Origin of the sequence: Nocardia ninae NBRC 108245 (assembly GCF_007990755.1) — a bacterium.
Classification (GTDB): Bacteria; Actinomycetota; Actinomycetes; order Mycobacteriales; family Mycobacteriaceae; genus Nocardia; species Nocardia ninae.
The window spans coordinates 1-56,826 of sequence record NZ_BJXA01000025.1 but is presented as its reverse complement, the minus strand read 5'-3'; the positions used below and the strand labels follow the sequence as shown (position 1 = coordinate 56,826).

The following is a 56,826-nucleotide window of genomic DNA, read 5'->3' as shown; positions in this document are numbered from 1 at the left end:
AGCCGGACCCGACCGGGACGGGCTCGAGCAAGGCCATCGCCGATATCGTCAAGGCGCTGTCCAGCGGCTCGGGCAACAAGCCCGCCCCGTAATTCACCGACGAGGTACCGCCCCGCGATGCTGGGCGGGGACGGCGGGGCGTCCTGAATGTCACGAAGCGGCCCGGAGCGATCCGGGCCGCTTTGTCGTGTCCGCAGCCAGGGATCCAACAAGATAGCTGTGTGGTCACTGTGTCGAGGTAATAGTCCGGCAGCGCCGCACTCGAATCAGAATCTCCGCAGCTCAAAACGCTGTGCGCACCAACACAACCACCCCAACGGCACGCCGGCAATACACTTGATCAGTTAGCTGGTGAGATTCAACGGGGAGTCTCGCGCTCGGCGTATATGCGATGGAACCGATCCTTCTGCGCTTGGTGGTAGCTGTGGCCAATGGTCGCGTGATGCTCGAGGCTTGGTGGCACGATCCGGCCGATTACAACTGGCTGGCGCGCGCCCTGGACTCCCACGCGGCGGTGCGCTGGACGAAGGTGGTCGTCGGCATGGGTGGCGCGGTGCTGGCCGGCATCGCCATCCTGGTGCTGTCGTCCGAGACGGGTCCGCCCAGCAGGTTCGGCCAGGCGCTCGACTGGGTTGTTGTCGCGTTCGCGCTGTTCTGGGCCTTGCGCTGGTGGCTGCGGCCGTGGCCGAGCCGCACCGAATCCCTGGCCCTGTTCGCCGCCGCGGATGTCGCGATCACGCTGGCCTGCCTGCAGGAATCGAACCGGGTGTATGGCGCGCTCGGCCTGGTCCTGCTCGTGGTCACCGGTGGCTATCTGGCGGTGATGCACAACGCGAAAGTGCTGGCGGTACATGCGGCCTGGACGATGGTGTCGGTGGTGGCGCTGACCAGCCGGATGGTCGCGGTGGGTGGCGATCCGATGGTCGGCTTGGCGATCGCGCTGATCTCGGGGGTGGTGGGCGTCCTGCTGCTGCCCTCGATGCAGTTCTGCTACTGGGTGCTGCGCCAGGACGCGGTAACCGATCCGTTGACCGCGCTGTTGAACCGTCGCGGGCTCGAATTGCATCTGTCCACGTTGCCGGGTCGGCCGGCTCCGGCCTGCGCGATCGCTATCGACCTCGACCGGTTCAAGGACATCAACGACCGCTTCGGGCACGCCATGGGTGACGTGGTGCTGAGCCGGACGGCCAAACGATTGCGCCGCGCGGTGGGCTCCCGACTGCTGTTGGCGCGCACGGGTGGTGAGGAGTTCGTGATGTTCGGGCTCCTCGACACGCTGTCGGCGCGCTCGGTCGCGGAACTGGTTCGGCGGGCAGTCGCCGAACCGGAGGATGTGGCCGCAGCGGAGGGGCAGGACCCGGAATCGGTGGTCGTGACGGCGAGTGTCGGAGTGGCGGTTTTCGACGGCGTCGGTGCCGCGCCGACGCCCGCCTACCTACTCACGCGCGCCGACACCGCGATGTATCAAGCCAAACAGCTGGGCGGCGACATGGTCGTCGTCGATGATCTGGTCGGTTCCAGCGCAGCCTGACCACGAAAAACGGCCCGGAGCGATCCGGGCCGTTTTCGTCGTTATCGGGATCAGAACGCTGCTTCGTCCAGCTCCATGATGTCGTTGTCCAGGTTCGACAGGATGGTGCGGACCGCGGTCAGCTCCGGCAGCATGTTGCGCGCGAAGAACTGCGCGACCGCGACCTTGCCCTGGTAGAACGACTCGTCGGCACCGGTGGCGCCGTTGTCGAGCGCCTTGATGGCGATCTCGGCCTGACGCAGCAGCTGCCAGCCGATGAGCAGGTCGCCGACGGCGAGCAGGAAGCGCACCGAACCGAGGCCGACCTTGTACAGCTCGGACGGGTTCTCCTGGGCGCCCATCAGGTGCCCGGTGAGGGTGGCGGCCATGGCCTGCACGTCCTCGAGCGCGGTGGCGAGCAACTTGCGCTCACCCTTCAGGCGGCCGTTGCCCGCCTCCGAGTCGATGAACTTCTGCACCTGGCCGGCCACGTGCGCCAGCGCGACGCCGCGGTCCCGCGCGATCTTGCGGAAGAAGAAGTCCTGCGCCTGGATCGCGGTGGTGCCCTCGTAGAGCGAGTCGATCTTCGCGTCGCGGATGTACTGCTCGATCGGGTAGTCCTGCAGGAAGCCGGAGCCACCCAAGGTCTGCAGCGATTCGGTCAGGTACTGATAGGCCCGCTCGGAACCGACACCCTTGACGATCGGCAGCAGCAGGTCGTTGACGCGGTCCGCGAGATCGGCGTCGGCACCGGAAACCTGCTGGGCGACATCGGGATCCTGGTGCGCGGCGGTGTAGAGGTAGATGGCGCGCAGGCCCTCGGCGTAGGCCTTCTGGCTGGCCAGCGAGCGCCGGACGTCGGGGTGATGGGTGATGGTCACGCGGGGCGCGGCCTTGTCGGTCATCTTGGTCAGGTCGGCACCCTGGACGCGCTCCTTGGCGTAGTCGAGAGCGTTGAGGTAACCGGTCGACAGGGTGGCGATGGCCTTGGTGCCCACCATCATCCGGGCGTTCTCGATGACGTCGAACATCTGCGCGATGCCGTTGTGCACCTCGCCGACGAGCCAGCCCTTGGCCGGAATGCCGTTGCCGCCGAAGGTGACCTCACAGGTGGCCGAGACCTTCAGGCCCATCTTGTGCTCGACGCCGGTGACGAAGACGCCGTTGCGGTCACCGAGTTCGCCGGTCTCGTGGTCGAAGTGGAACTTCGGCACGAAGAACAGCGACAGACCCTTGGTGCCGGGGCCTGCGCCCTCAGGGCGGGCCAGCACCAGGTGGACGGTGTTCTCGAACATGTCGTCGGCGTCGGCGGAGGTGATGAAGCGCTTCACGCCTTCGATGTGCCAGGTGCCGTCTTCCTGCTTGATCGCCTTGGTGCGACCCGCGCCGACATCGGAGCCCGCGTCGGGCTCGGTGAGCACCATGGTGGCGCCCCAGTCGCGGTCGATCGCGATCTTGGCCCACTTCTTCTGCTCGTCGGTGCCGTTGTTGTGGAAGATGGTGTTGAAGCCGGGGCCTGCGGCGTACATGTACGCGGCGGGCTGTGCGCCGAGGATCAGCTCGCTGATGGCCCAGTGCACGGTGCGCGGGACGCCGAGTCCGCCGAGCTCCTCGGGGATGCCGAGCTTCTCCCAGCCGCCTTCCTGCAGCGCGCGGAAGGACTTCTTGAACGATTCGGGGATCGCGACGGTGTGCGTCTGCGGGTCGAAGACCGGCGGGTTGCGGTCGGCGTCGGCGAACGACTCCGCGAGCGGGCCCTCGGCCAGGCGACGCACCTCGTTGAGCATCTCCTTGACGGTGTCCGTGTCGAGGTCGCCGTAGGCGCCGCTGTCGAGGATCGAACCCAGCCCGAGGACCTCGAAGAGGTTGAACTCCAGGTCGCGGACGTTGCTCTTGTAGTGACCCATGTCAGTACTCACTCTCCGTTGAGTTGGTGCGGTCGGTTGGTTGACCGTTCCCGCCCGTGTTTCGCTCTACCGGTAGCCGGTGTTCCGCATGCTACTCGCGGGTAACTTACGCTCCATATTACCGACCGGTAATGGGCTGGCAAAGGCTCGAGCGGGAATGTGACGCGAAAAACAGCGCCGCGCGGGGCGTCGCGAGTTGACGCGCCGACGCGGTTACCGTGAGGTGTGCGCATCGAGACGAGTGCCGGACCGGCCGAAATCGAGCTCGACCAGCCACGCAAGCCCGCGTTTCTCCTGGTGCTCACGCACGGTTCGGGCGGCGGGGTCGACGCGAAGGACATCCTGACCGTGCGCGACGCGGCGGTGGCGCTGGGTGGCGCGGTAGCCAGGGTTGTGCAGCCTTATCGGCTCGCGGGCCGGCGGGCGCCCGGGTCGGCGGTGCAGCAGGACGAGGCCTGGCTGGAGATCGTGGCGGCGCTGCGGGCCCGGGTGAAGAAGGTTCCGCTGATCCAAGGTGGGCGAAGCAACGGGGCACGGGTCGCCTGTCGCACGGCGATCGCCGTCGAGGCGCGCGGTGTGATCGCGCTGTCGTTTCCGCTGCATCCGCCGGGGAAGCCGGAGAAGTCGCGGCGCGCGGAGCTGCTCGAAGCGGGTGATATCGAGGTGGTCGTCATCAACGGGGGGAGCGATCCGTTCGGCATTCCGGATGCTGCCGATGCGGCGGAGGTGCGGGTGATACCTGGTCAGCCGCACTCGTTCCGCACGGGGTTCGACGTCATCGCCGACACGGTCACGCCCTGGTTGCAGCGCTGGAGTACCTAGTCGGCCGGGATGGTCTACAGGCAGTACCTGGCCCCATAGGAGATCGACTGCACGAGGCAGGCCAGGGACGCGGCGTCGCTCGACCCGGGCGAGACGCCGATCGGAGTCGCTTCCGTGCCAACGGGATCCGCTTGGCTGTTCGTCGCGGGCTCCAGCGGAATTCCGCCCGGGCTCCCGGCCGCGTTCGCCACCCCCGCACCGGCGGTCAGGGTGATCGCCATGGCGGCAACGATTTTCAGCACAGCACGGTTCATCAGGCAACTCCTCGGTGGTGGGTGAATCACCGAGCACGGTAGCCAAGACCGATGCCGCGGGCACGCCCCTAATGTCGTTGACCGCAGCTTCGGTGGCGTTGCGGGTCGACACCGCAGCGCTACACCGATTGGATCTCGTCCGATCCCGCCGCCGGCCGGGTGGCGATGACCAGCGCATCGATGGCATCGCGCCCCTCGGTGGGGCGGTAGACGCGTTCGGCCAGCCGGACCTTGATTCGGTCGTCCGCGATAGCCTCGCCCAGGTCGGCGACGATGTCGTCCGGGGTGAAGAGGACGGACGGGTCCTGCGGGCCGCCGTAACCCTCGGTGATGTTGGTGGAGTCATGGCCGAGGACGAGCAGAGTGCCCTCGGGAACCAGCAGGTCAGCAGCCTGACGGACCACCTTGCGCCGCTGGTCGGCGGGTAGGTGCAGGAAGACCATCAGGACCAGTTCGAACGGACCGGTGAGTTCGGCGGTGGCGAAATCGGTGACGTCGGCGCACTGCCAGGTGATCCGGCTGCGCACCGAGCGAGACAGCCGGGTGGCGATGGTCCGGCCCTTGTCCACGCCGACCTGTGAATAGTCGACGGCGTGCACCTGCCAGCCGTGCGTGGCCAGCCAGAGTGCGTTGCGACCTTCGCCGCAGGCCAGGTCGAGGGCGCGGGGGAGTTCGGGCGGGTCGCCGTCGGGATGGTCGGGCTGCAGCGGTGTCCGCCGCTCGAGCCCGAAGACGTGCTCCACCACGGTGTTGTTCGGCGGTGCACCCCAGACCAATTCAGTGTGCGCGTAGCGCTCGTCCCAATCGGTCGCATCCATGCCCGCGAGTCTATTGACCCTCGATCGGCAGCCAGTGCACCGGCGAGGTTTCCCGGATGTGCACCAGCACGTCGAAGGCGTCGGACAGCGAGTCGAGGCGGAGGTTGGCGGTGGCGTCCTCGGCCGGGTCGTAGATGCCGCTGATGACGCGGACCTTCGCCGGGCCGCGGAACCAGTCACGCACCGCGTCCGGTGTGTCGTCGCGAAGGTCGACGTAGTAGGCAGGCAGATCGACCGAGCCGAGCGTCGCGTCCAGCAACTCGGGGCGGGGGTCGGGCGCTATAGCCACACCGAGGTCGCCGTGGTGGAAGCCGAGGGCCACCGACACGTAATCGGGACCGAACTCGTTGTGCAGATAAGTGCCGACACCCTGGAATTCCGCTGTCCCCATTCGTATCCCGAGATTCGTGGTGTGCGCGATGCCGTCCCAGTAGACGATCTTCGCTCCGCTGCGGCGTTGCCAATCGATGACCCGCTCGCCCGCGAGCCGCTCATCGCCGGCGAATCCACCCTGCCCGGCGACGCTGTTCTCATGGAAGTCGAGTACCAACCGGGCATGCGCACGAACGGACTCCGTTGTAGTCGGCAAGTTTTCGAGCAACGCGACCGCCTCTCGCGCGTGCTCCGCGAACGGGCGACCCGGGTGAATGCCCTGATGGCGCTGGACGTGTTCGTCCACCTGATGCGCGGTACGAATCGGCGTGAGGTGTACCTCGATGTCGGCCAGTCGATCCGGCGCGACGCGGCGCACGTGATCGAGCACGACGTCGTAGTCCGCAGGCTCCGCACTCGGCGGCTGGACGCCGAATATCCGCACCGGATCGTCGGGGTGATCCTGGTTGAACGCGCGGACCCACTCCAGTGCCGCAATGGTTTCCGTCGTCCGCCACGGCCGCCACGAGCCGGCCAGCACCGATTCGGGATCGCCTGCACCGGTGCGCACATACTGATCCCACCGCTCGCCGGACCGCGCGCTGTCCTGAATGGCCAAGCCGCGGAAGCCGTATCGCTCGACCAGTGCACGGAACACGCGCTCCTGCACCCCGTAGATCTGCCGGGAGAAACGCGTCGACTCACCCAAGCCGACCACAGTCGCCGAACCGAGCCGATCGATCAGCGGATCGAGGTCCGGACCGGTATAGGCAGGATCGGTATCGATGACCGGATGTGCGTTGGCGCTGAGCCATTCACGCACGGGTGCGACGGTTCCCATGGTTCCTCCTGAAGACGACGATCCGACACCACCGAGCCTCATACGTGAAGTCGTGTTGAGGTCAAGGTGGTGCCGGATCGCCTGGAACCAGGTGCGGGAAACCCGCTACAGCGTGGTGCGCATGAGCAGCACGTTGTACTGACTGTGCACGGTGGTGAGGTAGTACAGATCACGTCCGGTCTGGTACGGGAAGATCGACGGCGCGTACGCGCTCGGCAGCTCCCTGGTGTCGATCAACACCTCGGGCTCACTCCACGGACCGGCCGGCGCGGGCGCGCGCCGCATCACCACCGAGTTGAACGGGTCGGTGGTGAGCGAGATGTACTGGCCCAGATACGCGTTGTACATCACCGACAGTTCGCCGACGCCCCACATGATCGGCGCCGCGGCGTTGACGTCGCCGCGTCGCCATCCTTCGCCGTCCCAGTATTCGTACGCACCGAGGTCGGTGATCTCGGCTTCCGGCACCCGGGCCACGAACGCGGCCTGGTTGCGACCGGAAGGGGTGCCGTACTGGTAGACGAAGCCGCCGTCCTTGAGGAAGGCGCTCATCTGGAAGTTGCTGTTGCCGCCCTCGTCCGGGCGCCGGGTGGCGGGCAACTCACCCCAGGTTTCGCCGTTGTCGCCGGACGCGGCGAGCCCGGAGAAATTGGTGCTCCATTGCCCGACATCGTCCCAGCTCCGCACGGACATGAGGCTCATGAATTGCACCCCGCCGACCGAGATACCCGCGGTGGGGATGCGGCTGATCTCCAGGAACGGGATTTTCGGGCTGGGGATCAGATCGCGCGCCTGCCCGAAGACATCCCGGACGACACTGTCGAAATAGATCCCGCCCGCCGGGTTCTGGGTGTGGCTGCGCATCAGAATATTGGACCGCCACGACCACATACTGCCCGCCAGCAGATTCGGAAATCCGAGGCCGGCGGTGTCGCCGAACGCCGTCAGCAACTCGCCGTTGCCGTTGTCCCACATGATGCCGAGGTCGGTGCCGAGCACGTTGTAGGCCTGGGTGTTGTTCGGGCTGGCCATGCCGGTCATCTGGAACACGGCTTTGGTTCGGCCATGCAGGTGGGGCAGGCCGGTGCTGCCATTGAGTACCGGAATGGGATTGATGGTGTTCGGGTTGGCGGTGGCCGGGGTGGCAGCACTGATAAGCAAGGCTGAAGCACCCGCCAGCGCCGATAGCAAGATGGATGCCGTTCTGGTCAAGGTCTGTGAGCCCTCCGTATCACGCCGAGCGCGATGCGACACACAGACTTCCCGCGATACACAGACCCCTCGCGGTGTGTAACGCACCACAATTCGACTGGCTGGCAAATCCTTGGGAAATGCTAGCAGCGCGCTCGTCGAAATTGTGGCGCGTAGCTCAAAAATGAGCTCTGAGCACTACTTTTTCTTGGATTTGCTCCCCGCCGTGGCCAGCCGAATGATCAATGGCAGCTGCGTCGCGCGTTCCAGCGCGAACGTGCGGCGTGTCGAAGCCTCCCAAGCCTTGTCGAACAGCCGCTTGGCGCCGGCGACGGCGTGCGGCGAGCGGGTCGCGATGCGCTCGGCGAGTTTCTCCGCGGCGGCGACCGGGTCCGCGGTGACCCCGGTGACCAGACCGATGCGCTCGGCGTAGGCGGCGTCGACCGTGTCCGCGGTCATGGCGAGCAGCAGCGCCTTGTCGACGCCGATCAGCCGGGACAGGGTGGCCGCGCCGGTCATGTCGGGCACCAGACCGTGCTTGACCTCCATCACGGAGAACTCCGAGTCGGGGGTGGCGAAGCGGAAGTCGGCGGCCAGCGCGAGTTGCAGTCCACCGCCGTAGCAGCGGCCGTGCACCGCGGCGATCACCGGCACCCGCAACCGCCGCCAAGCCCAGCAGGCCTCTTGGAAGGTGTTGGTGCCGCGCCATGGCAGTGGGACGAAGCTGCGCACGATCGACAGTGGGTCACCGGTGGCTTTGGCGATGTCCAGGCCGCTGCTGAAGCTCGGGCCGTTGCCGGACAGGATGACCGCGCGCACGTCGGCACGCCCCGCGATGGTGTGCGCGGTGTCGATCAGGTCCCGGAGCATCTCGATGGTGAGGCCGTTGTGCTTGTCCGGCCGGTCGAGGGTGACGTAGGCGCGGTCGCCGTCGAAGCGCAGCGCGATGTTGGTGCCCATTCCCGGATCTTACCCGCGAGTCAGTTCAGCGGCAGGGGGCCATTGCCCGGCCGTGCGGACTCTGCTCTAATCGAACGCAAGTTACCGTCAATGCTGACGGTATCCGCGCCGACCGGGCCCTGCCGTGGCACGCTCGACGCCCCGCAAGATCATCGGAGGAACAATGCTGCCAGCGGGAATGGATCCCCGGACGCCGGTGCTGGTCGGTGCCGGACAGGTCGTGCACCGGAGCGGCGAGCCGGGACTGCCGGGTCCGGTCGAGCTCGCCGCCGAGTCGCTGCGCCGCGCGGGCGCCGACAGCGGCACCGGCGACCGGCTACTCCGATCCGCCGATCTGATCGCGGCGGCGGCCCCGGTCAGCAGGCCGTACGCGGATCTGGGCGCACTGGTCGCCACGGAACTCGGGGCATCGCCGAAGCGGACGGTGCAGTCGGTGCGTTTCGGCGGCGACGCACCGCAGCGACTGCTCAACACGGTCGCCCAAGCGATCGCCGACGGGCAGTCCGACATCGCGCTGATCACCGGAGCCGAGGCGGTGGCCGCCTGGAATACCGCCACCCGAACGGGTGCCACGCTGGATTGGCCGGAGCAGTCCGACGACGTGCAGCCGACCGAACTCATCGGCTCGGACCGCGCGCCCAACTCCGATATGGAGACCGCGGCCGGGCTGTGGGGACCGGTGTACTTCTACGCCCTGATGGAAACCGCGCTGCGCGGTCGGCTCGGCCTGAGCGAGGACGAGCATCGCGCGCGGATCGGCGGTCTGTGGTCGCGCCTGTCCGAGGTCGCGGCGGGCAATCCCTATGCCTGGCAGCCCACGCCGCAGGCGGCCGCCGATCTGGTGACGCCGACGCCCGCGAATCGCATGGTGTCTACGCCGTATCCGAAGCTGCTCATCGCGAACCTTTCCGTGAATCAAGGTGCGGGGCTGATCGTGTGCAGCGCGGCCGCCGCGACCGCGGCCGGAGTGCCGCGAGACCGGTGGGTGTTCCCGCACGGCGGCGCCACCGCCACCGACGAATGGTTCGTCTCCGAACGCGCGGACCTGGCCGCCTCACCCGCCATCGCGGCCGCCGGACAGGCCGCCCTGGGTGCCGCGGGCATCGGCATCGATGACGTCGCGCATATCGACCTGTACTCGTGCTTCCCGGTCGCAGTCCAGGTCGCGGCCGAGGCACTCGGCCTGCCGATCGACGATCCGGCGCGGCCGCTCTCGGTGACCGGCGGGCTCACCTTCGGGGGCGGGCCCGGCAACAATTACGCCACCCATTCGATCGCGACTCTGGTCGGCCTGTTGCGCGAGGACCCGAGTGCGTACGGTCTGGCGACCGCCCTCGGCTGGTACATCACCAAGCACGGTGTCGGCGTGTACTCGGCCCAACCGCCTGCGCGGCTGTTCCGTTCGATCGAGGCGCAGGTTCCTGCCGCCCGGCGGGAGGCCGCGCCCGGCTATGCCGGACCTGCCACGGTCGAGTCGTACACCGTCGCCTACCGCAAAGGCCCCGCGCCGGACCACGCCGACGAGCCCGAGGCGGTCGTGGTCAGCGCTGTGACACCGACCGGCGCCCGCATACTGATCCGGGCATCCGACGCCGAGACCGTCGCCGCGTTCGACGAAGGCGACCCGCTCGGCGTTGCCGCCGACATCACCGCAGCAGACAAGCTGACGCTCATCGAGAGGACCGTCAAATGACCGCAGCATCGCAGGGCGACTCGACACGGGACGCGGGCGGATCCGACCTGATCCTGGTCGAACGGCGCGACGCCATCACCGTGCTGACCGTCAACCGCCCCGCGGCCCGCAACGCGATCAACCTGGCGACCGCGCAGGCCATCGAGAACGCCGTCGACGAGTTCGAGGCCGACGACGCGGCCCGGGTGCTCGTGCTCACCGGCGCGGGTGGCACCTTCAGCGCGGGAATGGATCTCGTCGCCGCGTCGAAGGGTGAGATGCCGATGACGCAGCGGCGTGGCCCGCTGGGCATCGCCGCGAAACCTCCGATCAAGCCGATGATCTCGGCCGTCGAGGGCTTCGCGCTGGCAGGCGGTTTCGAGTTGGCGCTCTCCGGCGACCTCATCGTCGCCGCCAGTAACGCACAGTTCGGCATCCCGGAAGTCAAGCGCGGCTTGGTCGCCGCGGGTGGTGGCGTGCTGCGCCTGACCCAGCGACTGCCGCGCAGCATGGCCGCCGAGCTGGCGCTCACCGGCGGGCGGATCGGCGCCGAGCGGCTCTATCAGCTGGGTCTGGTCAATCGGATCGCCGAGCCCGGCGCCGCACTGGCCGTCGCACTGGAGCTGGCCGCCGAAATCGCCACCGCCGCACCGCTCGCCGTCGCCGCGAGCAAGCGGATCATCGACGAGTCGCCGGACTGGCCGGTGGCCGAGGCGTTCGCCAAGCAGGGCGAGATCGCCTTGCCCGCACTGTTTTCCAAGGACGCCGCCGAGGGCGCGCTCGCCTTCGCGCAGAAGCGCGAACCGCAATGGCAGGGCCGCTGACCACCTCGGGAGAACGCGTCCGGGAGACGCAGGCGCAGCGCCGCGCGCGCATGCGCACGCGGCTCCTGGACGCGGCGGTGGAGAGCCTGATCGAGGTCGGTTACGCGGGTACCACCACGCTGGAGGTGCAGAAGCGGGCCGGCGTGCCGCGCGGCACACTGCAGCATCATTTTCCGACCAAGGCCGATCTGCTCGCCGGTGCCGTCGAGCATCTCGCCGCCCGTCGATTCGACCAGCTGACAAAGGAATTCGAGGATATTCCGGCGACGGCCGATCGGTTGGAGACGGCCGTCGAGCTGACCATGCGGATGCTCAGCGGGCCATCGTTCTGGGCCGCGCTGGAAATGTGGGTGGGTGCGCGCACCGACCCCGAACTGCTCGCCGCTTTTCTGCCCCTGGAACATCGGCTGTTCGAGTTGATGCACACCAGCATTCGCGATGTCTTCCGCGCGGAGTTCCCGGACGACCCTCGGGTGCCGACGATCACCGAGTTCACCATCGAGATCATGACCGGCCTCGCACTACGTGTGCTGCTGACCGGCGAGGTAGATCGGAACCGAATCATCCAGCAGCGCTGGCGGAATGCGGTACGCATCCTGCTCGGCAAGGCGCATCCGGACACGCTGACCGAACCGCGCCGGGAGCGATGAGTGGCGGTTACTTCCTGGCGATGGTGTCGAGCACCGCTCGCGCGCACGCGGTGGGATCGTCATAGAACGGCGTGTGCCCACTGCCGTGCAACGTGACGTGCTCGGCCTCCGGCAGCAGCGCGCGGGCGCGGCGGCTCTGGGTACGGTAGGTCAGCAGAATATCGCGATTGCCCCAGGCGACGGTAACGGGAATCTCTGCGAGACAGCCGGTTTCGAGCAGCTTCGCGTCGGTGAACGAAGCGAGCGCTGGTTCGAAACCAGATGCGTCGGCTGCCCCGTTCGCGGTATCAACGGCCACTTGCGCGTCGACGGCCCATGGCTTGCCGAAGACCAAACTGAGGAATGCGGTGCGCCCTGCGGCGGTGCCGAGGATCGTGGGCAGGGCGGGCTTCAGCCGGCCCGCGAGCATGCGCGACTTGCCCAGCGACTGCTGGCACCAGACGCGACCGGCCTTGTCCCAGAACGCAATCGGTGAAAACGCGGTGACGGAGCTGGCGAGCCCGCGAGCGCCGAGGTTCAGCGTGATCAACCCGCCCATCGAATTGCCTGCCAGGTGTGGCCGCTCGATGCCCTGTGCGGCAAGGAATTCGGCGAGTGCGTCGGTGAGAGTGTCCACGGTGGTGGTGGCGAGCGGCGCCGACCCGGCGAACCCGGGCAGATCGACGGCGATCACGTCGAACGACTCGGCGAGCGTGCCGATGATCGGCTCCCACACCTGCCACCGGCTGCCGATGCCGTGCACCAGAACCAGTGGCTCACCCGAGCCGGTCCGATGATGATTCAACATCGTCATGCTGTTCCGCCTCTCCGCGTATTCAGGCGCCCACAGTAACAGCAGTCACCAGCCATCAGTTGTCGGTCCACTGCCTGGAACCGGACAATTTCCGCTGGCAGCGGCGCGAAAAGTCGGTACGATAATTGGTATGGCAACGCGTAAGGTCACCCTTTCGCTGGACGAGGCCGCCTGGTCCTTCGCCGAGCAGGCCGCGGCCCGCGCGGGCATGTCGCCCTCGGCGTGGATTTCCAAGGCCGCGCGGCGTGAGGCCGTGCGCACCGGGTGCGGTCCGGCACCGGATGTGACGGCTCAGGCCGCCGCGGACGCGGCCGAAATGGCCGCCGCCGAGGAGGCGATGCGTGCGGCGGGGTGAACTGTGGATCTACAACCCGCATGGTTCGCCGCGTCGTCGCACTGTCGTGCTCATCAGCAGTGACGGCATCAACGAGTCGCCGAGGCCGTGGCTGATCGCCGCCGAGGTGGTCCAGGACGATCCCCGGGACATCCTCGCGGTGCCGGTGCAGCAGTATGGCTGGGTGCACGCCGGGAACATCGGCCGCATCTTCCGCGGCTGGCTCGCCGAGCGCGTCGACGAGATGGAGTCGGAGACGCTGGAACGCCTGGATACCGCGCTGCGGGCCGCGATGGATCTCTGAGGGCTTGGACATGGTCCCGCAACGCGTTGTGCACGTAGGGTTCTGACCCGATCGGTAGCATCGTGGCCGACGTCCCCGCGGCGTCCATTCCACGACGGTGGCCATTTCGACAGATTGGGATTCAGGTGCGGATCTCCCTGATCGCCGCAGCGCTCATCGCGCTGCCGGTGCTCGCGGCATGCGGCAACGACAAGGCGGCGGCAGCGCCGACGGTGACGCAGGCGGACCTCGCCAAGTCCCTGCAGGCCAAGGGCCTCAAGAGCCAGCAGCTCGCCGACTGCGCCGCGAAACTCTTTGTCGAACAGGGCATCTCGCAGGACGGCCTGCGCGTCCTGATCAGCGACGAGTACGACACGAAGGCCGCCGATCAGGAAACTCTGGGCATGAACAAGGAGGACGCCGAGAAGGCCCGCACCGCGCGGACCCGGATCGCCTCCGAGTGCATGTCCGCGCCGCGCTGAACCACCTCAGATCGCGACGACCAATTCGATCTGCGCCCGCGAGCCGGCGTCGAGATCCTCGGCGCTACGGACCGCCTTCTTCACCGGCAGTATGTAGGTGGCGCGTGACTTGTCCGGGAACAGCGAGGTCGACCAGCGGCTGGCGCCGATGGTGACGTGCACGCGGACCGAGCCGAACCCGCCTGCCCGATGGGCGTACCGCTCCTCGATCTCGTCGGCGATCTCCGCGGGCAGCGAAACGAAATGCCAGGACCCCTGGCCTGCGTGTTCCCACACCTCTGCCATGAACGAGTATTGCGATCCAGCCACGTCGCGACTGTAGCGAGCCGCACCGACAACTACCGCGGTCCGCCATTTCGGATCGTGGTGCGTGCAACCCGTGAGCCCGCCTCCTTGCTGCGCCATCGTGGGGTGATGACATCCATCGAGGCCAAATCCGCCACAGATTCCGAACTGGATGCGGTCTTCGGACCGATCTTCGAGCGCATAGCGCAGGGCGCGGTGGCGCGGGAGATCGATCGTCGGCTGCCGTTCGAGGAGGTCGGCTGGCTGCGCGAGGCGAAGTTCGGGGCGCTGCGAGTGCCGGTGGAGTTCGGCGGGTACGGCGTCAGCGTGCGGCAGCTGTTCCGGCTGCTGATCGAGCTGGCCGCGGCCGAATCGAACCTGCCGCAGGCGCTGCGCGTGCACTTCTCCTTCGTCGAGGATCATCTGCTCGCCGAGCCGGGACCCGGCCGCGAGCAGTGGCTGCGGACGGCGACGAGCACGCTGGTCGGCAATGCCATCACCGAGCCGGGGGTCGGCGCGGTCGACCGCTACCGCACCCGGTTGACCAGGGACGGCGACCGTTGGTTGCTCAACGGCGTGAAGTACTACAGCACCGGCTCCCTGTACGCGGACTACATCCTGGTCGCAGCGGATCGCGACGGTGAGCGGGTGGGTGTGCTTGTCGACGCCAACGCCGACGGCGTGCGGCAGCACGACGACTGGGATGGCTTCGGGCAGCGGCTTACCGCCAGCGGCACCACGGAGTTCACCGATGTCGTGGTGGCCGAGGACCGCATCCTCGGCCCCGGCTACGGCGCTCCCGGCCCGACCTACGCGACCTCCTATCTACAGCTGGTCCAGCTCGCGGTGCTCGCCGGTATCGCACAGCGCGCCGAGCTGGATGCCAGGGAGTGGGTGGCGGGCCGCACCCGCAGCTACTCGCACTCCGCTGCGGGCATTCCGCGCCAGGATCCCCTGGTGCAGCAGGTGATCGGACGCCTGTCGGCCGCCGCGTTCGCCGCCAAGGCAAGTGTGCTCGCCGTAGCCGACGTCCTCGACGAGGTGCTCGCCAGTGGCGCGCAGGACGAGAAGTCTTTGGTGGCAGCCGAACTCGCCGCCGCGCAGGCCCAGCTCGCGGTGATCGATCTGGTATTGCCCGCCACCACCTTGCTCTTCGAAGTCGGCGGTGCCTCGGTGGTCTCGGAGCGGCAGCGGCTGGACCGGCACTGGCGCAACGCGCGCACCATCTCGGTGCACAATCCGGCGATCCAAAAGGCGAGGGCAGTAGGCGATTACCTGCTGAACGGCACCGACCTGCCGTTCGCCTGGAGCGCGGGCGAACACAAGCCCGCGACGGGAGCGGCGCAGTGACCCGCCGAATTCGCTTCAACGCCTTCGACATGAACTGCGTAGCCCACCAATCACCCGGCCTGTGGCGGCATCCGGACGACCAGTCGCACCGATACAAGGAACTGAGCTACTGGACCGACCTGGCGCAGCTCCTGGAGCGGGGCCGCTTCGACGGCATCTTCATCGCCGATGTCCTCGGCACGTACGACGTGTACGGCGGCAACGACATCGCGGCGCTGCGGCAGGGCGCGCAGATCCCGGTCGCCGACCCACTGCTACTGGTCTCCGCCATGGCCGCGGTCACCGAGCACCTCGGGTTCGGCATCACCACCGGCACCGGCTTCGAGCATCCCTTCCCCTTCGCCCGCCGACTGTCCACCCTCGACCACCTGACCAACGGACGCATCGGCTGGAACGTGGTCACCGGCTACTTGCCCTCGGCGGCAAGGAATTTCGGCGCCGCCGATCAACTCGACCACGACGAGCGCTACAACCAGGCCGACGAATACCTGGAGGTGCTGTACAAGCTGTGGGAAGGATCGTGGGAGGACGACGCGGTGGTTCGCGACGCCGCGCAGGGCGTCTACGTCGATCCGGCGAAGGTGCACCACATCGGCCATCAGGGCAAGCACTTCACCGTGCCGGGCATCCACCTCTCGGAGCCGTCACCGCAGCGCACGCCGGTGATCTATCAGGCGGGTGCCTCGACGCGCGGCGTGCGGTTCGCCGCGGAGAACGCCGAGGCCATCTTCATCGCCGCACCGTCGAAACGACTGCTCGCACAGACTGTTTCCCGAATCCGCGCGGCGCTGCGAGAGGCGGGCCGTGATCCGTACTCGGCCCGGATCTACGCGCTGGCGACGATCATCACCGACGCCACCGACGAGGCGGCACAGCGCAAGCACGAGGAATACCTGTCCTACGCCAGCATCGAGGGTGGCCTCGTCTTCATGTCCGGCTGGATGGGCATCGATCTGTCCGGTTATGACCTCGACGATCCCATCGGCCAGGTGCAGAGCAACGCCATCCAGTCCGCCGTCGCCGCCTTCCAGGAGTTCGACGACGACGGTCGCGAGTGGACGGTGCGCGATATCGGACGGTGGGCGGGCATCGGCGGTATGGGGCCGGTGTTCGTCGGTTCCGGTGCCACGGTCGCGGACCGCCTCCAGGAGTGGGTCGAGGACACCGATCTCGACGGCTTCAATCTGGCCTACGCCATCACACCGGGGTCCTTCGAAGACGTTGTCCGCCATGTTGTTCCGGTGCTCACCGAACGCGGCGCGTACACCACCGAGTACATCCCGGGCACCCTGCGCAACGCGTTGTTCGAAGCGGGCGACCGGCTGCCGGACGAGCATCGCGGGGCCCGTTACCGGGTGGGCGCACCGGGCTCCACCGTGCTAACCGACGAAGTCGCACGCCCAGGGGTGGCTGTCGCCGCGCCGAGTTCGTAAACGTTCGCGCCCGGCGAGCACAAAGGTGTTCGCCGGGCGGACAACTACGACGAGAGGGAATCGATAAACGCCTGCGCAATGGATTCCAGTCCGTGCTGGTCGATGTCATCGAACCGCTCCGGCTCCGGACTGTCGAGGTCGAACACCCCGATGAGTTCGCCGTTGTGCACCAGGGGAATAACGACTTCCGACCGCGTCTCGGCATCGCAGGCGATATGCCCAGGGAACACGTGTACATCCGGCACGAGTTGCGTTTCCCTGGACTGTGCCGCGGTACCGCAGACGCCTTTCCCGATAGGGATGCGCACGCACGCGGGTTTGCCCTGGAACGGTCCGACGACGAGTTCATTTCCGTCGTAGAAATAGAACCCGACCCAATTCAGTTCAGGCAGTGTGTGGAATACCAGCGACGCGAGATTGGCGGCGTTGGCGACACGGTCGTGCTCGCCCGCCACCAGCGCTTCGGCCTGCGCGGCGAGCTGGCGGTACTGCTCGGTGCGGTCTCCGGTCAGGTCGGCAACGGTGAACGACATGGCCCGAATGGTACGCCAGGCAAAACTCCTGTCTGCTCATTGATTCTCGCTGATCGCAACACTCACGAGGGGCACGGCGCACCCGGATGATCCGAACATGACAACGCAGAATTCCGTTCCCCGTTCCACCCGTTCGGCCGCGGTAATCGGTGCCGGCCAAACCGGCGTCACTGCGGCACTGGGCTTGCTCGACGCCGGATTCGACGTCACCCTCTACAGCGACCGCGATCAGCGCAGCCTGCGCGACGACGTCCCCGCCACCGGCACCGCGCTCCAATTCGGGGTGGCCCAGCAGTCCGAATCCGCCCTCGGGCTGGACACCTACACCGGCCGGGCGCCGCGGCACACCGGGCTCAGTGTCCGCCTCGCCGGACCGGGCGGCGCCGAACTGATCCAATTCGACGGCAATTTCGACGGTTATGTCGGCATCGCCGTCGACACCCGGTTGAAGGCCGACGAGCGACTGACCGCCTTCCAGGAACGCGGCGGCCGTTTCGTCGTCGAGCAGGTGACCCCGGAAACCCTCGACACGATCGCCGCGGCCAACGCCCTCACCCTCGTCGCCACCGGCCGCGGCGGACTGTCCGACCTGTTCCCGATCGACCAGACCCGAACCCCTTACGACGCACCGCAGCGTTCGCTACTGACCGTCACCGTGACCGGAATCGGCTACGGCAAGGATGTTTTCGCGCACCGAAGCCCGGCGGGCGGCGCGCACAGCGGCTTCTCCATCCTGGCCGATCAGGGCGAAGCCTGGTGGGGCCCTTACCTGCACAAGGACGCGGGCCCGAGCTGGGCGTTCCTCGGCTGGGCCAGGCCGGGCAGCGAATGGGAAACCCGTTTCGCCGCAGCGGATTCCGCCGAAACCGCGCACCGGATCGTGCAGGATATCTACCGGGACTTCATCGATTGGGATCTGCCCGAGGTGCTGGCCACCCAGGTGATCGCCGAGGACCCGCATTCCTGGCTGAAAGGGGCGGTGCGGCCGGTGGTCCGGGCCGGCGTCGGGCACACCGCGGGCGGCCACGTGGTGGCCTCGCTCGGTGACACCTCGGCCGCGTACGACCCGGTCGCGGGCCAGGGTGCGCAGAGCGGGCTCATCCAGGCGCAGCGGCTGGTCGCGGCCGCCGCGGTGCACGACGGCCCGTTCGACGAAGCCTGGATCGCCGAGCAGTACGCGACGTTCCTCGCCGTGCGCGGCGATGCCGCCAACAAGGTCACCCGACTGTTCCTGAGTGATCCGGAGCTCGCCGAGATCGGCAACCAGCTGTTCGCGGCGGCCGCCGTCCACCCGAAGTTCGCCACCGCGCTCGTCGGCCTGCTGCATCACCCGCAGCCGTTCCTCGAGATCGACTCGCTCGACGCGGCCAACGCGTTCATCACCCGCGTCACCGGCGAGGACGCGACGGCCCTGCTCGGGCGCTTCGCACCGGCAGGCAAGTTCGCCAGGTCCACCTTCGCCGACGCCCTCACCAACGCCTGAGACCCCACGCACCCAGCACCGCGATCCGATCGCACAGATTCAAACCCTCGTGCCGGTCGGGTCGCGATGCTGGAGTGGGAGGAGCTCGACGGCTACCCCCCGACCCCCTGGAGCAGCTATGACCACGGAGCAGATCGCCGAACAGATCAAATTCGCCTACTGGGTGCCCAATGTCAGCGGGGGACTGGTCACCAGCGACATCGAACAGCGCACCGGCTGGGACTTCGAATACAACAAGAAGCTGGCCCAGACCGCCGAGAACAACGGTTTCGACTACGCGCTGTCGCAGGTGCGCTACACCGCCTCCTACGGCGCGGAGTTCCAGCACGAGTCGACCTCGTTCAGCCTGGCGCTGCTCGGCGCGACCGAGCGGCTGAAGGTCATCGCGGCCATCCACCCCGGCCTCTGGCATCCGGCGGTACTCGCGAAGTTCGGTGCCACCGCCGACCATCTCTCCAACGGCCGCTTCGCCATCAATGTCGTATCCGGTTGGTTCGCCGGTGAATTCACCGCACTCGGCGAGCCCTGGCTCGAGCACGACGAAAGGTACCGGCGCAGCGCCGAATTCCTCGAGGTGATCCGCAAGATCTGGACCGAGGACAACGTGAACTACGGCGGCGACTTCTACCGGATCCGCGACTTCACGCTGAAGCCGAAGCCGCTCAACACCCCCGAGCGGCCGAATCCCGAACTGTTCCAGGGCGGTAACTCGACCGCGGCTCGCCGCAACGGTGGCCGCTACGCCGACTGGTACTTCTCCAACGGCAAGGACTTCGACGGCGTCACCGAGCAGCTCGACGACCTGCGTGGCATCGCGCGGGCCAACAACCGGGAAGTGAAGTTCGGCCTCAACGGCTTCATCATCGCCCGCGACACCGAGAAGGAGGCGCAGGACACGCTGCGCGAGATCATCGAGAAGGCGAACGAGCCTGCGGTGCAAGGCTTCCGGGACGCGGTGCAGCAGGCGGGCGCGTCCACCAAGGACGGCAAGGGCATGTGGGCCGACTCCTCCTTCGAGGACCTCGTGCAGTACAACGACGGCTTCCGCACGAAGCTGATCGGCACGCCGGAGCAGGTAGCCGAGCGGATCGTCGCCTACCGCGAGCTCGGTGTCGACCTGATCCTGGGTGGCTTCCTGCACTTCCAGGAGGAGGTCGAGTACTTCGGCGCGAAAGTCCTTCCGCTGGTTCGCGAACTGGAGGCCGCGCGGCGTCCGGTCGCGGCGGTGGGCTGATGACTGTCTCCGATGGGCGGCGCTCCCGGACTGCCGCGTGGTCACCTGCCACTGCGGACATCGGGGGCGTCGCTCTCGCGGCCGATCGCATAACGTCGGCCGCGCAGGCCTTTTCGGTCGCCGAACACCTCGCGGCGGACTTCGCCTCCGGGGCCGCCGCGCGCGACCGCGGCCGGATACTGCCGCATCCGGAGGTGCAGCGGCTCGCGGCCAGCGGGCTGCTCGCCGTCACTGTGCCCGCCGAGTACGGCGGCGCGGACCTGCCGCCGAGCGCTGTGGCGGAGGTGGTGCGGATTCTCGCGACCGCCGATCCGAACATCGCGCAGATCCCGCACAGTCACTTCGTCTACGTGAATCTGGTGCGGCTGGCCGGTGCCGCGGCACAGCGGCAGCGCTACTTCGCGCAGGTGCTCGACGGTGCACGGATCGCCAACGCGCAGTCCGAGCGCGGCGGCGCCACCATTGCCGACATCAGCACCACGCTGCGGCCCGCGGGCAGCGGATTCCGGGTCGACGGTCGCAAGTTCTATTGCACGGGTTCGCTTTTCGCGAATCTGCTCGCGGTGCTCACCAAACTCGACGATCCCGAGGGGCGCAGCGGCCTGGAGCCGGGAGAGTACATCGCCTACCTACCGGCCGATACGCCGGGCGTGCGAATCATCGACGACTGGAACGGTATCGGCCAGCGCACCACCGGCAGCGGAACGGTGTCGTTCGAGGAGGTGCTGGTCGAGCGGGACCAGCTCATCCGCCGCTCCGCCGCCGTGCAGGCACCCACCGGCTACGGTGCGTTCGCGCAACTACTGCACGCCGCCATCGATGCGGGAATCGCTCGTGGCGCGCTGACGGCCGCAACGGAATTCGTGCGGACCACGAGTCGTCCCTGGTTCGAGGCCGGTGTCGCCCACGCCGTCGACGATCCGCTGCTGATCCAGCGTTTCGGTGAGCTTTCGGTCGTGGTGACCGCCGCCGAGGCAACCCTCGCCGCTGCGGGCAAGGCTGTCGACGCGGCCACCGCGCAGCGCCGTGCACTACCACCCGATGGGGGGATTGACGGCGTCGGATCGAGTGGCACAGTGGTAGATATCGAGCAAGAGGAGGGCGCCGCTCGCGCCTCGCTGGCGGTTGCCGCAGCGAAGGTGCTGGCCGATCGCGCGGCCAACGAGGTGTCGAGCGCGCTGTTCGAAGTGGGGGGAACCCGAAGTGCCGCTACCGATCTCAATCTGCACCACTTCTGGCGCAACGCGCGCACGCACACCCTGCACGATCCGATCCGCTGGAAGTACCAGCACCTCGGCCGTGCGCTGCTGCACGGTACCGCGCCACCGTTGCACGGCGTGATCTGACCGGCTAGCCGGTCGAACCAGCACGTGATCGAAAAGGATACGAAAGTGACAGTGACGGTCGTAGTCGGCAATCCGAAGCCAGCCTCGCGCACTCTGACGGCCGCCACGCTGGTCGCGAAGGGGCTGCGTCCCGACTCGGAGCCCGCGGTGGTCGACCTGGTCGATTTCGGCGCGGCCCTGCTCGGCTGGGGTGATCCGGGCGTCGCGGCGGCGGTCCGTACGGTCGCCGATTCGGAGCTGGTCGTCTTCGCGAGCCCGACGTTCAAAGCCACCTACACCGGCCTGTTGAAACTGTTCCTCGAGCAGTTCGACGGCGGCACCGGGCTGGCGGGTGTCCTGGCCGTTCCGGTGATGCTCGGAGCCGGTCCCGCCCACGCGCTGGCACCGGATCTGCTGCTCAAGCCCGTGCTCGTCGAACTCGGCGCCACCGCCGCGCTGCCCGGGCTGTACCTGTCGGACCGGACCTTCCTCGAGGACGGCGTGATCGAGGCCTACAGCGAGCGATGGCGGCCGGTCGCCCGGGCGCTGGCCGTCGCCGCGGAGGTGCCCGATCATGCATGAGCTCTTCGAATTTCCCGCCGACGGAGGTGGATTGCGCCGCGCCTTCGCCAACTTCCCCAGCGGCGTGGTCGCGGTGTGCGCCGAAATCGACGGCACCCCACACGGTCTCGCGGTGAGCACGTTCGTTCCGGTCTCGCTCGACCCGCCGCTGGTGTCGTTCTGTGTGCAGAATTCCTCGTCGACCTGGCCGAAACTGGCGGCTGCGGGCCATCTCGGGTTGAGCCTGCTCGGCACCGATCAGCAGGACGCGGCCCGTTCGCTCGGCGCCCGCAACGGCGACCGATTCCGCGGTACCGAACTGCATCGCGGCACCGGTGAGGCGATCTTCATCGACGGTGCGTCCGCGTGGATCGAGGGCGTGCCGGAAGCTCAGGTGCCCGCGGGTGACCACGCGGTCGTCATCCTGCGGATCCACCGCATCGCCACCCGCTCCGACATCGACCCGCTCGTCTTCCACGGCAGCAGATTCCGTCGGTTGCGCGCCGAGGCCAGCTAGGGTGCCGTCGGTGCGTCGATCAGCCCTGGTCACGCCGGTGCCGGGTGCGTATGGGAAAATGAGATGCATCTATTCGGAAGGGTCGATCATGGCCGTGGGCATGGTTCTCGGTGACGTTTCCTCGCGCACTTCGACGCGGTAGGAACGACCGAGCTCGACAACTCCTCGTCGCGGTGCACTCCGTGCCCGTGAATGTTCGACAACGAGGAGCCGCCGATGTCCACGATGACCTGGACCGAAGCCGATACCGAGCGATCCGCCCCCTGGCATTCCGAAAGCGCGACACCGGCCCCGACCCGGATCGTGGTGGCCGACGATCGGATGACCGCCGAGACCGCGTACCGGCTGGCCTGTGAAGGCACGGCGCTGCTGTGGCGCGGCGACTACCACAATGCCCGCCAGCTGCTCCAGGCGATGGGCCGCCGGGTCGACCGAAAAGCTCCCGGGCCTGGCGATAATCCGGCCGAGTCGTTCCGGTTGCAGCGCAGGGCGCGCAACCATCGCGCGCGGGTGCTCGGCAAGCTGATCGTCCAACTCGAACAAGACCACACGCTCGCGCTGCGCCGCGCTCCCGACGTGCGCAAGGCCTGTGACGATGTGTACGGGCCGTCGGAGGGGCCGATGCTCATCGCGCTCACCGAGCTGCTCGGCGTGCTCGGTGCGGCCCAGTGGCGGGAGAAGGGTGTGCGGATCCCCGCGCTGGACGCCACCATCTACCCGCATTACGGCGTGTTCTCGCCGATTCGCGGCGAATACCTCGGGCTGGTCGCGCAGGCCCCGCTCGCCGACGACGTGCGTACCGCGTTCGATCTCGGCACCGGGACCGGAGTGCTGGCCGCGCTGTTGGCTCACCGCGGGGTCGGCCATGTCATGGCGACCGATGACAGCCCGCGGGCGCTGGCCTGTGCCCGCGACAACATCGACCGGCTGGACCTTGCCCGTTCAGTCTCCATCGTCGGTCCCACGCTTTTTCCGGACGGTCGCGCCGACCTCATCGTCTGCAATCCGCCGTGGCTGCCGGCCCGGCCGACCTCCGCGATCGAGCACGGGGTGTACGACCAGGACAGTGCAATGCTGCGCGGCTTTCTGACCGGTTTGGCCGCTCATCTCGAGCCGGGCGGCGAAGGTTGGCTCATTCTGTCCGACCTGGCCGAGCATCTCGGGTTGCGCACCCGGGACGACCTGCTGACCCTGATCGAGGGTGCCGGTCTGCACGTCATCGATAAGACCGACACCACTCCGCAGCACCCGCGCGCCAAGGACACCACCGACCCGTTGTATGCCGCCCGCGCCGCGGAAGTCACCTCGCTCTGGCGGCTGGCTGTCACGCCGTAGTGGTACCTGGCGCTCGATCAGGCTGCGGGACAGCGGGTTTGTGGGATCGTCAAGTCGATGAGGTATCGGTCGGCGGCGCTCGTGGTGCAGGGGGAGCGGTCGTAGACGGTGTGGCCCCAGCCTTCGTAGGTCAGCAGCGTGGAGTCCGGAGTGTTCTTCGCAACGCCCAATGCCCATTCGTGCGGCGTCGACGGGTCGTGCAGTGAGTTCATGACGAGAATCGGTGGGCCGCCCACGATCTGCGGGCGATGCGGCGGGTTCGCCGGTGCGATGGGCCAGCCGGAGCACAAAGCGCCTGCGCCCCAAGCAAAGTGGGCGCGTAGTGGTGCGGCGTTCTGAGTCTGCTCACGCCACAGCTGGTTCCATTGGTCCTGGTCGGCGATGTCGAAACGCCAGTCGGAACAGAAGATGATTTGTGCCATCGGCACCGGCTGACCTTGCTCTTGTGGCGAAGTGGGCGGCAGCGGGATGGCCGCGGGCTGGTCGAGCAACGCCCACAGATCCGTTGCCAGCCTTGCCCATTCGGGACGGTAAAGCCGTTGGATGACCTGTGTGTTCAGGTCGATCGCACCCAGCTGCTTGGTTGTCTCGGCGAGATCGCGTAACTCACCCCGAGCCGACTTGGCGTACACCTCATTGAAGATCTGATCGATGTCCGCACCGTGCAAGGCACACTGCTCATCCCGGGCACACCACGCCGCGAACTCACCATAAGCATCCTTGGCCGCCCGTGCCTCACTGTTCATGAATGCCCGCCCATCCAAACTGTGGTCGTCCACGCTGTCCATCAGCAAGGCGCGCAAGCGTTTCGGAAACAACTCCGCATACGACTGTGCGGGCATCGTCCCGTAAGACCTGCTGTAGATACTGATCTGGTCCACCCCGACCGCCACCCGCAGCGCCTCCACATCCCGCGCGACACTCGCCGCATCGAGATGATCCATCAACGCCCCGGTGTACTGCCGGCAACTCGCCGCGAGATCCCGTGCATACGAATGCACTTCATCGATCCGCCCACCCAGATCCGGCACAAAATTCGGCCGATACCCCGCCAGCCCCGCGTCACACCGCACCGGATGACTCCGCTTCACCCCCCGCGGATCAAGACTCACAATGTCGAACCTCCCCCGCAACTCCGCCGAAAACTTTCCCCCCTTCAAGATTTCATCCACCCCCGACGTCCCCGGCCCGCCGGGCAACGAAACCAACGTCCCCACCTTCTGTGAAGGTTCGTCAGCCCGATCCCGCACCACCGCGACCTCAATCTTCGCCCCCGTCGGCTTCCCCCAATCGACCGGCACAGTGACTGTGCCACAGTCGAACTCGGCATTTTCCGGGCACGGTTCCCAACTCAACTCAGACGCAGGCTCAGCATCCGACGTGCAGGCAGTCACCGCCCCCGAACAAACCCCCACGGCCAGCCCCAAAGCCAATACAGTGCGACGAATCAACATGCCCAGATCGTCGACCTCCCGATCCCCGCCCCACATCCCCCCAACGAGCCACCCCCACTACCCCTCCGGTACTGAGCCTTGACCTCCACAGACAAGAAAATGCCCCGCACCAGAACATCTGGCCAGGGCATTCACCATCGCAGAGCCGATGACGGGAATCGAACCCGCGCTGTCTGCTTGGGAAGCAGAAGTTCTACCATTGAACTACATCGGCGAAGCGGCGAACCGCCTGTCGAGACTTTAGCAGAACCCGCGCGGGGGCGGGAAAAGTCCAGGTAGAAGCCGCTGACCTGCAGGGATGCGCAGTAGTGGTGGTCACGTCTCGCTGGCCTCCGCATCGGTCTCGACCGCGCTCGGCGAGCTGCGAGCCAGTTCAGGCTCGCAACGTGGACGGCTTCGGTCGGCACCGGCCTGCCGGTGCGTCCTAGGATCGTCCCGTGCGGAACTTCTTCGACTCCCCCCATCTCGACTGGCCGCAGTTGCACGGTTCGCTGCACGTCTATGTCCTGCCGGACCCAGAGTTCATCGCGGTGGTACAGCCAGCGGTGGATGCTGTCGAAGCGTTCGAGGGCTGCACTGCGGTGGAACCGCGATGGCAGCATGCGACGGTCACGCGAATCCCGTGGTGGCGCAACGAAGTAGCTGATGAAGCTCTGAGCCGGTATTCCGATGCCTTGGCGGCAGTGGCTGCGAGCACCGCACCGTTCGCGATCCCGATGCAGGGGCCCTGGCTGCACGACTACGGTGTCGGCGTAGCCGCACCCGAGGACGCACAGTGGAAGCAGCTGTACACCGCGACCCGCGACGCCGCCGAGCAGGTCTTCGGAACGGAACGAGCGCTGCCCGCCCCGCCGCCGATGCCGCATGTCACACTCGGTTATGGCACCACTGAAAGAGACTCCGCCCCCTTGGAACTCGCGCTGTCGACCATCAAGACTCCCGCATCACTCGCCGTCGGCAGCCTCCACTTCCTGGCGGTCGACGTGGATCCCGAAGCGGGTATCTTCACCTGGGACGTGATCTCATCGCATGCTGTCACGTCGACATGACGCCGGCACGGCTGCTACGGACTGGGTCGCTGGGCCACGTAGACGTGGAAGGCGCGGTCGGACTCGCCTACTCGCCGATGGTCACTCGTCGTGAAGCCTGCCCCCTCGATGATCGCCTCCACCTCGGCGCGTGATCGCTTGATGAGGCCGTCCCGCCACGGCGTGCTCTCGATATAGGACGAGTCGGCGGCGCCGACGACAAACTTGCCGCCAGGCCGAAGCACGCGGGCGACCTCGGCGAACGATTCCGCTAGTTCCTGGTCCTCGATGTAGTAGATGGTGTTCACGGTGACGACGCCATCGAAGGTGGCGGCCTCGACCGGCAGGTCGCGCATCGGGGCTTCGATCAGACGGAGTCGGTCGTTCGCGAGGTATTCCTCGAATCGCTTGTGCGCCTTGGTGATCATGGTGGTCGAGATGTCGATGCCGTAGACGCGTCCGTGCGGCCCGACCTGTCCGAGCAGGGCTTGCAGTCCGTAGCCACCGCCGAAACCGATATCGGCGACCTGGTCGCCGGGTTGTGCCTCGAGCGCGGCGATGGAGCCCGCCATCACCGCTTTGTTGAAGACGTTGAGCCCGTTGGTGATCAAGCGTCCGAGGGGGCCCGAGGGGTGTCCGAGCTGGCGAGCGAAGGGGCCCATGAGCGGAAGCGAGAGGCGCACGCTCGCCAGCATTCCATACGGCATGACGGCGGCCAGAGTTGAGATGGCATGCAAGGCCGAATGACTCGGCGGTACCGCGCTAGGCGATCGCCTCGTGCAGCGCCGCGGTCCAGGGGAGCCAGCGAGGGTCGGGGCCTGCGACGTCGTCCCAGATCATGTGGGTGCAGGTGTAGGCGAGGGCGATGCCGGATTCGGGGTGGGCGAAGGCGATTCGGCCGCCGGTGCCGTTGTGGCCGAAGGAGCCGGGACCGAGCATGGCGTGGGCGGGCCCGGGAATTTCGTAGCCGTTGGCGAAGCGGTGGGTTACCGGCAGAACATCCAAGGGCGCCGGGCCACGCAGGCCGTCGGTCTGCGGTTGCCGTGCTCGATCGACGGTCGCGGAGGTCAGCAGGCGGACACCGTCGATCTCGCCGATGGTCGCCGCGTACATCCGCGCCAGCGAACGGGCGTTGCCGATCGCGTTGCCCGCGGGTACCTCGGCCGCGTGCCCCGCGCGGGTGTTGAGCAGCGCGACTCCGTCTTCCCTGGTGGCGACGGCGGCGAGGAGTGTCCGGATCAATCGTGCGTCGACGTCGATCCCCATCCCGCTGAGTACCGCGGCGACCTGTGCGGTGTTCGGCTGTTCCTTGCGGGAGAACTGGGGAACGACACGATGCTCCTCGCTTTCGGGCAGCCCGACCCACAGGCTCAATCCGAGCGGTCCGGCGATCTCCGCGGCGAGAAAATCGCCGACGCTCTTGCCGGTGACCCGCCGGATCAGCTCACCGGCCAGGTAACCCCAGGTGATGGAGTGGTAGTAGAACGCGGTTCCGGGCTGCCAGAGCGGCGTCATGGCCGCCAAGGCCGAGGTGCACAGCGACCAGTCCGTCAACTCCTCGGCCCCGATTCCGGACTCCGGGTCGAACCCGGCCAGGCCCGCGCGGTGCGCCAGCAGTTCGGCGACGGTGATGCCGGCCTTCCCGCTGGTCGCGAACTCCGGCCAGTACTCGCCCACGGGCGCCGACAACTCGAGCTGTCCCCGTTCGACGAGCATGTGCACGCAGGTTGCGGTCACCCCCTTCGACACCGACATGAGCACCGACAGCGAATCCTGGTCCCACATCATTCCGGAGATCGGGTCCTGCCCGGCCCAGAGATCGACGACAACGCGGCCGTTCCGGTAGACGCAGAGCTGCGCCGCCCCCTCGTCCTCGGCCTGTGCGAGCGCGAACGCGTCGCGAACCGCCTCGAACCCGTGCTCGACCGTTCCGTCCACCAGCACCACGACGCCTCCTCGACCCGCTCCGGCGGGGGCACGGCACAACGCGAAACCCCCTCGCCGCCAAGACCTTATTCGACCGGCCGGGGCCGTGCACCTGGCTGCGCGGGACGCACGCCCGGCGAACCGTCGTCGGGAAGAGGCGAATCGGCTTGCCGGACTTCGTCTCGCAGCCGTTTCAGCAGCGCTACGTCGGCGCCGTTGGTCGCGGTCTCGACCAGTACGGGGATGTCATGGAGTTGGGGAATGGTGAACAGGGCGCGGAAGACGTCTTCGCCGAGGGTGCCTTTGCCGAGGGTTTCGTGGCGGTCGCGGTGCGAGCCTGCCGGGTCGCGACTGTCGTTGGCGTGGACCAGGTCCAGTCGGTGCGGGCCGATCGCGTCCGTCAGCTTGCTGACTACGGCGTGCAGCCCGGTGGCGGTGGTGATGTCTTCGCCTGCCGCGTGCAGGTGGCAGGTGTCGATGCACAGGCCGATCCGCTCGTCGTCGAGGGCGGCGAAGTACTCCACAGTGCTGTCGACGGTCGAGGCCAGCGCCGCACCGCCGCCGCAGGTGGGCTCGATGAGTAGTCGCACCCCGGGTGGTGCGGCGTCGAGCAGCGGGGCGAAGAGTTGGGGCAGGCGACCCAGTGCGTGCTCGCGCAGTTCCTGGCGCACCGATGAACCGGCATGGACGATGACCGCCGCCGCCCCGACCAGGCCGGCGCGCCGCATGATGGTGGTCAGCGCCTGCGCGGAGTTCTCCAGCACGGCCGGGTCCGGCGAGCCGAAATTCAGCAGATACGGCGCGTGCACGAACACCGGCATGTCCGCGCAGGCGGTGCGGAACGCGGCCGCGTCGTGCGGGTCGACGGACGGCTGCTTCCAGCCCCGCGGGTTGCCCGCGAAGAACTGGATCGCCTCGGCCCCGATCTCCCCCGCCTCGCGCAGGCCCTTCTTGATCAGCCCGCCGCCCACGAGGACATGCGCACCAATGGGTGAAGACAAGCCCTCGATCAACTCCCTCCGATGTCGGCGGCTACGCAACCACGATAGTCAGCGATCCGATGAACATCGGCGTGCCCGACGGTTGGCGCTCGCACCGACACCACGTCAGCCGGTGCGGCTTTCGGAGAGTGGCGGTGCGGCTGCCAGGTTCTGGCGCCGTTCGAGATGCTGGTAACCGGCGAAGCAGAGGGTGACCAAGAGTCCACCGAACACCCAGCCGCCGAGCACATCGGTCGGCCAGTGCACGCCGAGATAGATCCGGGAAAGCCCCACCGCCGCAACGAAGACGACGGCGGCGACACCCGCGACCCACCGCATCGCGGGACGGCGTACCTGCGGGATCAGCAGGACCGAGAGGATCCCGATCACCGCCATCGATCCGAGACTGTGCCCGGAGGGATACGCCAGGTTCGTCTTGACGATGACGTGGTTCACCGTCGGTGGGCGTTCCCGTCCGATGAGGTGCTTACCACCATCCACCAGCACCCATGACCCGAGACCGGTACACACGACCAACCCGGCCTCCCGCCACTGTCCGCGCCGGCCATAAACGATGACGGCAAGCACCACCAGGATGGTCATCGCGACGGTGCCGCCGAGATAGCTGACGGTGATCGCGAGTGGCGTGAGCGTGCCGTTGCGGTGGGCGACGGCCCAGTCCGAGATCGGCGAGTCGATCGCGGTGAGCCCGTTTTTCGCGAGGACGTTGCTGGTCAGTCCGACGGCGAAAACGGCGAGAACCGTAGCTAGCACGGCGAGCGTCGGGACCATGTTCCAGCTCCGGCCCGGTGTGGAATTGGTGGTCACCCTTCCACGATCTCATCTCGAAGCTGTGCGGCGGCTGAGGAACCGCGGTCGGCACCCACTGACACCGCACTGCCACTGTGCGCCTGAAGAGCCCGGACCAGCAGGCGCTACGCTGCTCGGCGTGCTGCTTTCCGATCGCGACATCCGTGCGGAGATCGCCGCTGGGCGTCTCGGCGTCGAGCCGCTCCTGGCGAGCCTGATCCAGCCGTCGAGTATCGACGTGCGGTTGGACGGCATGTTCCGGGTGTTCGACAACTCCCGCTACACCCATATCGACCCGGCGCAACGCCAGGACGAGCTGACCAGCCTGGTCGAGCCCGCTCCGGGCGAACCGTTCGTGCTGCACCCGGGTGAGTTCGTGCTGGGCTCCACACTCGAGGTGTGCACGCTGCCGGACGATCTGGCGGGTCGGCTGGAGGGCAAGTCGAGTCTCGGCAGGCTTGGTCTGCTGACCCATTCGACTGCGGGTTTCATCGATCCCGGTTTCAGCGGCCACATCACCCTCGAACTGTCGAACGTGGCGAACCTGCCGATCACCCTGTGGCCCGGCATGAAGATCGGCCAGCTGTGCCTGCTGCGGCTGACCAGCCCGGCCGAGCATCCCTACGGCAGTGCCACCGCGGGCTCGAAGTATCAGGGCCAGCGCGGGCCGACACCGTCGAAGTCCTACCTGAACTTCCCGCTGCCCGCCGCCGTGGTGGACGCCGCGGAATCGCGGCAGAGCTAGGCCCGCTGCTTCTCCGGCAGCGCGCGGCTCCGCCGAAAGTACCGTCGCGTCGAACCGGGCACCCACAGCAGCGTGAGCACCACCACCGACAACGCCCACCCGCCGATCAATGCCAGGTGCGCGCCGGTGCTCGGAAACATCACCCACACGACGAACCGCCCGAGGAACTGGCCGGCGAGCAGCACCGTGATGGTGATCCGCGCCCAGTTCTTGCCGCGCAGAATCGGCACCAGCAGCGCGGCGTAGATCGGTCCGTGCGTGAGATGGAAAACGGTGCCGACGTTCCAGCTGAACGGCGAGAACAGTAGGACGAGTACATGGTTGATCGCATGAATGCCGATGCCGAAGACGGCCATCCGCACGGTGATCGGTGAATCGGACATCGCTGCAGGTCCTTCGCGGTCGAGGTCCGTGCACGCTATGTCGCGCCGGCCACCGCGGTATTGGACGAATGGGTCATGCTCATCCCGAGCAGCCGCCCCGGCGGTGCGCCGGCGAAGCGCTGGAAATCCCGGATCAGATGCGATTGGTCGTAGTAGCCGAAATCGCCCGCGAGCACGCTCATATCACGCGACGGTTCGTTCGTCAGCGCGGTGAGCGCGGCCGAGAAGCGCAGCAGTGATCCGTAGTCTTTCGGTGGCAGCCCGACTTGCTCGGCGAACCGACGCCGGAAATGCCTTGCACTCCAGCCGGTTTCGGCGGCCAGATCGGCTACCGGCAGCCTGCCCGCAGAACGCCGCAATTGTCGGACCGCATGCGTGATCGCCCGATCCGCACTGTCGTCGGCCTCGCGCGACCGCGCGCGAAAGTAGTCGGCCACCAACGCGAATCGATCCGGCCAGGTAGCTGTTTCGGCAAGTCGCTCGGCCAGGCGCTGCGCCAACCGCCCGTGCAACTCGGCGAGTTCGACCGCGCCATTGCGTAATTCGTCCATCGGCACGCCGAGTAACCGGTGCGCCGTCAGCGGATCGAGTTGCACCTGCACGCTGCGCATCCGTCCGGCGTGCCCGGCCGTCCCCGCCCGATCGTGCAAACCGATGACCAGTGCGGTCGGGTCGAGACTGCGCCCCTCGAAGGTCCCCTCCAGCGCGAACACGATCTTGACCGTGCCGCCCGGAATCTTCCTGCGCCGCACCGGGTTCGGCTCCAGCACATCGAAACCGAAGCAGCGGATGACATCCAGGCCGGCGAAGGCTGCGGCCGACGCGGGAACGATCTGGTGCGCCCGCACCTGATACGTCCCGCGCAGGTCGCTCAGCCGATCACCGCCCATCCCGCAACACTAAAGCGACTTCCTCGCCATGGCCCGCTTCAGCGCCGGGGATGATGGTGGCACCGGCCCGAGTCCGCCCCGTCGACTGCCGAGAATGGGGCGGATTCGGTCCGGTAAAGCGCCGGGCGGCAACGGGAACCGATCGCGGCGCGTGATCAGTCCCCGCCGCCCGCCCCCACCGCCAGCGCCGTCGTGATGATGACGGATAGCGGTGGCAGCGTGTCGCCGCGCCTCGGCGGGGATACCCAGAAGCACCCTTCCCGGGTCCACCGTCCGAGGCCGGTCGGCAACATCACGGCGCTGCCGATGGCGGGAATGCCGATGTCGAGGCGGTTGAGGACCTCTAGCACCTGCGTTCCCGGCCGGCTGTCCGGTTCGGCCAGAAAGCTCCACCGGATCTGCCTGGCCAGCATGGGCCCCCTGGCCCCTTGCTGATCCAGTGCGGCCCGTACCTTTTCGGCACGGGCGGTAGGCAAGTGGACAACGCAAACGCGGCCGGTGATCGGCAGCATGACGAAGCCGCCACGCTCGGTCACCGGTAGCCCGAACTCGTGCCGATAGAACGCAACCCAATCGTCAACAGTCCTGAGTTTCTCCACATTCACGGCGAACTCCTTGCCTCCCTGCTCAAGGGTCCCGGTCGTGGCCCGGTTTCGGTATTGCCCGCACGCCCGCCTTCTGCTGCCTTTCCGCTGCCTCTGGTACCAGCTCTGTTTCGTATGTAGCCGTGCTCACAAACCCCTCGTACCCTGGGAAAGAGTTCTTTCGGAAGGGATGACATCGTGGTCCGGCAATGGTCAGGTAAAGAGGCCCGTGCCCTTCGCGATGCCAAGCGCATGAGCATCAGGCAGTTCGCGGCACACCTCGGGGTGCACGAACGCCTGGTGTCGAAGTGGGAGGCCGGCGGCGTCCGCGTCCATCCACGTCCGATCAATCAAGCCGCTCTCGATACCTCCCTGGCCAGGTCGGACGACGTTGTGCGGGCACGGTTTGCGGCCATGATCGATCCATCGATGGCCGACCGCCCGACCCCGCCTGGAATCGATGCGTCCGCCGATACCTCGGCGCGCGTCCACTATTCGAGCGACGCGGAACTTTTGGCTCTCATAGACGCCGGTGCGATGAGAGGTGATGCGTTAGCAGCGATTTCGGAGAGGGATCTGATCATGGCGGCTGCCCATGAGGCCAGCGAGCACGCTGGCCACGCGGAGAGCACAAACTTGGGCGTTACCACCTTGGAGCAACTCGATGCCGACGTGACGCGCATCGCGAACGACTATGTGCACGTGCCCCCGGTGCCGATGATGGTCGAGATGCTGCGGGTCCGGCGGCGGGTCTACCGGCTGCTGGAGGGGCATCAACGGCCGGTCGACACCAGCCATCTGTACCTGCTGGCGGGCACCCTGTCCGGGTTGCTCGCCAACGCCAGTACCGATCTCGGCTACTACGACTCGGCGGGTGAACAGATCAGAGCGGCCTGGGCCTACTCCGAACTGTGTGGCCACAACGGGTTGCGGGCCTGGACCCGTGGCATGCACGCGCTGATCGAGTACTGGTCGGAGCGGCCGCGCCGGGGCGTGCAGCTGGCGCAGAGCGGGCAGGAGTTCGCCGAGTCGGCGACGGCGAAGGTGCGACTGCTCAATATCGAGGCCCGGATCTGGTCCCGGCTGGGCAGTTCGGCGGAGGCGGATCGCTGCATCCGCGCCGCCGACGATGCCCGCGAGGTGTCCGAAACCGACACCCTGCACGACGAGGTGGGTGGGGTGTTCGGCTTCAACGACGCCAAGGCGCAGTACTACGCGGGCGCCACCTACATCCATCTCGGGGAGGCCGAGCTCGCCTTGGCCGCCACCCAGCGCGCCATCGATCTGTACGCGAGCGGTCCGTCGGAGCAACGGTCCTACGGTGCCGAATCGCTGGCCCGGGTCGACTGCGCCGCCGCGCATCTGATCAACGGCAGCCTCGACGGCGCGACCGAGGCGCTGCAGCCGGTGCTCGGTCTGGCCGAGGACAAGCGCCTCGCGCAGTTGGAGGTGCGGCTGACCGGTGTGCGCAGGCGGATCGCGGCCCCGGATTTCCGCGACGCGGTCGAAGCGCGGTTCCTGGACGAGCGGCTCGAGGAATTCTGCGGCACCACGGCCGCCAAGGGGATACCGCCTGGCAACCCTCCTTCCTGAGGTACTGATCACATCCCCGCCCGCCGTTCATCACCGCCCAGTGAAATACGGGCAATTGACGGCGAGCGGCGGTTTATCCATTTGCCGCGGATGGCACCATGGGACGGGTGAGCCCAAGTCATCTACCGCATCGCCCGCCGCGCGTGCTGGAGCAGTCCACGAAGCTACAGAACGTCGTCTACGAGATTCGTGGACCGGTACACGCGCAGGCAGCACGGCTGGAGGCCGAGGGTCATCGCATCCTCAAGCTCAATATCGGCAACCCCGCGCCGTTCGGCTTCGAGGCCCCCGATGTGATCATGCGCGACATCATCGCGGCGCTGCCGTATGCCCAGGGCTACTCCGAATCCAAGGGCATCCTGTCGGCCAGGCGCGCGATCGTCACCCGGTACGAGCTGGTGCCCGGATTCCCGGAGCTGGACGTGGACAGCGTCTACCTGGGCAACGGGGTTTCCGAGCTGATCACCATCACCATGCAGGCGCTGCTGGACAACGGTGACGAGGTGCTGATCCCGGCGCCGGACTATCCGCTGTGGACCGCGATGACCAGCCTGGCCGGTGGTACGCCGGTGCATTACCTGTGCGACGAGTCCAGCGGCTGGCAGCCCGACATCGCCGATATCGAATCGAAGATCACCGACAAGACCAAGGCTCTGCTGGTGATCAATCCGAATAATCCGACCGGCGCCGTATATTCTGCGGAAATTCTTCAGCAACTCGTCGATATTGCGCGTAAGCATCAGTTGCTGCTGCTCGCCGACGAGATCTACGACAAGATCCTCTACGACGACGCCAAGCATATTTCGCTGGCCTCGGTGGCGCCCGATCTGCTGTGCCTGACCTTCAACGGTCTGTCCAAGGCGTACCGGGTGGCGGGCTACCGCGCCGGCTGGCTGGCCATCACCGGTCCGAAGGATCACGCGTCGGGTCTGCTGGAGGGCATCGACCTGCTCGCCTCGTCCAGGCTGTGCCCGAATGTGCCTGCGCAGCATGCGATTCAGGTCGCGCTCGGCGGGCATCAGAGCATCGAGGATCTGATCCTGCCCGGCGGGCGACTGCTGGAGCAGCGTGACGTCGCGTGGGAGCGGCTGAACATGATTCCCGGTGTGTCGTGCGTGAAGCCGAAGGGCGCGCTGTACGCGTTCCCCCGGCTGGATCCGAATGTGCATGAGATCCATGACGATTCGAAGCTGATCCTCGATCTGCTGCTGCAGGAGAAGATCCTGATGGTGCAGGGGACCGGCTTCAACTGGCCCAACCATGATCACCTGCGGATCGTGACGCTGCCGTGGGCCAGGGATCTCGCGGTAGCCATCGAGCGCTTCGGCAACTTCTTGTCGAGCTATCGCCAATAGAGTTGCGACCCGGCCGGGCCACCGCGGCGCCCCGCTTCTAGCGGATAAACCGACCGAATGTATGGATATGCGCGAAGTTTGGAGACTAGCTAGCGCATTAGAAGTACTTTTGTGTACAGTAGGACTTGGCACTTTCGAGTGCCCGGCCGGGTTGCCTACCCCCCTGGGTTAACCCGGTCTCGGGTTCGGCCGCCTACCCCCCTGGGCCGCCGGCCTGTGGGCGGCGGAGACATCCCCCTGCTCTCCGCCGCCCCCTCCGAACCCTTTCCCGGCCACCTGGCCGACTCCCCGCCTTTCCGTTCGCCGCGGCGCTTTTGAAAATGAAATCCTTTAAGCTCGGTCGCGGGCAGCCGACTCGGGGCGCAACAGCCGTTCCTGCCCGCTGGGGAACGCCCCCAGTGCAACGACGGACAGGGTAGGAGCCCCGCGCGGTCATGAGCGACCATCATCATCACCACGACCACTCCGGTCCGATCGCGATCGGTGACACCGCCGCACGCGTTGTCGTCGGCCTGCTCACCGTCATCGGTGCCCTCGTGCTGCTCGGCACGGTCATGCTGTGGCCGGACAAACAGCACATCGATATCCCGCTGCCCATGCAGAATGCGGGCGGCGGTGCGGTGCAGACCGAGGCGGGCACGGTGGTCATGCAGGACGTCGGTCCGTGCGGCAGCACGTCGATCGGCAAGGTGTTCGTGGAGAAGCCGGAGCCGCCGCGCAACAACGCCTACACCTGCCAGCGCAGCCTGATCACCATCGAGTCCGGGCCGCACCAGGGCAACAAGACGCTGTTCGAAATCCCGCCCGGCCCAGGACAACCCGATCTGCGCGCCGGGGACGAGATCCGGCTGGTGCGGCAGACCGATCCCAGCGGCACCCCGATGTATTCGTTCGAGGACTACGCGCGCGGTTTCCCGTTGACGCTGATCTTCGTGGTCTTCGTCGTGGTGATCGTGGTGGTCGCGCGCTGGCGTGGCCTACGCGCCCTGCTTGGGCTGGTGTTCGCCTTCGCCGTGCTGGTGATGTTCATGTTGCCCGCGCTGCTGGACGGCAAGCCCGCGATCCCGGTCGCGCTGGTGGCGGGCTCCTTGATCCTCTATGCCGTGTTGTATCTCGCGCACGGGGTGAATCTGCGCACCAGTTCGGCGCTGCTCGGCACGCTGACCTCGATGGTCGTCGCGGCGGTGCTGTCCTGGGTCGCCATCAAGATCACCCATCTGACGGGCTTGTCCGAGGAGCAGAACACCAACGTCGCCACCTACCTGGAGCACGTGAGCATCACCGGCCTGCTGCTGGCCGGGTTCATCATCGGTTCGCTCGGCGTGCTCAACGACGTCACCATCACGCAGGCCTCGGCCGCGTTCGAGCTGGCCGCGATCGACGAGTCCGCCACTCGGCGTGAGGTTTTCACGGCGGCCATGCGGGTCGGGCGGGACCACATCGCCAGCACCGTCTACACCCTGGTGCTCGCCTACGCCGGTGGTGCGCTGCCGCTGCTGCTGTTGTTCAGCGTCGCGGGTCGTTCCATTCGCGACGTGCTGACCGGTGACGCGGTCGCCATCGAGATCGCCCGCTCGTCGGTCGGCGGGATCGCACTGGCCCTGTCCGTCCCGCTGACCACCGGCATCGCCGTCATGCTCGCCCGCCCGTTCGGTACGCGGGGGAAGCCGGCGGCACCGGCACGTCGAGCCCGGCACGCGCGCAACTGATTCCGCACGCGCCGACCGGCGTCCCCGACTGACTAGCGCGGGGGCGGCGGGAAGGGGAAGACCTCGGGCGGGATCGTGGGGACCACGATCGGCGGAAGGCCGGGCACCACAATGGTGTTCGGGCCTGGCGCGGGCGGCGGCGGAGCCTCTGTGGTCGGGCGGCGCGGCGGTGGTGCGGCGATCGACTCCGCGGCGGTCTCCGTCGGCGTGGCGGGTGCGACCGCGATCTGCGGGTCGTGCGTGGTGGTGCGCGGCGCGCTGGTCGTCGGCGTCGACGGCGAGCCCTCACTGTGGGAATCACGTTGCAGCACTTGCGGACCGTAGCCGAGCCCGAGCCCGATCGCGGCGACCACCGCGAGCGCGCTGACGGTGAGCACGGCGCCGCTGATCTCGCGCTTGCGGCGTTTCGGCGGCGCCGATAACCAGGCGGGGGACAACTCCGCATCCATGGCCGCAGCACTGACCACCGGCTCCGGCACGACCGGCCGGGCCAGCAGCGCCGCGCCGCGGGCGATCACCGTCTCCGGGCTCTCCGGCACGATGACCGGAACACCCATCCACCGTTCGAGGACCCTGGCTACCAGCGGAATCCGCGCGCAACCGCCGATCGCGAGCACGCCGTGCACCGGCCGATCGGAGCGGGTGATCACGTCGCGGGCCATCCGGGCCGACGACTCGATCGCCAGCATGATCAGCGATTCGAAATTTTCCTGCGCCAGTAGCACCAGGCCCTGTTCGCTGGGCAGCGCGACGGCGGTGTTGGAGGACAGTTGTTCCTTGGCTTCGCGGCACAGCCCGTCCAGGACGGCCAGGCCCGCGGCGTCCGGCGGGTGCGCGATCCGGCCGGAGGCGATCTGCTGTTCGCGGATCAGCGAGTCGAGGTAGTCGCCGCTGATATCGCTGGTGCGTTCGCTGTAGCGGACCTCACGCGACTGGGTGTCGACCACGCTCACGGTGAGTCCGGAGCTGCCGAGGTCGTAGACGACCAGCGAGGAGATACCGCGAATATCGCCGGTGGACTGCGCGAATTCGAGCGCGGCGACGACCTCGGGGACGAGTTCGTAGTTGGTCAGCTGCTGGCGTGCCATGGCGGCGCGGAGCGCGCGGGCGTGCTGCTCGCTGCGGTAGGCGATGGCGGTGGCGATGATGTCGGGGGTGGTCTCCAGCGTGACGCCGACGGCCTCGGCGGCCAGCTCCTCCACGGTCTGCCCGGCAACCGGAATGGTCTGCAGATCGAACGAGTGCGCCTCGACGTGGCCGTGGGGGTTCCCGGTGTGTGGCCGCGCCATACGGACAGCGCCGGCCCCCACCGAAACTCCCAGTACCGAACTCATCAGCTGCCCATCTCGTTCACACTTCACGACATGCGAGCCCGCGCGAAGGCCCGCTCCCCGGACCATACCGTCGAAGAGCGACCGTGCCTACGGCAGGACTAATCGTCCGGCAATAGTCCCCGCCTTCGCGACGCAACTCTACGGCGTACCGAGTCCCGCGTACACCCATCCGGCCGCCCGCCAGTTGGCACGATTGAGACAATTCCTCCCGTCGATGATGGATTTTGTCCGAACTACCCTATTCAAATCCTCCGGGCGCAGCGCCGTGAACTCGTCCCATTCGGTGAGCACCAACACAACGTCGGCTCGCTCACAGGCCTCCGTCACCGAGGTCGCGTAGTTCAGGGTCGGGAACACCCGGCGCGAATTCTCCAGCGCCTTAGGGTCATACACCGTCACCACCGCGCCGTGCAGCTGGATCATGCCCGCCACATTCAGCGCGGGCGAATCGCGAACATCGTCGGATTCCGGTTTGAACGCCGCGCCGAGCACCGCGACATTCGCGCCGAGCAGCGAACCGCCGCAGGCGCGGGCGGCCATGTCCACCACCTTGGTACGGCGGCGCATGTTGATGTTGTCCACCTCACGCAGAAATGCCACCGCGTGGTCGGCGCCGAGTTCACCGGAGCGGGCCATGAAGGCCCGAATATCCTTCGGCAGACAACCGCCGCCGAAACCCAGTCCGGCATTGAGGAATCGGCGTCCGATGCGGGCGTCGTAACCGAGCGCGTCGGCCAGCATCGTCACATCGGCGCCGGTCGCCTCGCATACTTCCGATACCGCGTTGATGAACGAAATCTTGGTTGCCAGAAAGGCATTCGCCGATACTTTCACCAATTCGGCGGTGGCCAAATCGGTCAGCAGGAACGGCACCTCGTCGGCGATCAGTTCCGCGTAGATCTCGCGCACCATGTCCTCGACCCAGCCCGCGCCCGGCCGCTCCCGATCCACTCCCAGCACAAGACGATCCGGGCGCAGCGTGTCCTTCACCGCGAAGCCCTCGCGCAGGAACTCCGGGTTCCAGGCCACCTCGACGTCGGTCGAGGTCAGCCGCCGCGCCCTGGTGCCGAGCGCCGCGGCCGTGCCGACCGGCACGGTCGACTTGCCGATGATCACCGACGGGCGCTCCAGCATCGGCGCGAGGGTATCGACCACGGCGTGCACGTACTTCAGGTCGGCGGCGTACTCGCCCTTCTTCTGCGGCGTCCCCACCCCGAGGAAATGCACGTCGGCGTGCGCCGCCGCCTCGGCATAGGAGGTGGTGAAGCGCAGCCTGCCGGTGTCGAGATTGCGCCGCAGCACGTCCTCGAGACCGGGTTCGTAGAACGGCACCACGCCATCGGACAGCTTCGCGACCTTGCCCGGGTCGACATCCACCCCGATGACGTCATGCCCGAGCTCGGCCATGCACGCTGCGTGCGTGGCCCCGAGGTACCCGGTTCCGAAGACTGTGCATCGCATGATCGATTGATAAGCCCCGCCGGTGGCCGCGCCACGTCACCGAGGCAAGGGTCACGGCAACGGTAGGTGTACATGTGGCGACAGATCCTGTACTGGCGGCCCTGACCTGCGAAGATATCGCTAGCATTGATCGGATGCGACGTCGCCGATGGGTCCGGGCCTGCCTGGTCCTCGTCGTCGTGCTCGCTGTCGCAGGGTTCGCCCTCTGGCCCGTCTACGTCCGTCCACGCACCGATCCCCCGGCCACGGCCGACGCCGTTCTCGTCCTCGGCGGAGCGCACGATGGACGTGAACAGCTGGGCCTTCGACTGGCCGCCGAGGGGTTCGCCCCGCGAGTCCTGATCTCCGACCCGTACGAGAACAGCGTCATGATCAACCGAATCTGCCGCGGTAGCTACAGCTTCGAGGTGATCTGTTTCGATCCTTCGCCTAGAACCACCAGGGGCGAAGGACGCGAACTCGCTCGCCTGGCCCGGGAAGGCGGTTGGCGGCGCGTCATCGTCGTCACCTTCACCCCGCACATATCCCGCGCCCGCTACATCCTCGGAAAGTGCTGGGCCGGTGACCTTCTCTTCGTCGACCCCGAACCCCGGCTGTCGGTGCTGCGCTGGGCCTACGACTACCTCTATCAGTCCGTCGGCTACGTCAAGGCCGCGGTCGAGGATTGCTGACCGCATCCTCGGTGCCGTCCCGCCCAGCCCTGCGAACCTCGACTGCATCAGGGCAGGCGTGATCCGCGCTTGTCGGCAGCCCAACGGCTGACGTCAATGCCACTCGGCAAGTGCTGGCACCTGACATCAGTTTTGCTACAGTGCGGGAGACACGACTTTGTTCTGTCTCGCTTCGCACCGCCTGCCGGACGCGACGCAAGGCGCACACCCTCCGGGAGGGCAGATGGATTACGACTGGTCAGCGGCGGATTTGGCATTTCGGGACGAGGTGCGCGAGTTTCTGGCGGCGAAGCTGACGCCGGAGTTGCGGCGGGCGGGGCGGCTGGCGACCAGCGTGTATCCGGACCACGAGGCGAGCATGGCGTGGCAGCGGATTCTGCATGAGCGAGGGTGGGCTGCGCCCGCGTGGCCGGTGCAGTACGGCGGGTGCGATTGGAGTTTGACCCAGCACTACATCTTCACCCGGGAGTCGACGCTGGCGGGGGCGCCCGCGTTGTCGCCGATGGGGATCAAGATGGTGGCGCACGCGATCATCGCGTATGGGACGCCGGAGCAGAAGGCGTTCTATCTGCCGCGGATCCTGACCGGCGAAGTCTTTTTCTGCCAGGGTTATTCGGAGCCGGAGGCCGGGTCCGATCTGGCGTCGCTGACCATGGCGGCCGTCGAGGACGGCGACGACCTCGTGTGCACGGGTAGCAAGATCTGGACCACCCATGCGACCGAGGCGAATTGGATCTTCTGCCTCGTGCGAACCTCGCGCACGGGCAAGAAGCAGCAGGGCATCACCTTCCTGCTGATCGATATGCGCACGCCGGGCATCGAGATCCGGCCGCTGGTGATGACCTCCGGCGAACAGGTGCAGAACCAGGTCTTCTTCGACAATGTCCGGGTGCCGAAGAGCAACGTGCTCGGCCGGATCGACGAGGGGTGGACGGTCGCGAAATACCTGCTCGTGCACGAGCGTGGTGGGGCGATGGCGCCGTACCTGCAGGCGATGGCGCAGGAAATCGCGGTCGACGCAGCGGAACAAACCGGCCCGGACGGTAATTCGCTGATCGATGATCCGGCGTTCGCGGCGAAACTCGCCGAGGCGCGGATTCGCACCGAGGTGCTCGAAATCCTGGAGTACCGCACGATTTCGGCGATGTCGCGCGGTGAGAATCCGGGACCGGCCTCCTCGATGCTGAAGATTCTGGCCACCGAGCTGAGTCAGAAATTGACCGAGCTGGCCTTGACCGCCGCCGGTCCGCGCGGCCGGGTGTACCAGCCGCACGCCACCGCGCCCGGCGGGCCGATCGCGGAGTTCACCCCGCCCGCCGACGATTACCGCAGCGGCGCGGAATGGCAGGCCGTCGCGCCGCTGCGCTACTTCAACGACCGGGCAGGCTCGATCTACGCCGGCAGCAACGAAATTCAGCGAAACATCCTCGCCAAAGCAGCATTGGGGCTCTGATGGACTTCACCCTTACCCATGAGCAGGAACTGCTCCGCACCGCGATCGCCGGATTCCTCGGCGCCCGCTACGACCTGGCGAAGAGCCGCCATGCGGCCAAGATGGGCGCGGGCTGGCAGCCCGCCGTGTGGCGCGGATTCGCCGACGAGCTCGGCATTCTGGGCGCGACCCTGCCCGAGCGGGTCGACGGGATGGGCGGCGGCCCGGTCGAATTGATGGTGATCGCCGAGGAACTCGGCCGGGCACTGGTCGTCGAGCCGTTCGTGGACACGGTGGTGATCGGCGCCGGGCTGTTGAACCGGTCCGGCGGCGAGCAAGCCGACGCGTTGTTGCGGCAGATCGTGTCCGGCGACGTGCGCACCGCTTTCGCTGCGCTGGAACCGACTTCGGGCCACACCCTGCACGACGTGTCGACCGCCGCACGGCGCGACGGTGATTCGTGGGTGCTCGACGGCACCAAGACGGTAGTGACCAGCGCGCCGTTGGCGACCCACCTGTTGATCACCGCACGCACCGCGGGCAATCGCCGCGACCAACGCGGTATCTCGTTGTTCCACACCGCATTCGACGCCGACAGCCCACCGGCAGGCGTCGGGGTGCACTCGTACCGGACCATCGATGACCGCGTCGCGGCCGACCTCGTCTTCACCGACTTCCGCCTGCCCGCCGACGCATTGCTCGGCGTCGAGGGCACCGCCTGGGTCGCCATCGAACCGACGGTGGACGAGGCCATCGCCGCCACCGCCGCCGAGGCCGTCGGCTGCCTGCGCAAAGTACTCGCCGACACCCTCGAATACGTCAAGCAGCGCAAGCAGTTCGGCCAGCCCATCGGCAGCTTCCAAGTGCTGCAACACCGCATGGTCGACATGTACATGGAACTCGAGCAAGCCATCGCCGCCGTCTACCTGGCGATCTACTCCCTCGACGCGGACACCCCCACCCGCGCCCGCGCCGTCTCCGCCGCCAAGGTCACCATCGCCCGCGCCGCCCGCTTCATCGGCCAGAACGCCGTCCAACTACACGGCGCCATGGGCATGACCGAAGAACTCGCCATCGGCCACTACTTCAAACGCCTCACCGCCATCGAACACGAATTCGGCCCAAGCGACCACCACCTGGCCAAATACGCAGCCCTGACCCGGCCGTAGTCCTGGCGGACACGCGGCTGTCCCGGGCCTCGGCGTCGAGGTCCGGGACAGCTGCGTCAGCTCAGAGCTTTTGCCATAGGGCGGGGGTGTTCGGGGGTTCCCAGCCGGGGCTCGCGGTGTGTGCTTGGCGGCACAGGTAGCGGGCGCCGTCGTAGGCGACTTCGTTGCCGGCTGCGTAGCTGGTGCCCACGGCCCACTGCCGGCCGGTGGGCGGGGTGGTGGTCGGCGGCACCGTGGTGGTCGGCGGTGTCGTCGTGGTGGTGGTCGGCGGCACCGTGGTGGTGGTCGGGTTCGAGCCACCGCCGATGTTCAGATCGACGCAGGCGTAGAAGGCGTTGGCGGTATCGGCGATGTTCCAGATGGCCAGCATCTTCTGGCGTCCGGAGATGCCGCCGAAATTCACGTTGTGCGTGACAGTTTGGCCCGGCTGCTGATTGTTGCCGGGGAAGACACCGACCCGGGTGCCGCCGATGTAGTACTCCCAGTTGGAGGTGCTGTGCCGCGCGGTGTTCGTCCAGGTGAACGACGCCGACGAACCGACGGAATGCACCTTCCACGGCTTGCTGTCGTCGTTGAGTTCGGCGAACTGGGCGTTGTTGCCGTGGCAGTTGCGCAGGCCTTTCGGTCCTTCGACGCTCTGCGGTTCGTACTTGATCGGACCGCAGGACACGCTGCCTGCCGCGCACTGGGCCTGCCTGCTGGCCGGCGATGAAATGTAGCCGTGCGCGCTGGCTGTTCCGGCCGGGAACAGAACCGCCAACAGGGGTGCGATTGCTACCGCGGCCCCGAACATGGTGAGTCTTCTTTGATTCTTCATGGCGCTCCTCATAGCCTGAGCAGTAGGGGCCGGCGTACTGATCAGTGATCAAATGTGACGTAAACGGGGACATTTCGAGCTCTAATGTGCAAGAAACGATAAGTCGCCCGTGGACGCGGAGCAAGGAACAAGGCGCGCTGTAGCAGCAAGTATGTTGACGTATCGCGGGTTTGAGCGCCGGGATCGATAGCGCCATAAGGGAACTGGTGAACCTGCACAATTCGGCCAGGTTGTCCCCAGTACTTCCCCAGTCGCGCTACACGTAGAAAGTGCGATGCCGCACGCTGGCGCGGATCCGCCCCACCAGCACACCGGCGTGCAATACCCACAGCCCGGTAGGAATTCGCGTGCGCGTCAACGGAATCAGCGGATTGTGCCGCAGCACGATCAGCAGTGCCAGCCAGGTCATCGAGAGTGGCAATCGCCGGCAGCCGAGCGGGCGATGTTTGACGTAGACCTCGGTTGAGGTGCGCCCATAGCCGACCGCCTGGCGCCAAGTGGCGCGCAGTGTCGTGCGCAGCCGGTAGGCGACCATCGCCTCGGGTGCGTGCCCGAGGGTGAGTCCGGCCTGCTGGATGCGCCAGGAGATATCGACGTCGTCGCCGCCGCCGAGCATGGTCTCGTCGTAGCCGCCGAGCTTGTCGAAAGTCTTGCGCCACATGCCGATATTGTTTCCATGGGCGAACGGCAGATACTGCGTGGTGAACCGCTGCTCCGGTTCGGGCGTCGGCCGCCAGGCCGCCACCTCGGAGCTGTTGAGCGTCTCGGTTTCGATCGGGCCGCCGACCGCGTCGTAGTCCGCGGCCGCGTGGACCAGCGCGCTGAGCCATCCGGCGTGCACGCGATCGTCTTGATCGGTGTAGGCGATGAAATCACCCGTCGCCGCGGCGGTCCCCGCGTTGCGGGCGTACGGACCGCCCGGACTCGCGGAACTGTCTATGTGGCGCAAGCGAAGCCGGTCGGTCAGCGGATGCCTGTCGAGGTATGCGCGCAGGCCGTCGGTCGAGCCGTTGTCGCTGATGATCACCTCGAACGGCCCCGAATAATCTTGCTCGGCAAGCCCTTCGAGCTGTTCGCCCAGATCGGGTAGCCCGTTGAACACCGGGATCACCACCGACACCAGCATCGGTCTGTCGGCTTCGGCACCGTTCTCAGACGTCGACACACGCCCCCCCCTTATTTATCAGTCCATGGAAGAACTCCCGATCCCCCAAGATCACCTTCGAGAGGAGCGTAATAGTAGGACGTATTTTTGCAAAGTGGTCGCTTGGTCAAGTTTTGCGGCGTCGGACACAGATCGACCCGGGTCCGACGTGCGGACCCGGGTCGATCGGAAGGCCTATTCAGTTAGGGCGGTCAGTTCTTCCGGCCGGGAGCCTTCGCGCCGGACTTGAAACCGAGGCCACCCGGCTTGGCCGCCGGGGGAGCGGCCGCAGGGGAACCGTTGCCGTTGGCGGGCTGCTCCGACTCCGAAGCCGATTCTGCCCCAGTGGATTCCGCCGCAGGCTCGGCTGCGGGTGCCGGGGCCGACTCCGCCGGAGCCGCGGGTGCGGCCGCCGGAGCACCCGGTGCCTTGGGCCCGGGACGCTTGAAGCCGGACTTCATGGCCAGACCCTTGGCGGGCACCGTCGGCTTGGTTTCGGTGGGCTGCGAAACCGGTTCGGCAGCAGCACTTTCCGAAGCAGCGTCGGTCTCGGCAGAAGCAGCTTCCGCCGAAGCAGGCGCTGCCGGTGCCTTCGTTCCGGGTGCCTTCGCACCCGGCGCTTTAGCACCCGGCGCCTTCGCAACACCCTTCATCCCCAGACCCTTGACGGGCTTGGGAGCGGGCGCCTCAGCCGCGGATTCCGCCGCGGAAGACTCTGCCGCAGGCGCGGATTCGGCGGCCGGAGCCGATGCGGCCTTGGCCCCGGGCGCCTTGGCAGCGCCCTTCATGCCGAGCCCGCCCGGCTTCTTCCCCGGACCCTTCATAGCCAGGCCCTTGACCGGTGCGGCCGGTGCCTCCGGCGTCGACTCCGCTTCGGTTGCCGGGGCTTCCGCCTTGGCTCCAGGCGCCTTGGCAGCGCCCTTCATACCGAGTCCACCCGGCTTCTTCGCCGGACCCTTCATGGCCAGGCCCTTGACCGGTGCCTCCGGCGTCGACTCCGCTTCGGTTGCCGGGGATTCCGCCTTGGCTCCAGGCGCCTTGGCAGCGCCCTTCATGCCGAGCCCACCACCGGGCGCCTTCGCCGGGCCCTTCATCGCAAGTCCACCACCGGCCGGTGCCGCCTTCGCAGCCGCCGGTGTCTCGACCTCCGGCTCCGGCTCAGGCTCGGCGACCTCTTCGACCGCAGGAGCTTTCGGCTGCTGCACGACGGTGAGGTTCTCGGTGAGCTTCGCCGCGTCGACCCGGTCGATGGCGTCCAGCATCAGCTGCGCGACATCGACGACCTCGACTCCTTCACCCGCGCCTTTCTCCTGCGCGGCGGTGACGCCGTCGTTGAGCATGACGCGGCAGAACGGGCAGCCGGTCGCGATCTTGCCGGGCGTGCTGCCCGGGTTCGCAGCGAGAGTGTTCAAGCCCTCGTCGACCCGGTCGACGTTGATCCGCTTACCGAGCTGCTCCTCCATCCACATGCGCGCACCACCGGCGCCACAGCACATGGAACGTTCGCCGTGGCGCGGCATCTCGATCAGCGTGGAGCCCGAGGCTTCCATCAGTTCGCGCGGTGCGTTGTAGACCTTGTTGTGCCTGCCCAGGTAGCAGGGGTCGTGGTAGGTGACGTTCTGCGACACCGAGGCGACCGGGATCAGCTGCTTCTGGCGCACCAGGCGGTTCAGCAGCTGCGTGTGGTGCACCACCTCGTAAGAGCCACCCACCTGCGGGTACTCGTTGTTGAGCGCGTTGAAGCAGTGCGCACAGGTGACGACGATCTTCTTCTTCTTGTCCTCGACACCCTCGAACACCGAGTTCAGCGTCTCGATGTTCTGCGCGGCGAGCTGCTGGAACAGGAACTCATTGCCCGCGCGCCGGGCCGAGTCACCGGTGCAGGTCTCCTCGGCGCCGAGCACCATGAACTTCACGCCTGCGGTGGCGAGCAGCTCGGCGACCGCCTTGGTGGTCTTCTTCGCGCGGTCCTCGTAGGCACCGGCGCAACCCACCCAGAACAGGTAGTCGTAGCCGTCGAAGCTATCGGCGTCCTGCCCGAAAACCGGGATCTGGAAGTCGACCTCGTTGATCCAGTTGAGCCGATCCTTGGAGTTCTGACCCCACGGGTTGCCCTTGTTCTCCAGGTTCTTGAACAGACCGGCGAGCTCGGACGGGAACTCCGACTCGATGAGCACCTGGTAGCGGCGCATGTCGATGATGTGGTCGACGTGCTCGATGTCGACCGGGCACTGCTCGACGCAGGCGCCACAGGTGGTGCACGACCACAGCACCTCGGGGTCGATGATGCCGTTGGCCTCGAGGTCGCCGACCAGTGGACGCTCGGCCTCGGCCTTCGCGGCGTCGGAGATCTTCGCCAGCGCAGCCTCGTTCGGCTTGCCCTCGGCGTCGACCAGGCCGACCTCGTCGCCGCCCATGTCCTTGCGGCCGCCGGCCAGCAGGTAGGGCGCCTTCGCGTTGCCGTGGTCGCGCAGCGACATGATCAGCAGCTTGGGCGAGAGCGGCTTGCCGGTGTTCCAGGCGGGGCACTGCGACTGGCACCGACCGCATTCGGTGCAGGTGGTGAAGTCGAGCCAGCCCTTCCAGGAGAAGTCCTCGATCCGGCCGGCGCCGAAGGTGTCGTTGTCCGGGTCGGCGGTCTCCATGTCGACCGGCTGACCCTTGGACATCATCGGCTTGGCCGCGCCGAGTGCGACGCCGCCGTCGTCTTCACGCTTGAAGTAGATGTTGAAGAAGGCCGAGAACCGGTGCCACGCCACACCCCAGGTGATGTTGCGGCCGACCAGGTAGAGGAAGGCCATGCCGGACATCAGTTTCACGAAGGCGAACAGCGCCACCATGGTGGTGTTCGCGGGCAGCAGCTTGGCCACCTGCATGGTGAAGAAGTCGGTCGCGGGGTTCGCGTGGCCGTAGGCGGCGATCTTGCCCGCCTTCACGAAGATCATGCCGAGGCCCTCGATCAGCACGATCAGCTCGATCACATACGCGGGACCGAACTTCGAGCCGCTGAAGCGGGACAGCCGCTCGGGCAGTCGCGGGTGGTTCAGCTGGCGGATGACGATCAGCGTGCCGATGCCGAGCACCGTGCCGATGCCGAGGATCTCGTCCCACAGGTGGTAGATCGCCCAGTTGCCGATGATCGGCCAGTGGAAGGCGGGGTCGAAGGTCTGACCGTAGGCCTCGAACCACAGGATGGCGCCACCCATGAAGCCGATCATCACCAGCCAGTGCGCCCAGCCGACGGTGCGGAACTTGGCCATCCTGGTGTGCGCGAGGAACTCGATGACCATTTGCTTGAAGCGCGGGAAGAACGGTCGCCAGCGATCCGGTGCGGGCTGTCCGATCATGATGGCGCGGACGATGTCCCGGACGCCGCCGATGAACGACGCCCAACACAAGAGGCTGAGCGTCGCCCCAATCGTGCCCAGCGTCACTGTCAGGGCATTCATGTCGCGACCTTTCTCTAGAGGCAACACGAGCGAGGGCGGTTCGGCACCGCCCGATTGGCTCGTATCCTAACCGGCAGTAAGTTACCCACCGGTAACATATGCTACTTGTCGTACGATCTGCACCTGAGCTATGCCCCCTCTTGCTGGGGCTTGACTCAAAATTTACCTGTGATGAACATCACACAAGGTTTGCCGATACAAGGGCGAGTTCAGGTGATCAACACCGTAAACGTCGAGGCCCCCGGCCTTCTCGGTAAGGACAGGCTTAGTCCTCAAGTCGCGTAATGCATCTCGCTTCTCCGTCGTGCTTGGTTTACGCTCACGACGTTCTGTCTGCTGTGCCTGTCTTCACACTGCTCGGGGAGGATCCGGGGCGACCGCCCGGATTTGATGAAGAGCGCTCTCGCGTGCTGGGGATCGGCTGGTAGGCGACCTGATGATGGATTGGAAACTGAATGAACCTCCGCAGAACCACCGCGGGTGCCGCGTTGGTCATCGGCGCGATGACCATCGGTCTTGGGACCGCGCATGCCGAGCCTGTCGCCGCTGCGGCCGACCCCGGCATCAACTACTCCGTCAAGCTGGTGGACAAGACGATCGTCGCGTCGCTCAAGGGGGGAACCTTCTCGGTCGAAGAGAAGGCAGGCGCTACCGCTGAAGATCCGAAGTCCAGCATCGCCAACGTCCGCGACGACAAGGGCAACACCCTGGTCTCGTTCCCGCTCGAAGTGGACGTCGACGGCAAGCTCGTTCCGGTCAAGACCGAGGTGAAGAACGACGGCGCCGTTCTCGAGGTCACCCCGCAGAAGCCGGAAGGCCTCGTCGTGTCCGCCACGCCGGTCGCCGCCAAGCCGGTTGTCGCGCAGGACATCGCGTCGCCGATCGAAAACCAGCGCGCGCAGAACGAATTCGCCAGCAACTTCGGTATCGCCACCGCGATCGGTGGCTTCGTCGGCACCGCGATCGGCGCCATCATCGGTTGCGTCATCACCCTCCCGGTCGGCTGCATCCCGGGTCTGCTCACCGGCGCGGGTGTCGGTGGCATCCTCGGCACCATCGCCGTCGGCGGTCCGACCCTGATCGCCGCTGGTGTGGAGCTGCTGAACACCATCCAGGCTCCGGACGGCACCACCAAGTGGGCGGACAAGCCGCTTCCGCCGAAGTAGCATCCACTGCTCGAACGGGCCCGTTTCTCCACGGAGAAGCGGGCCCGTTTCGCGTTTCAGGCGGGCAGGTCCAGCGTGCCGTCGAACGACACCGCGCCCCGGCGTCTGCCGAACCGCCCGAAAGATCGCTCCGCCATGACGAACGAGCCGTCCTCACGCACCAGCAGCACGGTGCTCGCCCGGGTGCCGTGCACGCCGTCGGCGATGAACCTGGACGACAGTCGCCGCTCCAGCAGATGCGGCACCCCCGTGTTCGGCAACTCCTCGTCAGCGGCCTTGGCACGATCGGCCAGCACCGCGAAATAGCGGTCCACGGCACCGGGGTCGGACTCCACCACCGACCGCAGCTCGGTCACGCCGCACCGTACTTTGGGCCAGATGGGCTGTGGGGCGGTTAAATCGGGGCTACCGGGACTCAGCCCTGCCGAGCTCACGAACGTACCGTTGGAGAGGCCGTGGAAGCCGGGGAGCAGCTCGCGCGGCGGCGCGGCGCTGCGATTGGAATGCCACCACAGCGATTCCAGGTCGGACACCACCAGGTTGTAACCGTTGTAGTCGTCCGGCGCGGCCGCGACGTCGAGCACGTACTTCTCCGGGCCCGGGAAGTCGCCACTGGGATGGCGTTCCGAGACTCCTCGCAGAAAATCCATCAGCAGCGCGCCGCGGGACCGGGCATCGCCACGCTCGCCCTTCGGGTCACGCACATTCGTCACCGTGGCGAATCGGTTGCGGCCCTTGCCCTCTCGGGTCAACCCGAGCCAGGTGCCCGGCGGGTCGTCCGCGGCCTTGTTCTTCGCGCCCTGATCGCGCCCGGCGAGCAGACCGGGCACCTCCGGCCACCACCGCATGGACTCGGTCGTCCGGGAGTAGAACTCGTCGCGGTTGGCCGCGACGATCAATCGATACTCCGGATGAGCCCGCCACCCGATCAACACCAGACACATGCTGTCCAGAATGCCGCACCGGTGCCCGGCGCAGCACCGCATCGGTGGCGGAAAGGGCCGTGTAAGGCCAGTGGAAACGTGCCCAGGACAGCGAAAAGGCCGACAGCGCAACGCTGTCGGCCTTGACGATGGTGCGGACTAGTTGGTGCGAATCCGCAGCCCGGGGTTGTCCGAGAGCACCACGCTGACCGGCTGTGCGAACAGCTGCGGCGTGTTGCCGGTGAGCGCACCGATCAGGTTGGGGATCTCGCAGATCGGGTAGTCGGCCACCGACGAGGCACTGGAGATGCCGAGGGCCAGCCTGCCGGTGACGATCGGGCCACCGCTGTCGCCGGGCAGCGCGCAGATGTTGGCCGAGAAGGCCTGGGTGAGCTCCCGCTCGCCGACCTGCACGGTCTGGTCGACCGCGTTCACCACGCCGCAGCTGAAGCCGGTCCGCGAACCGGACTTGCAGACCGGGGCGCCGACGACCGGGGTGGCCACGCCGTCGATGCGGATCGACGCGGCGCCGGGCACCCGGACCTCGTTGTTGCCGAAGCGATCTCGCGACTGGTCGGCGATCCGGACGATCGAGTAGTCCTGCGAGCCGAGCACCGACTTCTCGAAGCGACCGAGCTCGTTGCCGAGCCGGTTGCCGTTCAGCTCGTGCACCCGGGCGGCGTTGTCGTTGCCCGCCGACGGGATGTCCGGATTGCAGTGGCCCGCCGTGACATTCACGATGTTGCCGCTGCGGTCGGTGCCGTTGAAGCCGAGCGAGCAGCGCAGCGAGAGCCGTCCGGCGACCGAGGCGTAGCCGTCGCCGCCTGCCAGCGCGCCGTTCGCCGCGCCGGCGATCTCGCTGGCCTCCAGCGTCGCCTGCTCGCCGGCCACCGGCGGGGCCATCACGATGACCCTGGCGGGGTCGATGAAGTTCGGCATCGGCAGGCCCGGCTTGTCGACGCGCACCGCGATGCTGTTGTTGACCGTATCGATCACCACGCCACGCACGAGGGCCGACACCGCCTCGGGCTGTCCGTCGAGCCAGCGCTGGAACGCGGTCTTCTCACCGCGCAGCGCGGACTCGCTCTTGGCCACGTTGCGGACCTCGAAACCCGCTGACTGCGCGGCCGTTCGGGCCTCGTCGGCACCGGGACCCTGGGCCAGCGCGACGACCGCCTTGCCGTTGTCGTCGAGCCACGAACCGGCGAAGACCGCCGGGTACTGCCGCTGGGCGGTGGTGGCGAACGCGGCGACCTGCTGGGCCACGTCGGCGCGGTGCAGGTACTCCTCCGGGGAGATCTTCAGATCGCGGGCGACCGCGGCAACCAGTTCGGCGGGCAGACCAGGGGCCGGATCGGGTTGCGCTGTCGCTACTGCCGCCGTCGGCCCGAACAGCAGTATCGCCGCCGAAGCGGCGATAACTGATTTTCGGACCCGGGTCTGTCGCGCAGCTGATCGGAGAGGACCTATACGTGGCAGGAGCATGCCCAGACTATATGGGCTCCAGCGCGGTATGCCTACTTATAACGACGCTCCGGTTCGTTTGGTGGTCGCTTTTTTTCGGCATACCGATCGTCACCGCGTCTGGGCGTGCCTCACCCGGCGCTGGGCCGGGTCCGCACCGTGATGCCGCTGCCGAGTCCGCCGCCCGAGGAAGCGTCGATATCGGCCAGGATCGGCCGGATCGGGATGCCGAGGCTCGCCGTGCCGCCGTACTGCGCCAGCGCGATATTGGCCTCGTTGCAGTCCGGCGCCTCGGCCGCGTTGGAACCACTGGTGATACCGAGTGCCAGGGTGCCGGAGACGATCGCACCGCCGCTGTCGCCGCCGAGCGTGCAGGCGGAGCTGGCGAAGCCGCGCACGATCTTGCTCTCGCCTTCGGAGGTGTACAGCTGGGTCTCCACCCGATCGGCCACCACGAAGCCACACGTGAAGGTGGACGACTGCCCGGACTTGCACACCGGCGCACCGGTGATCGGGTCGGCGGTGCCGGTGATGGCGATGGTGGTGCCGTTGGCGCCGCGCACCGTCGGCTGATCCATGCCCGCGCGGATCGCGCGGTCGTTCAGCTTGATCACCGAGTAGTCCAGCGCGCTCTGCCCGCCCAGCTTGGCCTGGACGAAGCTGCCCAGCTCCGGGCTGTTCGGGATGTCCTTGACGTTGGGGTAGTAGACGGTGGCCTCTTGGGAGTCCTTGCCGATGTTCGGATCGCAGTGGCCCGCACTGATATTCAGCGCGTTGCCGGCCGCGTCGGTGCTGTTGAAGCCGAACGAGCAGACGTCGACGCCCTTGAGCGAGGCGTCGTGCAGCGAGATCGGCGCGCTGATGTAGGTGTCGCCACCCATCGGCCGCCGCTCGACCGCGCCACCGCTGCCGGGCGAGAGGATGACCTTGATGTTGGCGATCAGGGTCGGCAGGTTCAGCAGGTGGCCCGCCGGGGTGTTGGCGACGTTGAGCACCAGTTGGCTGTTGAGGAAGTCGATGGCGACGGAGTTGATCGCGGTGGAGATCTCGCGGGGCAGGCTGGTGATCCACTGATTCAGTTGCACCAGTGAGCCTTCCAGACCGTCCGCGGACACCGGGGCGAGCCGGGTCTGGTATCCGTCGGCCGCGGCGATCTTGGCGGCGTCGAGCGAGGTGACCGCGACGACGGGCTTGCCGTCGGTGCCGATCCAGGCGCCCGCGTAGGAGTCCGGGCGTTCCGAGCGGAAATCGCGGGCGTAGTCGCGTAACTGCTGGGCGCGGGCCGCACGGTCCAGGTATTCCGTCGGGGTCATCTTCAGGTCGCGCGCGATCGCCTGCACGAGTTCCTGCGGCAGCGCGTCGGCAGTCAGCTGCGCGGGTGTCTCCGGGGCCGCCGCGGCGGTGGTCGTGCAGAGCAAGGGTGCGAGGAAAACGGTCGAAGCGAGGGCGACAGCTTTGACCGTGGCGCGGCGCGCCACCAACTTGCGCATGAAATCCCTTCGTCGGCACGCTCGTGCCAGCTCAATCCGCGGCAACGGCCCTGGAATCCGTTGGCTCACAGTCGTCCTCCAGCAACAGACCGGGTGCCTGTAATTCATCCGACAACACCGGTCAGCGCATCACTTTAAGGCACAAACCGGGGAAGGGCTCTCCTTAATCACCGACTGCCCGGTATCTCCAGGCCGGGGATCGACGGAATCTGCGGTAGGGGCTGGAAAGGCGGTGTGGTGGTGGTCGGTCGCGGCCGGACCGTCGAGCTCGGTGTCGTGGTCGGCGGCTCGGTGGTGGGCGGCGGCGGAGGGGTGGTTTCCGGCGGGGGCGGCGGGGTGGTGGTGATGACCGGCGGCTCGGTGGTCGTCGGCGTCACCGGCACGGTCGGGAAGTTGATCGGCGGTGCGGGCGGCGGCGTCGGGCTCACCGACACCTGATCGGACTTGGCGTCGCGCATCGGCGGCACCGGCGTCTCGCTGTCCTCCCGGAACAGCACCGCCATCGCGAAGCCGCCGAGCACGAGGCCGATCAGCGCCGCGGCACCGATCAGCAGCGGGAGTTGTTTGCGATCCTTCGCCGGCTCGGCCTGCGGCGCGGGTGCGCTCGGCGGCGCGGTCTGCTCGGTGGCCACGGGTTCGGCCATCGGGATGGCCGCCGAGTACGCCTGGGGTGTCGGCTCGGAGGCGGGCACGGCCGGGATGACGACGGTGTCCACCGTCGAATTCTCGGCGTGCGTCGGATCCGGCGGGGTGCTGCCCGCCGGGGTGGAGAGCACCGCGGCCAGCGCGGCGCGGGCGGCGTCATAGGCGAACGTGCTGCCCGTGGTGTCGGTCTCGGCGCCGGGCAGCTCGGCCTCGCTGACCAGCAGCACCGACCGCAGGCCCAGGTAGTCCAGGGCGTCGCGCAGCGCCTGCACGTATTCGCGCGGCCAGTTACCCGGGTGCGTCGCGTAGAACTCGGCCGGACCGTTGAGGTGATCGGCCGTCAGGTTGATCAGGCAGAACAGCGCGGTGGCGACCAGGTCCTCGGCGCGATAGGCCTCGCCGTCGTCGACGGAGATTCCCGCCGGGTCGCCCACGGCCAGCGCGAAGCCGGTGATCGCATGCGCGTTCTCGTCCGGTGGCGGTCCGCCGAGCGTGGCGTCACCGTCGTCGGACATGTACAGCAACGACTCGCGGACGATGAACAACGGTTCCTCGTCGCCGTCGGTGACGATCGCCGCCGTGCAGTTGTCCTCGGCGACGCGCAGGCCCACCCCTGTGGCCATCTCAATACCTCGCTTCGGCGTCCCGGCTGACGAATCCGTACTCGCTGGTCACACCAGCAGGGAGCCATGTCCCATGGCACGGAGCATCGACAATAGCTCCGATCGCGACCGGGCACCGATCCGGCGCCGAATACGGGCGACATGATGCTCCACCGTCTTGGCGGAAATGTACAGGCGGGCGCCGATCTCGCGGCAGGTCAGCCCGAGCAGAACCAGCTCGGCGACTTCCCGTTCGCGTTCACTGAGGATGGCCGTCGGCTCGCCGACGGCCGGGTCGGGGGCGGGCTTGCTGCCCGGCGGCGGCGTCGGGCTGGCCGGCCGGATCGGGTCCTGCGGCCTGGCGTCGGCGCGGACCGTGCGGGCCAGCTTGAGCAGCGCGGTCGCGGTTGGTGCGTCGGCGGCGGCGAGGGCCGCCTCGCTGGCCAGCCGGGCGGCGTCCCAGGTCATGCCGATCTCGCTCAGGCCCGCGACGGCCGCCTCGACCGGCTTGGCCGAGACCTGACCGCGCAGCACCAGCACCCAGGTGCGGCCCGCGTCGGCGAGGATCGCGGCGTGCCGATCGCCCGCTTCGGCCGCGGCCTTGAGCGGCCGGGCATGCGGGAGCAGCTCCTGCGGGCTCTCGTGCAGGATCGCGGCCTGCACGCCGTACCAGTGGAAGGCGTTGGCCCAGGCGGGCGGTTCGTGCAACCGGCGGAGCAGCGCCAGCGCGGAGTCGACCAGGGGCGCGATGCGACCTTCGTCACGCATTCGGATTCCGGCCAGCCACAGTTCGCCGATCGGGAGCAGCGCGAGCAGGTCGGCCTCCACGTCGTCGAACATCAGGTAGGCCGCCTGCCAGGCCTTGGCCAGCGCGGCATGATCGCCGGTACGCCGGGCCAGGCCGACCGTGACACCGTGCGCGAGGAGCCGGTCGCGCACGTCGAGCGAGTCGTGATCGAGCGCGGCGACCGTGGCGGCCGCGGCGCGTTCGTCACCGCTCAGCATGGCTACCCAAGCCGCGAGCACCTCGAGTTGGTGGCAGCGCAGGCCGCTGGCCGTCGCGCGGCGCAGCGCGTCGCCTGCCCGGCGTGGCTCGCCGGTGCCGAGGCAGAGCAGGGTTGCGATGGAAACCGCTGTGCAGGGCAGGAATCGATCGACGCCGGAGTCCGCGTGTGCGGCCTGGACCAGCGCGGAGACCGCCGCGCCCGTGCCGTTCGCGGCCAGCGTTGGCACAGTGCGGCTTTCGTCGGTATCGCCGTGGCCGTTCAGTGAGCCGGCCAGTGCGGTGGCGATCAGCCTGGCGTGGGCGTTGGCCTCGGTCGGCGGCCACTGCGTGGCGGAGCCGGACATCTCCGCGGCGCCGGACCGGTCACCCGCCAGCGAGAGGACGGTCGCCCCGATGGCCCAATCCGCGCCGACGCGCTGCGCGCCCAGCCACGAATACAGTTGCGCCGCACGGGCGACCAGGCCGCGCCGGGTCAGCGCGGCGGCACAGATCCGCACCGCGTCGGCGAGGTCCGCGCCGGATACCTCGGAGCGGGCCAGCACCGGCTCGGCCAGGCGCATGGCCGTCTCGCCGTCGCCGTTGCGGCCCGCCGCATCGGCCCAGCGCAGCGCGATGAGATCGGGGTCGGCGCCGGTCGCGGCGGCCGCCGCGTAGTAGCGCACCGCCTCGCGGCCCGCCTTTTCCGCTGCGGCGGACAGGAATTCGGCCAGTCGCGGGTCGCGGACGCCGGATTCGGCGAGCAGCAGCGCGGTGTGGTCGCGCAGCAGGCCCGCGTCGAGTCGCGCGCCGAGCAGCTTGCGCTGGACCGCGACGAACCGGCGGTCGCC

General features: G+C 67.5%; 53 protein-coding genes and 1 tRNA gene (1 of these 54 only partly in view). 26 read left to right on the top strand and 28 right to left on the bottom strand.

Going from position 1 to position 56,826, the window contains the following annotated elements:
• Together NN4_RS19795 and NN4_RS19790 are read left to right on the top strand one after the other, a co-directional pair.
• On the top strand, positions 1-92 hold the 3' portion of the coding sequence (locus NN4_RS19795) for a hypothetical protein (protein ID WP_147133302.1). It extends 142 nt beyond the left edge of the window; only the last 92 of its 234 coding nucleotides appear in the window; its start codon lies off the left edge, out of view; its stop codon occupies positions 90-92.
• A 350-nt stretch (positions 93-442) separates the two neighbouring features.
• On the top strand, positions 443-1,531 hold the full coding sequence (locus NN4_RS19790; RefSeq protein ID WP_186818520.1) for a GGDEF domain-containing protein: 1,089 nt from the start codon (positions 443-445) through the stop codon (positions 1,529-1,531).
• A 50-nt stretch (positions 1,532-1,581) separates the two neighbouring features.
• Here the strand turns inward: NN4_RS19790 and NN4_RS19785 are convergent, their stop codons facing one another.
• Positions 1,582-3,417, bottom strand: a complete 1,836-nt coding sequence (locus NN4_RS19785; protein WP_147133457.1) for an acyl-CoA dehydrogenase — start codon at positions 3,415-3,417, stop codon at positions 1,582-1,584.
• 225 nt (positions 3,418-3,642) lie between these two features.
• Here NN4_RS19785 and NN4_RS19780 point away from each other — a divergent pair, with 225 nt between their 5' ends.
• The gene (locus tag NN4_RS19780) at positions 3,643-4,239 is read left to right on the top strand and encodes an alpha/beta hydrolase family protein (RefSeq protein ID WP_147133296.1); all 597 of its coding nucleotides are present in this window, start codon (positions 3,643-3,645) and stop codon (positions 4,237-4,239) included.
• A gap of 14 nt (positions 4,240-4,253) precedes the next feature.
• Here the strand turns inward: NN4_RS19780 and NN4_RS19775 are convergent, their stop codons facing one another.
• From NN4_RS19775 to NN4_RS19755, 5 genes are all read right to left on the bottom strand, one after another.
• Positions 4,254-4,493 carry a hypothetical protein gene (locus NN4_RS19775; protein WP_147133293.1) on the bottom strand — a complete coding sequence of 80 codons (240 nt, stop codon included), beginning with the start codon at positions 4,491-4,493 and terminating at the stop codon, positions 4,254-4,256.
• Between the two features lie 119 nt (positions 4,494-4,612).
• Entirely contained in the window at positions 4,613-5,311 is a 699-nt protein-coding gene (locus NN4_RS19770; RefSeq protein WP_147133290.1) for a class I SAM-dependent methyltransferase, read from the bottom strand.
• A 10-nt stretch (positions 5,312-5,321) separates the two neighbouring features.
• Positions 5,322-6,524, bottom strand: coding sequence for an erythromycin esterase family protein (locus NN4_RS19765; RefSeq protein ID WP_147133286.1), 1,203 nt, complete (start codon positions 6,522-6,524; stop codon positions 5,322-5,324).
• A gap of 105 nt (positions 6,525-6,629) precedes the next feature.
• Complete coding sequence (locus NN4_RS19760; RefSeq protein WP_147133283.1) at positions 6,630-7,736, bottom strand: glycoside hydrolase family 183 protein; 1,107 nt, start codon at positions 7,734-7,736, stop codon at positions 6,630-6,632.
• A 177-nt stretch (positions 7,737-7,913) separates the two neighbouring features.
• Entirely contained in the window at positions 7,914-8,663 is a 750-nt protein-coding gene (locus NN4_RS19755) for a crotonase/enoyl-CoA hydratase family protein (RefSeq protein ID WP_246180970.1), read from the bottom strand.
• A 175-nt stretch (positions 8,664-8,838) separates the two neighbouring features.
• Here NN4_RS19755 and NN4_RS19750 point away from each other — a divergent pair, with 175 nt between their 5' ends.
• The 3 genes from NN4_RS19750 to NN4_RS19740 are packed head-to-tail and all read left to right on the top strand — an operon-like array spanning position 8,839 to position 11,821.
• Positions 8,839-10,368: a thiolase C-terminal domain-containing protein gene (locus tag NN4_RS19750; RefSeq protein WP_147133278.1), complete on the top strand. Its 1,530-nt coding sequence runs from the start codon at positions 8,839-8,841 to the stop codon at positions 10,366-10,368.
• The gene (locus tag NN4_RS19745; RefSeq protein ID WP_186818519.1) at positions 10,365-11,171 is read left to right on the top strand and encodes a crotonase/enoyl-CoA hydratase family protein; all 807 of its coding nucleotides are present in this window, start codon (positions 10,365-10,367) and stop codon (positions 11,169-11,171) included. Before NN4_RS19750 ends, NN4_RS19745 begins: the two co-directional genes overlap by 4 nt.
• Positions 11,156-11,821 (top strand): TetR/AcrR family transcriptional regulator, encoded by a 666-nt coding sequence (locus NN4_RS19740; RefSeq protein ID WP_147133274.1) that lies wholly within the window; start codon positions 11,156-11,158, stop codon positions 11,819-11,821. The genes NN4_RS19745 and NN4_RS19740 overlap by 16 nt, the downstream gene beginning before the upstream one ends.
• A gap of 7 nt (positions 11,822-11,828) precedes the next feature.
• Here the strand turns inward: NN4_RS19740 and NN4_RS19735 are convergent, their stop codons facing one another.
• Positions 11,829-12,614 (bottom strand): alpha/beta fold hydrolase, encoded by a 786-nt coding sequence (locus NN4_RS19735; RefSeq protein WP_147133272.1) that lies wholly within the window; start codon positions 12,612-12,614, stop codon positions 11,829-11,831.
• A 130-nt stretch (positions 12,615-12,744) separates the two neighbouring features.
• Between NN4_RS19735 and NN4_RS19730 the strand changes: the two genes are divergently transcribed.
• The 3 genes from NN4_RS19730 (at position 12,745) to NN4_RS19720 (ending at position 13,713) form a co-directional block, all read left to right on the top strand.
• The gene (locus tag NN4_RS19730; RefSeq protein ID WP_135233911.1) at positions 12,745-12,969 is read left to right on the top strand and encodes a hypothetical protein; all 225 of its coding nucleotides are present in this window, start codon (positions 12,745-12,747) and stop codon (positions 12,967-12,969) included.
• Positions 12,956-13,252: a hypothetical protein gene (locus tag NN4_RS19725; RefSeq protein WP_147133269.1), complete on the top strand. Its 297-nt coding sequence runs from the start codon at positions 12,956-12,958 to the stop codon at positions 13,250-13,252. Before NN4_RS19730 ends, NN4_RS19725 begins: the two co-directional genes overlap by 14 nt.
• A 125-nt stretch (positions 13,253-13,377) precedes the next feature.
• A complete protein-coding gene (locus tag NN4_RS19720) occupies positions 13,378-13,713 on the top strand; it encodes a hypothetical protein (RefSeq protein ID WP_135233909.1) in 336 nt (111 codons plus the stop codon).
• A gap of 6 nt (positions 13,714-13,719) precedes the next feature.
• Here NN4_RS19720 and NN4_RS19715 read toward each other — a convergent pair whose 3' ends face one another.
• Positions 13,720-14,022 carry a DUF1905 domain-containing protein gene (locus NN4_RS19715; protein WP_246180966.1) on the bottom strand — a complete coding sequence of 101 codons (303 nt, stop codon included), beginning with the start codon at positions 14,020-14,022 and terminating at the stop codon, positions 13,720-13,722.
• Between the two features lie 105 nt (positions 14,023-14,127).
• Here NN4_RS19715 and NN4_RS19710 point away from each other — a divergent pair, with 105 nt between their 5' ends.
• The gene (locus NN4_RS19710) at positions 14,128-15,348 is read left to right on the top strand and encodes an acyl-CoA dehydrogenase family protein (RefSeq protein ID WP_147133267.1); all 1,221 of its coding nucleotides are present in this window, start codon (positions 14,128-14,130) and stop codon (positions 15,346-15,348) included.
• Positions 15,345-16,781: an LLM class flavin-dependent oxidoreductase gene (locus NN4_RS19705; RefSeq protein ID WP_147133264.1), complete on the top strand. Its 1,437-nt coding sequence runs from the start codon at positions 15,345-15,347 to the stop codon at positions 16,779-16,781. Before NN4_RS19710 ends, NN4_RS19705 begins: the two co-directional genes overlap by 4 nt.
• Before the next feature lie 44 nt (positions 16,782-16,825).
• Here the strand turns inward: NN4_RS19705 and msrC are convergent, their stop codons facing one another.
• Positions 16,826-17,314 carry a free L-methionine (R)-S-oxide reductase MsrC gene (msrC, locus tag NN4_RS19700; protein WP_147133261.1) on the bottom strand — a complete coding sequence of 163 codons (489 nt, stop codon included), beginning with the start codon at positions 17,312-17,314 and terminating at the stop codon, positions 16,826-16,828.
• A gap of 97 nt (positions 17,315-17,411) precedes the next feature.
• Here msrC and NN4_RS19695 point away from each other — a divergent pair, with 97 nt between their 5' ends.
• From NN4_RS19695 to NN4_RS19670, 6 genes are all read left to right on the top strand, one after another.
• Positions 17,412-18,797 (top strand): styrene monooxygenase/indole monooxygenase family protein, encoded by a 1,386-nt coding sequence (locus NN4_RS19695; protein ID WP_147133258.1) that lies wholly within the window; start codon positions 17,412-17,414, stop codon positions 18,795-18,797.
• Positions 18,798-18,915: 118 nt separating this feature from the next.
• A complete protein-coding gene (gene sfnG, locus NN4_RS19690; protein ID WP_147133255.1) occupies positions 18,916-20,031 on the top strand; it encodes a dimethylsulfone monooxygenase SfnG in 1,116 nt (371 codons plus the stop codon).
• Positions 20,031-21,377 (top strand): acyl-CoA dehydrogenase family protein, encoded by a 1,347-nt coding sequence (locus NN4_RS19685; RefSeq protein ID WP_147133252.1) that lies wholly within the window; start codon positions 20,031-20,033, stop codon positions 21,375-21,377. The genes sfnG and NN4_RS19685 overlap by 1 nt, the downstream gene beginning before the upstream one ends.
• Before the next feature lie 45 nt (positions 21,378-21,422).
• Positions 21,423-21,938 carry an NADPH-dependent FMN reductase gene (locus tag NN4_RS19680; RefSeq protein ID WP_186818518.1) on the top strand — a complete coding sequence of 172 codons (516 nt, stop codon included), beginning with the start codon at positions 21,423-21,425 and terminating at the stop codon, positions 21,936-21,938.
• The gene (locus tag NN4_RS19675) at positions 21,931-22,434 is read left to right on the top strand and encodes a flavin reductase family protein (protein WP_147133249.1); all 504 of its coding nucleotides are present in this window, start codon (positions 21,931-21,933) and stop codon (positions 22,432-22,434) included. The genes NN4_RS19680 and NN4_RS19675 overlap by 8 nt, the downstream gene beginning before the upstream one ends.
• Positions 22,435-22,650: 216 nt before the next feature.
• A complete protein-coding gene (locus NN4_RS19670) occupies positions 22,651-23,769 on the top strand; it encodes a methyltransferase (protein WP_147133245.1) in 1,119 nt (372 codons plus the stop codon).
• Positions 23,770-23,786: 17 nt separating this feature from the next.
• Here the strand turns inward: NN4_RS19670 and NN4_RS19665 are convergent, their stop codons facing one another.
• Complete coding sequence (locus tag NN4_RS19665) at positions 23,787-25,223, bottom strand: alpha/beta hydrolase (RefSeq protein ID WP_186818517.1); 1,437 nt, start codon at positions 25,221-25,223, stop codon at positions 23,787-23,789.
• Between the two features lie 143 nt (positions 25,224-25,366).
• A tRNA-Gly gene (locus tag NN4_RS19660) sits at positions 25,367-25,437 on the bottom strand.
• Between the two features lie 223 nt (positions 25,438-25,660).
• Between NN4_RS19660 and NN4_RS19655 the strand changes: the two genes are divergently transcribed.
• Positions 25,661-26,272, top strand: coding sequence for a 2'-5' RNA ligase family protein (locus NN4_RS19655; RefSeq protein ID WP_147133239.1), 612 nt, complete (start codon positions 25,661-25,663; stop codon positions 26,270-26,272).
• 14 nt (positions 26,273-26,286) lie between these two features.
• Here NN4_RS19655 and NN4_RS19650 read toward each other — a convergent pair whose 3' ends face one another.
• The 4 genes from NN4_RS19650 to NN4_RS19635 all read right to left on the bottom strand — a co-directional run bounded on the left by NN4_RS19650 (position 26,287) and on the right by NN4_RS19635 (position 29,985).
• Positions 26,287-26,934: a class I SAM-dependent methyltransferase gene (locus NN4_RS19650; RefSeq protein WP_186818516.1), complete on the bottom strand. Its 648-nt coding sequence runs from the start codon at positions 26,932-26,934 to the stop codon at positions 26,287-26,289.
• Between the two features lie 79 nt (positions 26,935-27,013).
• Positions 27,014-28,198 (bottom strand): serine hydrolase domain-containing protein, encoded by a 1,185-nt coding sequence (locus NN4_RS19645; protein ID WP_222595110.1) that lies wholly within the window; start codon positions 28,196-28,198, stop codon positions 27,014-27,016.
• 65 nt (positions 28,199-28,263) lie between these two features.
• Positions 28,264-29,178, bottom strand: a complete 915-nt coding sequence (locus tag NN4_RS19640; protein ID WP_186818515.1) for a deoxyribonuclease IV — start codon at positions 29,176-29,178, stop codon at positions 28,264-28,266.
• Positions 29,179-29,283: 105 nt separating this feature from the next.
• Positions 29,284-29,985, bottom strand: coding sequence for a phosphatase PAP2 family protein (locus tag NN4_RS19635; RefSeq protein ID WP_147133229.1), 702 nt, complete (start codon positions 29,983-29,985; stop codon positions 29,284-29,286).
• Between the two features lie 121 nt (positions 29,986-30,106).
• Between NN4_RS19635 and dcd the strand changes: the two genes are divergently transcribed.
• Positions 30,107-30,712 (top strand): dCTP deaminase, encoded by a 606-nt coding sequence (gene dcd, locus NN4_RS19630; protein WP_107653218.1) that lies wholly within the window; start codon positions 30,107-30,109, stop codon positions 30,710-30,712.
• On the opposite strand, the gene NN4_RS19625 is transcribed toward dcd, so the two are convergent.
• The 3 genes from NN4_RS19625 to NN4_RS19615 all read right to left on the bottom strand — a co-directional run bounded on the left by NN4_RS19625 (position 30,709) and on the right by NN4_RS19615 (position 32,590).
• Positions 30,709-31,095, bottom strand: coding sequence for a hypothetical protein (locus NN4_RS19625; protein WP_147133226.1), 387 nt, complete (start codon positions 31,093-31,095; stop codon positions 30,709-30,711). The genes dcd and NN4_RS19625 overlap by 4 nt on opposite strands.
• A 35-nt stretch (positions 31,096-31,130) precedes the next feature.
• Positions 31,131-31,985 carry a helix-turn-helix domain-containing protein gene (locus tag NN4_RS19620; protein WP_147133224.1) on the bottom strand — a complete coding sequence of 285 codons (855 nt, stop codon included), beginning with the start codon at positions 31,983-31,985 and terminating at the stop codon, positions 31,131-31,133.
• A 155-nt stretch (positions 31,986-32,140) separates the two neighbouring features.
• Positions 32,141-32,590: a hypothetical protein gene (locus NN4_RS19615; RefSeq protein WP_135233894.1), complete on the bottom strand. Its 450-nt coding sequence runs from the start codon at positions 32,588-32,590 to the stop codon at positions 32,141-32,143.
• A gap of 231 nt (positions 32,591-32,821) precedes the next feature.
• Here NN4_RS19615 and NN4_RS19610 point away from each other — a divergent pair, with 231 nt between their 5' ends.
• The 3 genes from NN4_RS19610 to NN4_RS19600 all read left to right on the top strand — a co-directional run bounded on the left by NN4_RS19610 (position 32,822) and on the right by NN4_RS19600 (position 37,226).
• Entirely contained in the window at positions 32,822-34,162 is a 1,341-nt protein-coding gene (locus NN4_RS19610; RefSeq protein ID WP_147133221.1) for a helix-turn-helix domain-containing protein, read from the top strand.
• Between the two features lie 98 nt (positions 34,163-34,260).
• Positions 34,261-35,517, top strand: coding sequence for a pyridoxal phosphate-dependent aminotransferase (locus tag NN4_RS19605; protein WP_135233893.1), 1,257 nt, complete (start codon positions 34,261-34,263; stop codon positions 35,515-35,517).
• Between the two features lie 434 nt (positions 35,518-35,951).
• Complete coding sequence (locus NN4_RS19600; RefSeq protein WP_147133218.1) at positions 35,952-37,226, top strand: YibE/F family protein; 1,275 nt, start codon at positions 35,952-35,954, stop codon at positions 37,224-37,226.
• A gap of 32 nt (positions 37,227-37,258) precedes the next feature.
• Here the strand turns inward: NN4_RS19600 and NN4_RS19595 are convergent, their stop codons facing one another.
• Positions 37,259-38,560, bottom strand: coding sequence for a DUF7159 family protein (locus NN4_RS19595; RefSeq protein ID WP_246180965.1), 1,302 nt, complete (start codon positions 38,558-38,560; stop codon positions 37,259-37,261).
• Between the two features lie 138 nt (positions 38,561-38,698).
• Complete coding sequence (locus tag NN4_RS19590; protein ID WP_147133215.1) at positions 38,699-40,021, bottom strand: UDP-glucose dehydrogenase family protein; 1,323 nt, start codon at positions 40,019-40,021, stop codon at positions 38,699-38,701.
• Between the two features lie 134 nt (positions 40,022-40,155).
• Here NN4_RS19590 and NN4_RS19585 point away from each other — a divergent pair, with 134 nt between their 5' ends.
• The 3 genes from NN4_RS19585 to NN4_RS19575 all read left to right on the top strand — a co-directional run bounded on the left by NN4_RS19585 (position 40,156) and on the right by NN4_RS19575 (position 43,293).
• Positions 40,156-40,692, top strand: coding sequence for a YdcF family protein (locus NN4_RS19585; protein WP_147133211.1), 537 nt, complete (start codon positions 40,156-40,158; stop codon positions 40,690-40,692).
• Between the two features lie 223 nt (positions 40,693-40,915).
• Entirely contained in the window at positions 40,916-42,145 is a 1,230-nt protein-coding gene (locus NN4_RS19580) for an acyl-CoA dehydrogenase family protein (RefSeq protein WP_147133209.1), read from the top strand.
• Positions 42,145-43,293 (top strand): acyl-CoA dehydrogenase family protein, encoded by a 1,149-nt coding sequence (locus NN4_RS19575; protein ID WP_147133206.1) that lies wholly within the window; start codon positions 42,145-42,147, stop codon positions 43,291-43,293. The genes NN4_RS19580 and NN4_RS19575 overlap by 1 nt, the downstream gene beginning before the upstream one ends.
• Positions 43,294-43,354: 61 nt before the next feature.
• Here NN4_RS19575 and NN4_RS19570 read toward each other — a convergent pair whose 3' ends face one another.
• From NN4_RS19570 to NN4_RS19560, 3 genes are all read right to left on the bottom strand, one after another.
• On the bottom strand, positions 43,355-44,110 hold the full coding sequence (locus tag NN4_RS19570; RefSeq protein WP_135233886.1) for a lytic polysaccharide monooxygenase: 756 nt from the start codon (positions 44,108-44,110) through the stop codon (positions 43,355-43,357).
• 256 nt (positions 44,111-44,366) lie between these two features.
• Positions 44,367-45,275 carry a glycosyltransferase family 2 protein gene (locus NN4_RS19565; protein ID WP_246180964.1) on the bottom strand — a complete coding sequence of 303 codons (909 nt, stop codon included), beginning with the start codon at positions 45,273-45,275 and terminating at the stop codon, positions 44,367-44,369.
• A 191-nt stretch (positions 45,276-45,466) separates the two neighbouring features.
• Complete coding sequence (locus tag NN4_RS19560; protein WP_147133203.1) at positions 45,467-48,703, bottom strand: (Fe-S)-binding protein; 3,237 nt, start codon at positions 48,701-48,703, stop codon at positions 45,467-45,469.
• A gap of 455 nt (positions 48,704-49,158) precedes the next feature.
• On the opposite strand from NN4_RS19560, the gene NN4_RS19555 reads away from it, so the two are divergent.
• Positions 49,159-49,869 carry a DUF8020 domain-containing protein gene (locus NN4_RS19555; RefSeq protein WP_147133199.1) on the top strand — a complete coding sequence of 237 codons (711 nt, stop codon included), beginning with the start codon at positions 49,159-49,161 and terminating at the stop codon, positions 49,867-49,869.
• A gap of 56 nt (positions 49,870-49,925) precedes the next feature.
• Here the strand turns inward: NN4_RS19555 and NN4_RS19550 are convergent, their stop codons facing one another.
• The 5 genes from NN4_RS19550 to NN4_RS19530 form a co-directional block, all read right to left on the bottom strand.
• Positions 49,926-50,813, bottom strand: coding sequence for an NRDE family protein (locus NN4_RS19550; RefSeq protein ID WP_147133195.1), 888 nt, complete (start codon positions 50,811-50,813; stop codon positions 49,926-49,928).
• Between the two features lie 138 nt (positions 50,814-50,951).
• Positions 50,952-52,277 (bottom strand): S1 family peptidase, encoded by a 1,326-nt coding sequence (locus NN4_RS19545; RefSeq protein WP_147133192.1) that lies wholly within the window; start codon positions 52,275-52,277, stop codon positions 50,952-50,954.
• A 110-nt stretch (positions 52,278-52,387) separates the two neighbouring features.
• On the bottom strand, positions 52,388-53,746 hold the full coding sequence (locus NN4_RS19540) for a S1 family peptidase (protein WP_107653199.1): 1,359 nt from the start codon (positions 53,744-53,746) through the stop codon (positions 52,388-52,390).
• Positions 53,747-53,913: 167 nt separating this feature from the next.
• A complete protein-coding gene (locus NN4_RS19535) occupies positions 53,914-55,014 on the bottom strand; it encodes a hypothetical protein (protein ID WP_186818514.1) in 1,101 nt (366 codons plus the stop codon).
• Positions 55,015-55,062: 48 nt separating this feature from the next.
• Positions 55,063-56,826: LuxR C-terminal-related transcriptional regulator (locus tag NN4_RS19530; protein ID WP_147133189.1), on the bottom strand; the 1,764-nt coding region annotated here is incomplete at its 5' end.

What these genes read in the sequence shown, in the direction of transcription:
- NN4_RS19790 (WP_186818520.1), top strand. Translation starts at nt 443, where the DNA reads ATGCTCGAGGCTTGGTGGCACGATCCGGCCGATTACAACTGGCTGGCG.
- NN4_RS19785 (WP_147133457.1), bottom strand. Translation starts at nt 3,417, where the DNA reads ATGGGTCACTACAAGAGCAACGTCCGCGACCTGGAGTTCAACCTCTTC.
- NN4_RS19775 (WP_147133293.1), bottom strand. Translation starts at nt 4,493, where the DNA reads ATGAACCGTGCTGTGCTGAAAATCGTTGCCGCCATGGCGATCACCCTG.
- NN4_RS19770 (WP_147133290.1), bottom strand. Translation starts at nt 5,311, where the DNA reads ATGGATGCGACCGATTGGGACGAGCGCTACGCGCACACTGAATTGGTC.
- NN4_RS19765 (WP_147133286.1), bottom strand. Translation starts at nt 6,524, where the DNA reads ATGGGAACCGTCGCACCCGTGCGTGAATGGCTCAGCGCCAACGCACAT.
- NN4_RS19750 (WP_147133278.1), top strand. Translation starts at nt 8,839, where the DNA reads ATGCTGCCAGCGGGAATGGATCCCCGGACGCCGGTGCTGGTCGGTGCC.
- NN4_RS19745 (WP_186818519.1), top strand. Translation starts at nt 10,365, where the DNA reads ATGACCGCAGCATCGCAGGGCGACTCGACACGGGACGCGGGCGGATCC.
- NN4_RS19740 (WP_147133274.1), top strand. Translation starts at nt 11,156, where the DNA reads ATGGCAGGGCCGCTGACCACCTCGGGAGAACGCGTCCGGGAGACGCAG.
- NN4_RS19735 (WP_147133272.1), bottom strand. Translation starts at nt 12,614, where the DNA reads ATGACGATGTTGAATCATCATCGGACCGGCTCGGGTGAGCCACTGGTT.
- NN4_RS19730 (WP_135233911.1), top strand. Translation starts at nt 12,745, where the DNA reads ATGGCAACGCGTAAGGTCACCCTTTCGCTGGACGAGGCCGCCTGGTCC.
- NN4_RS19710 (WP_147133267.1), top strand. Translation starts at nt 14,128, where the DNA reads ATGACATCCATCGAGGCCAAATCCGCCACAGATTCCGAACTGGATGCG.
- msrC (WP_147133261.1), bottom strand. Translation starts at nt 17,314, where the DNA reads ATGTCGTTCACCGTTGCCGACCTGACCGGAGACCGCACCGAGCAGTAC.
- NN4_RS19695 (WP_147133258.1), top strand. Translation starts at nt 17,412, where the DNA reads ATGACAACGCAGAATTCCGTTCCCCGTTCCACCCGTTCGGCCGCGGTA.
- sfnG (WP_147133255.1), top strand. Translation starts at nt 18,916, where the DNA reads ATGACCACGGAGCAGATCGCCGAACAGATCAAATTCGCCTACTGGGTG.
- NN4_RS19685 (WP_147133252.1), top strand. Translation starts at nt 20,031, where the DNA reads ATGACTGTCTCCGATGGGCGGCGCTCCCGGACTGCCGCGTGGTCACCT.
- NN4_RS19675 (WP_147133249.1), top strand. Translation starts at nt 21,931, where the DNA reads ATGCATGAGCTCTTCGAATTTCCCGCCGACGGAGGTGGATTGCGCCGC.
- NN4_RS19670 (WP_147133245.1), top strand. Translation starts at nt 22,651, where the DNA reads ATGTCCACGATGACCTGGACCGAAGCCGATACCGAGCGATCCGCCCCC.
- NN4_RS19665 (WP_186818517.1), bottom strand. Translation starts at nt 25,223, where the DNA reads ATGTTGATTCGTCGCACTGTATTGGCTTTGGGGCTGGCCGTGGGGGTT.
- NN4_RS19625 (WP_147133226.1), bottom strand. Translation starts at nt 31,095, where the DNA reads ATGTCCGATTCACCGATCACCGTGCGGATGGCCGTCTTCGGCATCGGC.
- NN4_RS19620 (WP_147133224.1), bottom strand. Translation starts at nt 31,985, where the DNA reads ATGGGCGGTGATCGGCTGAGCGACCTGCGCGGGACGTATCAGGTGCGG.
- NN4_RS19610 (WP_147133221.1), top strand. Translation starts at nt 32,822, where the DNA reads ATGAGCATCAGGCAGTTCGCGGCACACCTCGGGGTGCACGAACGCCTG.
- NN4_RS19605 (WP_135233893.1), top strand. Translation starts at nt 34,261, where the DNA reads ATGGGACGGGTGAGCCCAAGTCATCTACCGCATCGCCCGCCGCGCGTG.
- NN4_RS19600 (WP_147133218.1), top strand. Translation starts at nt 35,952, where the DNA reads ATGAGCGACCATCATCATCACCACGACCACTCCGGTCCGATCGCGATC.
- NN4_RS19595 (WP_246180965.1), bottom strand. Translation starts at nt 38,560, where the DNA reads ATGAGTTCGGTACTGGGAGTTTCGGTGGGGGCCGGCGCTGTCCGTATG.
- NN4_RS19590 (WP_147133215.1), bottom strand. Translation starts at nt 40,021, where the DNA reads ATGCGATGCACAGTCTTCGGAACCGGGTACCTCGGGGCCACGCACGCA.
- NN4_RS19585 (WP_147133211.1), top strand. Translation starts at nt 40,156, where the DNA reads ATGCGACGTCGCCGATGGGTCCGGGCCTGCCTGGTCCTCGTCGTCGTG.
- NN4_RS19580 (WP_147133209.1), top strand. Translation starts at nt 40,916, where the DNA reads ATGGATTACGACTGGTCAGCGGCGGATTTGGCATTTCGGGACGAGGTG.
- NN4_RS19575 (WP_147133206.1), top strand. Translation starts at nt 42,145, where the DNA reads ATGGACTTCACCCTTACCCATGAGCAGGAACTGCTCCGCACCGCGATC.
- NN4_RS19570 (WP_135233886.1), bottom strand. Translation starts at nt 44,110, where the DNA reads ATGAAGAATCAAAGAAGACTCACCATGTTCGGGGCCGCGGTAGCAATC.
- NN4_RS19560 (WP_147133203.1), bottom strand. Translation starts at nt 48,703, where the DNA reads ATGAATGCCCTGACAGTGACGCTGGGCACGATTGGGGCGACGCTCAGC.
- NN4_RS19555 (WP_147133199.1), top strand. Translation starts at nt 49,159, where the DNA reads ATGAACCTCCGCAGAACCACCGCGGGTGCCGCGTTGGTCATCGGCGCG.
- NN4_RS19550 (WP_147133195.1), bottom strand. Translation starts at nt 50,813, where the DNA reads ATGTGTCTGGTGTTGATCGGGTGGCGGGCTCATCCGGAGTATCGATTG.
- NN4_RS19545 (WP_147133192.1), bottom strand. Translation starts at nt 52,277, where the DNA reads ATGCTCCTGCCACGTATAGGTCCTCTCCGATCAGCTGCGCGACAGACC.
- NN4_RS19540 (WP_107653199.1), bottom strand. Translation starts at nt 53,746, where the DNA reads ATGCGCAAGTTGGTGGCGCGCCGCGCCACGGTCAAAGCTGTCGCCCTC.
- NN4_RS19535 (WP_186818514.1), bottom strand. Translation starts at nt 55,014, where the DNA reads ATGGCCACAGGGGTGGGCCTGCGCGTCGCCGAGGACAACTGCACGGCG.